Raw genomic sequence first — 57671 nt, forward strand, 5'->3', positions numbered from 1 at the left:
GCCCCTGTAGCGCCGCCGGGTGGCGGCGGGCCGCCCGGTGTCGGCGGGGCCGAGCCACCACTGCCCGTTCTGCTTGTCACCGAGCAGCGCGGCGAAGCATGCCGGGGAGTCGAACCGGGGCAGGCAGAGCCAGTCGATGGAGCCGTCCCGCCCGATCAGGGCGGCTGACTGCATGTCTCCCACGAGAGCGTAATCTTCGATCCGCATGTCCTTGACGCTAATACCTCAGCGGGGCGCCCATCAGCCTTTGGGGCGCATCCGGGGCATGAAGAACTGGGCCAGCGGCCCGATGGCGAGGGCGAACACCACGGTGCCGACCCCCACGGTGCCGCCGAGCAGCCAGCCGACGGCCAGCACCGTGACCTCGATGACCGTGCGGGCCGCGCGGATGGACAGGCCCAGGCGGTTGAGGCCGGTCATCAGCCCGTCGCGCGGGCCCGGGCCGAGTCCCGCGCCGATGTACAGGGCGGTCGCCGCGCCGGTGGCGACGACGCCGAGCAGCAGGTAGGCCCAGCGGGCGGCCAGCGGGTCCGGCGTCGGGGCCAGCCACATGGCGGCGTCGGCGAACAGGCCGAGGAAGATGAGGTTGCTGAGGGTGCCGATCCCCGGTTTCTGCCTGAGCGGGATCCACAGCAGCATCACCAGGGCGCCCACCAGGATGATCCAGGTGCCGACCGACAGGCCCATGTGGATGGACAACCCCTGGTGGAACACGTCCCAGGGGCTGCCGCCCAGGTGCGACTCGATCTGCAGGGCGATGCCGACGCCGTAGAGCGCGAGTCCGGTGTACAGGCGCAGGATCCGGTTGGGGAGGGTGCCAAGGGTAGGGAGGGAAACTTCGCTCATAATGGCATTAATGGTCTGGCCCATGAGGCCATATCAAAAGGTCCAATCACGAAAAGTGGCCTTATATTGGTCCGCATGGATCGGTACCTCAGCGGACCCCAGCTCGCCCGCCTCATGGCGATCGACCCCGACACCAGGCCCTACTACCGGGCGCTGGCCGAGGCCGTGCGGTCGCTGATCCTCGACGGGCGGCTGCCCGTGCGGATGCGCGTCCCGGCCGAGCGGCACCTCGCCGAGGCCCTGGGCGTCAGCCGTACCACGGTGACCGCCGCCTACGACCGGCTCCGCGAGCGGGGATACCTGGAGAGCAGACAGGGCGCGGGGAGCTGGACCACGCTTCCCGAACCCGGCGCGCTGGGCACGGACAACCCGTGGATCGCCTCCAGCGACGACGGGCTGCTGCCGCTGCACTGCGCAGCCCCGCTCGCGACCTCGATGCTTCCCGCGGCGATCGCCTTCGCGACCGAGCGCTACCCGCGCTACGCGCTCAGCATGGGCTACGACCCCGTCGGGATCGCGCCGCTACGCCAGGCGATCGCGGGCCGCTACACCCGGCGCGGGCTGGCCACGCGCCCCGAGCAGATCCTGGTCACCACGGGCGCCCAGCAGGCGATCCACCTGGTGACCTCGATGCTGCTGTCGGCGGGCGACCCGATGCTGCTGGAGTCGCCCACCTACCCGCACACGATCGACATCGCCAGGCTGCGCGGCGGCCGGATCGTCCCGGTCGGCATCCCCGACGACGGCTGGCATCTGGACCTGCTCACCTGCGCGATGCGCCAGTCGGCGGCCCGGCTCGCCTACGTGATCCCCGACTTCCAGAATCCGACCGGCCACCTGATGGACGACGCCACGCGGGCCGGTCTGGTCGGCGCGGCCAGGCAGCGCGACACCACGCTGATCGTGGACGAGACCTGGAGCGAGCTGGCCATCGACGAGGTGCCCGGGACCGCCCCGCTGGCGGCCTTCGACATCGACGGGAGGGTGATCAGCATCGGGTCGGCGTCCAAGCTGTGGTGGGGCGGCCTGCGCATCGGCTGGATCCGCACCACCGCCGCCATGGTCCGCCGCCTGGCAATGCTCCGCGCGGCCGTGGACATCGCCAGCCCGCTCTTCGAGCAGCTGGTCGTGACCAGATTGTTCGAGGACATCGAGGAGACCAGGGCCGAGCGCCGCCGGACCCTCGGCGCCTCCAGGGACACTCTCGTGGCCGCCCTGGCCGAGCACATGCCCGACTGGAGCTTCACCGTGCCCAGAGGCGGAGGCTCGCTCTGGGTGCGGCTGCCGAGCCCGTCGGCCGTCCCGCTGGCCGACGCGGCGGCCTGTCACGGCGTACGGCTCGCTCCGGGCACCTGGTTCGGTGTGGAGGGAGCCCTGGAGGGCCGGTTGCGCCTGCCCTTCACCCAGCCGCCGCAGATTCTCACCGAGGCCGTGGGCCGCATCGCCGAGGCCAGGATCAGGGGGGCGTACGGCATCCGCCCCGCCGAGCCGCTCACCCCGGCGCTGTGAGGCCCGCTCCGAAGCCGTTCCCCCGAGTCGCCTGCCTCCGGTGGGGCGAGGCCTACTCCGGGGTGAGGCCCCTGGCCAGTGGCGCGCGCAGCCGCAGCCGCATGGCCGCGATGCGCAGGCCGAAGGCGAGTACGGCGGCGGCCAGCGTGGCCGGCCAGCCGTGCAGATCGAGGGTGTAGAGCACGGCCATGACCACCGAGCCGAGCGTGGCGGGCACCGCGTAGAGCTGGCGGTCGTACAGGAGGTTGGGGATCTGCCCGGCGAGGACGTCGCGGAGGATGCCGCCGCCGACCGCCGTGGTGACCCCGAGCAGGGCCCCGTGCAGAGGGCTGAGGCCGTAGTTCATCGCCTTCTCCGTGCCGACCGCGCAGAACAGGCCCAGTCCCGCCGCGTCGAGCACGTTCACCGCGGGCATCACCCGCTGCACGTGGGGATGCCAGAAGAACACGATCACGGTGGCGGCGATCGGCACGAGCACGTAGCCGACGCTGGAGAAGGCGGCGGGCCGTATGTTGAGGATCAGGTCGCGCAGGATCCCGCCGCCCAGCGCGGTCATCTCGGCGAGCACGGTCATGCCCACCACGTCCAGGCGCTTGCGGACGGCGACGAGGGCGCCGGAGAGCGCGAAGACGAAGATTCCGATGAGATCGAGGACCTGGTGCACTACTAAATCATCCCATGACCGGCTCTATGTGTTTTCGTCAGGAGGGTTCGGGCCCGGTCCCCACGCCGTCCTCATGGTGCTCGCGCATCAGGACGTTCAGTTTGCCGACGAACATGAACAGCGCCACGCCCGCCGCGATGGCGATCGCCGCGAGCGTCAGGAAGTACATGGGCTCCGACATGTGGCTCTTCAGCCGGGCGGTCTGCCCGCCCAGGGCGTCGCCCACGGAGATGGCGATGAACCACACCCCGAGCATCTGGCTCTTGAAGGCCGCGGGAGCGAGCTTGGTGGTGACCGAGAGCCCGACCGGGCTCAACGCCAGCTCGCCGAAGACCTGGACGAGATAGACCAGCACCAGCCACCACACCGAGATCCTCCCGTGCTCGGCCAGCCTGGCGACCAGGGCCATGACCACGAAGCTCAGCCCGTTCATGAACAGCGCCAGGGCGAACTTCTGGGGGGCGGTCACCCGGTTGCCCAGCCTGACCCAGAGCGCCGCGAAGACCGGCACGAAGATCATGATGAACAGCGGGTTGAACGCCTGCGTCGTCGCGGCCGTGATCCGGATGCCGAACAGCGTCAGGTCGGTCTTGTCCTGGGCGAAGAACAGCAGCACGGTCGGCGCGAGGTCGTAGAGCGTCCAGAAGATGGCGGCGGCGATGAACAGCCAGATGTAGGCCTTCATCCCCGAGCGCTCGTCCTCGGTCAGGTTGTGGCTGCCGAACATGATGTAGGCGAAGTAGGCCACGGGGACGGCGACGATGACCAACGTCACCACGAGCGCGAAGGCGCTGAGGCTGAAGGTGCCCGAGGACACCCAGACGGCCAGGGCGGCGCCGACCACGACGACGGCGCCGGAGAGCGCGAGGGTGAAGTGCCTTCGCTCGCGAGGGGTCAGCCGGTGGCCGGGCGCCTCGCCCACCCCCCTGAGGTGGCGGCGGCCCAGCACGTACTGGGTGAGGCCCAGCGCCATGCCGACCGCCGCCGCGCCGAAGCCCAGATGCCACCGGTCGTCCCTGGCGAGCCAGCCGACGATGAGGGGAGCGATGAAGGCGCCGATGTTGATGCCGAGGTAGAAGATGGAGAAACCCGCGTCCCGGCGCGCGTCGTCGTCCTCGGGGTAGAGCTTGCCGACCATCGAGGAGATGTTCGGCTTCAGCAGCCCGGTCCCGATGATGATGAGCAGCAGGCCGAGCGCGACGAAGGCGCCGGTCCGGACGGGGATGGCCATGCTGATGTGGCCGCACATGATGACGGAGCCGCCCCACAGCACCGACCGGCGGGCGCCGAGGACGCGGTCGGCGACCCAGCCGCCGGGCAGAGCCACCAGGTAGATGAGGGCGCCGTAGATGCCGACGATCGCGGTGGCGGTCTGCTGCGTCAGGCCCAGGCCGCCCAGAGCGGGGGAGGTGGCCATGAAGGTGGCCAGGATGGCACGGAGGCCGTACCAGCTGAAGCGTTCCCACATCTCGGTGCCGAACAGCGTGGCCAGGCCCCGGGGATGACCGAAGAAGGACTTCTCGTGGGCGCCCGTCCCCGATGTCATGTGGCCCCCCGGCGCAATCGTGTGATCGAATCATAACTCTACGTACACCGGCCGCCGCGGCGGTGGGGGAGGTTGTGCATCGGGGCGCTTCTTCTCCCCCGCTGGGTCTTGTCCGGGGGGACGCCCTGTGGTGCGATGCATGCCACTCATGCAGGTGAGCACTTTCAGGAGGCGCGTCATGGCCGGTGTCCTTGAAGAGCGTGCGGCGATCGAGCGGGAGATCGCGGGCCGTACCGTCTGCGCGCAGCTGAGGGAGGTGGCGGAGCGGAATCCCGATGCTCCGGCCTACTCCGACCCGGTCGACGGGGGCTGGGTGACCCTGACCTACGCCGAGGCCCGGCGGCGGGTCCTGGAGATCGCCGCCGGATTCGTCGCTCTCGGGTTGCGGCCCGGCGAGGCGGTCGCGCTGATGATGGTCAACCGCAGTGAGCACGTCCTGGCCGACCTGGGCGCGGTGCACGCGGGCGGCGTGTCGTGCTCGGTCTACGCCACCTTCGCCCCGGAGCAGGTGGCCTTCGTCGCCGGCGATGTCGGCGCCGCGATCGTGGTGCTGGGCGGCCCGGCCGAGCTGGCCAGGTGGGAGCCGGTGCTGGACGAGCTCCCCGGGGTCAGAAAGATCATCATGCTGGAGGGTGCCCCGTCCGGCGACCGCTTCCTCGGCTGGGACGACTTCCTGGCCCTGGGACGCGAGCGGCTCGCCGAGGACCGCGCCTCGATCGACGCCCGCTGGCAGGCCGTGACCGCCGACGACACCCTGACGGTCCTCTACACCTCGGGTACCACCGGCAACCCGAAGGGCGTCCCGGTGACCCACACCAACGTGTTCTTCGAGGTGGAGACCACCGTCCGGATCGTGGCGCTGCCCGACAGGGGCACCCAGATCTCCTACCTCACCTACGCGCACATCGCCGAGCGGGTGCTCAGCCTCTACCTGCCGCTGTTCAAGATCTCCCATACCCACTTCTGCACCGACCTCGCCCAGCTCGGCGCCACCCTCGGCCAGGTCAGGCCGATGCTGTTCTTCGGCGTCCCGCGCGTCTGGGAGAAGATTCAGGCCCGCCTGCAGGCGTTGCTGGCCACCCAGCCGGAGGAGCAGCAGGAGAACGTGCGCAACGCCATGGCCGCCGGTCTCGCCTACGTCGAGGCCGGCCAGTACGGGCGGACGCCCTCGCCCGAGGTCCGGGCCGCCTTCGAGCAGGCCGACGCCGCGCTACTGTCGATCATCCGCTCGATGATCGGCTTCGACCAGGCGGCCTGGCTGGCCAGCGCCACCGCGCCGATGCCGCTGGAGGTCCAGTGCTTCTTCGCCGGCCTGGGCATGCGCGTGCTCGACGTGTACGGCATGACCGAGACGGCGGGCGCCTTCACCGCCAACGCCCCGGACCGCTTCAAGCTCGGCACGGTGGGCCAGGCCTGTCCGGGCGTCGAGGTCCGCATCGCCGAAGATGGGGAGATCGTCGTCCGCAGCCCCGCCAACACCCACGGCTACCTGAACCGGCCCGAGGCGACGGCCGAGTTGCTGGACGAGGACGGCTGGCTGCACACCGGTGACGTGGGCTCCATCGACGAGGACGGCTTCGTCAGCATCGTCGACCGCAAGAAGGAGCTCATCATCACCTCCGGCGGCGAGAACATCTCCCCGGCCAACATCGAGAACTACCTCAAGGAGCATCCCCTGGTCGGGCAGGCCCTCGCCTACGGGGACGGCAGGCCGTACCCGGTGGCGATCCTCACCCTCGACGGCGAGGTCGCTCCCGGCTGGGCCCAGGGCCGGGGCATCGAGTCCGCCACCCTGGCCGAGCTCGCCGGGCATCCCGACATCCTCAAGGCCGTCGAGGCGGCGGTCGCCACGGCCAACGAGAAACTCGCCCGCGTCCAGCAGGTCAAGCGCTGGCGCCTGCTGCCGGTGGAGTGGACGCCCGAGACCGAGGAGCTCACACCGAGTCTGAAGCTCAAGCGCCGCGTCATCCACACCAAGTACGCCGAGATCATCGACGGCATGTACGGGAGCTGACCTCCGGCAGGCGCCCGCCCCCGCAGCCGGGGGGCCTGCCGTCTGGTACGGGGGCCGCTTTGCCCAATCAGACGTGTGTCGCCTCCTGGATCATTACCGGCCGGTTCCTAACGTCCTGTCCATGACCTTGAGAGTCCTTCTTCCCGTTCTGATGGCGGGGGCCGCCGCCGTACCGGCGGGGGTGCCCGTCCTGACGGAGCGGGTCGCGCCGCCGTCCACGGCCGCCGCCACGGACTTGATGATCCGCTCCATAACCCTGAACCCCCATGCCCCCGTCGTCGGGCCGACCGGTTCGGTGCGGCTGGTGATCGAGGTGGTCGCCCGCGGGGTCGCGGGCCCGGAGGGGATGACGGTCCAGGTCGAACCGGGCGCGCCGCCGGAGTCCGCAGGAGGCGCCGGCTCCGACGTCCTGCTCGGCCCGGTCTCCGGGCCCGGCCCGGGACAGGGGGGCGGGCGGCTCCCGGCATCGCCTGCCCTGACCTACACCGTCCCCCCGCGGACGGCCCACCCGGTGGGACGTGCCCCATACACCACGGGAGAGTGGGAGACCTGGCGGTTCGAGCCGGACAAGAAACTGAGCCGCTGGTATCCGGCCGGCCCCTGGAACGTCGCGGCGACCGCCCGGGGAGCGGACGGTGGCACGGTCACCCGGTACGCCGGGTTCCAGCTGAGGCGCGACACCAAGTTCAGCTCCGTCCAGGTGGCCAGGAAGGGGGCGGGGGTGGTGGTCAGAGGTGTGCTGAACCGGGTCGACCCGCAGGGATACCTGGACTACGCGCCCTTTCCCGGCCAGACCGTCGAGATCCTGCACCGGGCGGCGGGGGAGAGAAGATGGACCAGAGCGGCCGAGACCACGACCGACATCCAGGGTCAGTTCCTCCAGAACGTGACGGGCTACCAGGACCACGAGTGGCGGGCCCGGTTCATGGAGACCGATCGTTATGCCACCGGCCGGAGCCGTGTCCACCAGGCAGCCCGGCAGTAGGTCCCCGGTCGCCGCTGTCAGGCCAGCGCGTGCACCGCCGCGCCGAACAGGGCGGGCATCCGCCGGGCCGCCGGGACGATCAGCCGCGCGGCGGCCCGGTGCCGGCGGGTCTCCAGCAGCGCCCCGGTGAGCAGCCGGTGCCGCCGGGACAGCCTCAGCCAGGCGGCCTCGTACGACTGCGGGGCGCCGGTGAGCAGGCAGTGCACCAGGGTCCGCGCGGACAGCAGCGCCAGCGACACCCCCTCGCCGGTGAGCGCGTCGGTGTAGCCGGCCGCGTCGCCGACCAGCAGCACCCGGCCGGCGACCCGGGCGCGCACCCGCTGACGCAAAGGCCCGGCACCGCGCACCGGAGTCATGGCCGGTCCCTCCAGCCGGGCCAGCAGGGCGGGAAAGTCCGCCAGGTGGTCGGGGTAGCCACGCCGCCGGGAGCTCAGCACGGCGACCCCGACGAGGTTCTCGCCCACCGGGGTCACGTACGCCTCGCCGTCCGCGGCCCAGTGGACCTCGACGAAATCCGTCCAGGGCGCGACCCGGTAGTGCCGCCGCAGGCCGTACCGGCGTGGACGGCGGTCGGGCAGCTCCAGCCCCAGCAGGGCGCGCAGCGGGGAGTGCAGGCCGTCCGCGGCCACCAGCCAGCGGGCTCGCAATCCTGCCGCCTCGACCCCGTCACGGTCCTGCCGCACCCCGTCCACCCTGCCGGAGACGATCTCCACGCCCAGTTCGGCCGCCCGCCGGTACAGCGCGGCGTGGAGTGCGGTGCGCCGCACGCCCAGCCCGGGGCCGTCACGGAACGCGGCCTGCGCCTGCCGGCGCCCGTCCAGGTAGCGGATCCCCCGCAGCGTCCGGCCGTCCACCACCACCCCCAGCGACCGCAGCGCGGCGGCCCCGCTGGGCATCAACCCCTCGCCGCACGCCTTGTCCACCGGCGTGGACCGGGGCTCGACGACGACCGCCTCCATCCCGGCCAGTGCCGCGTGGATGGCGGTGGCCAGGCCTGCCGGTCCTCCGCCGGCGACCAGGACGTCGATCACGTCGTCACCCGTCCGGGCGGCATCGGGACGGCCGAGGAAAGGGCCGCCTCCTCACACCGGATCCGCACCACCATCAGCGCGGCGTTGAGCACGGTGAAGGTCACCGCGGTGATCCAGGCGCCGTGCACCAGCGGCAGCGCCGCGCCCTCCACGGCCACCGCGACGTAGTTGGGGTGGCGCAGCCGGCGCAGCCGGTAGGGGCCGCGCGTCACCGGCGGCAGGCCGGGCACCACGATCACCTGGGTGTTCCAGCGGTGACCCAGCGCGATGATGCACCACCAGCGCAGACCCTGCGAGGCGGCCACCAGGACGAGCATCGGCCAGCCGAGCGCCGGGACGGAGGGCCGGTCGGCCAGGCCCGCCTCCAGCAGGCACCCGGCCAGCAGGCCGGTGTGCAGGGCGACCATCCACGGGTAGTGGCCGCGACCGGACACCACCCCGCCCCGGGCCAGACTCCACCGGGCGTTGCGGCGTGCGATGACCAGCTCGGCGAGGCGTTCGGCGCCCACCAGCAGCACCAGAAGTACATACCAGGACATCGGCCCCTACCAGCGCAGCAGGACGAGTTCGGAGCAGAAGCCGGGCCCCATCGCCAGGAGCAGCCCCGGCGTGCCCGGCGGCGGCGGACGCAGGGTGAGGGTGTCTCGCAGGACGTGCAGCACGGAGGAGGAGGACATGTTGCCGACCGCGGCCAGCGAGCGCCAGGTGAGGTCGAGCGCACCGTCCGGCAGCCGGAGCGCTCCGGCGACGGCCTCCAGGACCTTCGGGCCGCCGGGGTGGCAGACCCAGGCCGTCACGTCCGCCGTCGTCAGGCCGTGATCGGCGAGGAAGCCGTGGACGTCGTCGGCCAGGTAGGTACGGACCACGTCCGGGACGGTCGCGTCGAGCACCACCCGGAAGCCGGTGTCGCGGACGTCCCAGCCCATCACGCCCCCGGAGCCGGGATACAGGTGGCTGCGGGTGGCCAGCACCGACGGGCCCGCCGCCTCGGGTCGCCGCCCGTCGCCGCAGGCCACCACGGCCGCCGCCCCGTCGCCGAACAGGGCGCTGGCGACCAGGTTGGCCGGGGAGGCGTCGGCGCGCTGCAGGGTCAGCGAGCACAGTTCGACCGAGAGCAGCACGGCCACATGGTCCGGCCAGCCGCGTAGGTAGTCGTGCAGGCGGGAGATTCCCGCGGCGCCCGCCACGCAGCCGAGCCCGAACACCGGGATCCGTTTGACGTCGGGACGCAGCCCGAGGCGGCCGGCCAGCCGGGCGTCCACGGAAGGCGCGGCGATACCGGTCACGGAGGTGAAGAGGATCATGTCCACGTCCTGCGGCGCGAACCCGGCCGCCTCCAGCGCGCCACCGACCGCCTCGGCCCCCAGGTCGACCGCGGAGCCGACGAAGGCGTTGTTGGCCATCCCGAAGCCGTCGAGCTTGGCGTACTGGTCGAGGGGCAGCGCCAGATGGCGGTATTCGACCTGTGCGCCGGTGTGCAGCCGCTCCAGCAGGCGGCGGTCGGCGTCCTCGGGCAGGCACATGCGCGCGAACGCGTCGGTGATCTCTGCCTGGGCGTGGCGGTTGGGCGGAAGCGCGCCGCGCACGGCGGCGATTCGCGTCATCAAATCTCCTTGAGCGTGGGAATCCCCTCCCTCCGGGGAGGGGAGGATGTCAAGTGATGATTACCCTCCGGCAAAGGACAGCGGATACCTGCCTTTTGCCCACCTGCGCGTGCAGCATGCCTCACAGGCATGGACGGTGATGCGCCGTCCATGCCGTCTACGATCGATCCGTGACGACGAGCGGGCACGCACCCCGGGAGCGGGGCCGGACCGGGGGGCGGCCGTTCGGGTTCTCCACCGTCCTGGGGCTGGCGCGGGCCTGCCATCCCGGGCCCACCGCGGCGGTCACCGTCATGGTGACCGCGCTGGCCGTGGCGAGTGGGCGTGAGGTGGCGGGATGCGTCCTGGTGGCCGCCGCCGTGCTGACCGGGCAGCTGTCCATCGGCTGGTGCAACGACGCGGTGGACGCCGGCCGGGACATCGAAGCGGGCCGCATCGGCAAACCGGTCGCCGACGGCATGGTGAGCGTCCGGGTGGTGTGGTCCGCGGCGGCCGCCGCCCTGGTGCTCTGCGTGCCCCTCTCTTTCGCCTCCGGTCCTGCGGCCGGGACCGTCCACCTCGTGGGCGTCGCCGCGGCCTGGGTCTACGACCTGGGACTGAAGGCCACGGCGCTGTCGTGGCTGCCCTACGTCGTGGGGTTCGGCGTGCTGCCGCCGTTCGTGACCCTCGGGCTGCCGGGCCATCCGTGGCCCGCCTGGTGGGCGGTCGCCGCCGCGGCGCTGCTCGGCTGCGGCGCGCACCTGGCCAACGTCCTCCCCGACATCCCCGCCGATCTCGCCACCGGGATCCGTGGCTGGCCGCAGCGGCTCGGCACCGCCCGCGTCCGCGCGCTGATCCCCCTGCCGCTGCTCCTGGCGACGGGGCTGCTGGTCTTCGGTCCTCCGGACCGGCCCGGTGCGGAAAGCTGGGCCGCGCTCGCCGGGGCCGGGGGGTTCGCCGCCGCCGGCCTGCTGCTGGGAGGACGGTCGCCGCGGGTGCCGTTCGCGATGGCGATCGCCGTGGCCGCGGTCGACGTCGTCCTGCTGCTCGCCCGGGGCGCCGGGGTCACCGCGCTCTGATCCATCGGCGGTAGTGCACCGCCGGCCATCCGGCGGTACACGTCCGCAGCACCCGTTGGAGGTCCCATCCGGACAGAGTCAGCCCTTGTAGTTGAACACCTGGTGCAGCGTGTGCCGGATCTCGACCAGGTCCTTCTGGTCATCCATCACCTGGTCGATCGACTTGTACGCCTGCGGGTGCTCGTCCACCAGTGCGGCGGCCCGGTCCGCGTTCCAGGTACGGCCGCGCATCGCCTCGGTAAGGGAGGCGGCCGACAGCTCCCGCTTCGCCTTGCTACGCGACATCCGGCGGCCCGCCCCATGTGAGCACGAGTTGTAGGAATCCGGGTTACCGCGACCGCGCACGATGTACGAACGCGTCCCCATCGAGCCCGGGATCACGCCCTCGTCGTCCGTGTCGGCCTTGATCGCCCCCTTGCGGGTGATCCACAGGTCCCTGCCGTCGTGTGTCTCCTGCTGGGTGAAGTTGTGGTGGCAGTTGATCGTCCGGACCCGCTGACCCTGCCCGACGACCCGGAACAGGGCGTTGCTCAGCACCTTGTCCATCCGCGCGCGCGAAGCCATGGCGTAGCGCTGCGACCACAGCATGTCCTCGATGTACGCGGTGAACTCCGGCGTGTTCTGCACCAGGTAGGCCAGGTCCGGGTCCTCCAGGCCGATCGCCTGCCTCTTCATCAGCTTCTTGGCGTCGGCGATGTGCATGGTCGCGAGCAGGTTGCCGATGCCGCGCGAGCCCGAGTGGAGCACCGTCCAGACCCGGCCACGCTCGTCGAGACAGACCTCGACGAAGTGGTTGCCGGACCCGAGGGTGCCGAACTGCAGGGACACCTTCTTCTCCTGCTTCGGAGTCAGGTCGGTGTGCGGGCGGCCGAGCTCACTCAGCGCGCGGTCCATGGACGGGTCGTCGTGGCCCTTGCCGACGCCGGCGGGGATGCGCCGTTCCACGAGACGCATCAGCGCATCGAGGGTGTCGGGCAGGTCGGCGGCGGTGAGCGTGGTCTCGGTCGCGACCATGCCGCAGCCGATGTCGACGCCCACGGCGGAAGGAATGATCGCCCCTTCGGTGGGGATGACCGAGCCGACCGTCGCGCCGATACCCACGTGGGCGTCGGGCATGAGAGCGACATGTCCGGAGACGATCGGCAGGCGGGCGGCGCGCGCGGCCTGCGTGATCGCACCCTCGTCGATCTCGCTGGCCCACGAAAGCAGGTTCGGTGCGGGCTGGTTCGGCATCATGATCTCCTTCTGCTGCGAGATCCAGTCTGCCCACGTCCGACATGAGATCCCACTCATTTTATCGGGCTCAGCAGATCATGGGTGTCCGCACTGCCTCCCCGCCTCCGCTCGGGCGGTGGCCGTGTCCCTCGGTTACCGAAGCCCCGCCGGCGCGGGCGGACCGGGCGGGAATCAACGCCCCGGCGATGATGTTGTCAGCGGGCGGAACCTGGGTTTTGGGTGGGGCGTGGGGCTGGCCTTAGGCTGGCCCCTTGTCTGGTTCAGTATGGATAAAGGAGGTGACGTCCCGTGTTGCTAGATTCGTTCGGCCGGGTGGCGACTGATCTGCGGGTGTCCCTCACCGACCGCTGCAACCTACGGTGTTCGTACTGCATGCCGCCCGAGGGCCTTGAGTGGCTGCCCAAGCCCGAACTGCTGACCGTCGACGAGATCGTCCGGCTGGTGGCCATCGGGGTGGAGCGGCTGGGCATCACCGAGATCCGCTACACCGGCGGTGAGCCGCTGCTCCGCCGTGAACTGGTGGAGATCGTGGCCCGCACCACCGCGCTCCGTCCCCTGCCCCACGTCTCGCTGACCACCAACGGCATCGGACTGGCCCGGCTGGCCGCTCCGCTCGCCGAGGCCGGCCTGCATCGGGTCAACGTCTCCCTCGACACCCTCGACAGGGAGACGTTCAAGAAGCTCGCCCACCGCGACCGGCTGGCCGACGTACTCGACGGCCTCGCCGCGGCCGACGCCGCCGGGCTGCGTCCTGTCAAGGTCAACGCGGTGCTGATGCGCGGGATCAACGACCACGAGGCTGTCACGCTGCTCGACTACTGCCGTGAACGGGGCTACGAGCTCCGGTTCATCGAGCAGATGCCGCTGGACGCCCAGCACGGCTGGCGCAGGGAGAACATGATCACGGCCGACGAGATCCTCGCGCGGCTGCGGGAGTCCTTCGAACTGACCGGTGACGATCCGGTGGAGCGGGGCAGTGCCCCGGCCGAGCTCTTCCTCGTGGGGGGTGGGCCGGTCAGGGTCGGGGTGATCGGCTCGGTCACCCGGCCGTTCTGCGGCGCCTGCGACCGGGTACGGCTCACCGCCGACGGCCAGATCCGCAACTGCCTGTTCGCCACCGACGAGTCCGACCTGCGGGCGGCCATGCGCGCGGGAGCCGGCGACGACGAGCTCGCCGAGCGCTGGCTGGCCGCCGTCCGCGTCAAGAAGGCGGGGCACGGCATCGACGACCCGGCCTTCCTGCAGCCGTCCCGCCCGATGTCCGCGATCGGCGGATGAGCGCGCGCTACGACGCGTGCATCCTGGCGGGCGGTCTGGCGAGACGGCTCGGCGGGCTGGACAAGCCCGGCCTGCGCGTCGCCGGCCGCCCGCTGATCGAGTCGGTGGCTGCGGCCGTACCGGACGCCGGCAAGCTCATCGTCGTCGGGGCACACCGCCCCGGGCTGCCGAGGGCGGTCTTCGTGCGGGAGGATCCGCCGGGGGGCGGTCCGGTTCCGGCGCTGCGGGCCGGACTGGCCGAGGTGACCGCACCGTGGGTGGCGCTGCTCGCGGCCGATCTGCCGTTCCTGACCGCCGGGCACGTGTCGGCCCTGCTGGACGCGGCGGAGACCGGAGCGGTGCTCCTCGACGACGGCGGCCGGGAACAGTGGCTGGCCGGAGTCTGGCGTACGGCGGAGCTCGCCTCGGCGCTCACCCGCTACGAGAGGCGGTCGTTGCACGGCCTGCTCGCCCCGCTGGCTCCCGTCACGCTCCACCTCGCCGGGCAGCCGTGGTTCGATTGCGACACGGCAGAGGATCTTCGCCGGGCCCGGAGCGGCGGCCAGGCCCCGAGGACGCGGGAGTGAGCACCGGGGTGGAAGCCGCCAGGACGGCGAGATCCCGGGGCGAGCGCGCCCCCGGCCGAGGAGTGACAGGTCGCGTCCCGCGGATGAGCCCGGGGGACCTCACGTTGGAGGTGCTCGTTGAACGTGCTGGGAGAGTGGACCGCGCTGGTCTGCCGGGAACTGGGCGTCGATCCCGCGAGGGTCGACCGTGACGCGCTGCTGGATCTGACCAAGGAGGTCGCCCACGGGGTGACGCGACCGGCGGCTCCACTGACGGCGTATCTGCTGGGGCTGGCCCAGGGGGCGGGCTCGGCACCGCCGGACGCGGTGGAACGGCTGACCGAGCTGGCCCAGAGGTGGGAGGGGGCGGTCGCCGAGACGAGGGGCGACAGGTAAAGCCCGAGAAAAGGGCGACGCCGGGTGGTTACGGGGGCAAACCACCCGGCGCCGCTTCATCGGCGTTCCGACGGGGGCCCGGAACGCCGGCACCAGTGCCCCGACGGGGGACCAGGGCACTTGGCTAAAGCGTACACCTCCTACCCCTGGGATGCGTCAAGACTTAGTCACGACCCGATCTCGCGTCGATGGAGCGGGATCTCGTTCTGGTCGGGTTCGGCCACGTCAGGGGCGATCGGTGTCCCACGGGAGGGAGCGTTGGCCCCGATCACCGCAACGTATGGTAAAAAGATCGCCCCGGCGAAGAGGAGTAGTCGCACGGGCAGTGGGGCGGGTACCGCAAAGGCCAGAATCAGGCAGGCCAGCCGGATCCCCATTTTGATGAAGTAACTTTTCTCCCGTTTCCCGATGTCCTCGCTCAACGATGGCCGTGCATCGGTTACCTGGTGAACCATCTGGCGCTTGTGCCATACCTTCACAATTCCAACCTAGACCCCGGGGCAGGCGGGTCCCACTCCGCCCTGGACGGGCACGCCACAGGTGGCGTGCGATCATGGCCTCCGGGTAGAGATGACGGCATGACGGATCGCACATACCGGGTGACCGAGATCGTCGGCACGTCGGGGGAGAGTCTCGAGGCGGCCATCCGCAATGGTGTCCGCCGTGCCTCGCTGACCTTGCGTCACCTCGACTGGTTCGAGGTGACCGAGGTCAGAGGGCATATCGTCGACGGTGAGGTCGGCCACTTCCAGGTCGGCATGAAGGTCGGGTTCCGCCTGGAGGACACCTGACCTGTACGGCGGAGTCCCCCAGGACGCGGACTACGGGGATGGAAGCGGTCTTCCCACGGTGAGAATCGTCCCGCTCTCCCAGCTCTAGCTGGCCTGGCTGACCGTCGACATGTTGAAGTCGGGCACCCGGATCGCGGGCATCACCGTGCGCGTGAAGTAGTCGTTCCACTCACGTGGCAGGGTCTGCTCCGCGGCTCCGACCTCGGTGAGGCGGCCGAGCAGGTCCACCGGGCTCTCGTTGAAGCGGAAGTTGTTCACCTCGCCGACGACCTCCCCGTTCTCCACCAGGTAGACGCCGTCACGGGTCAGCCCGGTGAGCAGCAGGCTCTGCGGATCCACCTCGCGGATGTACCACAGACAGGTGAGCAGCAGGCCACGCTCGGTGGAGGCGATCATCTCCTCCAGCGACCGGCCGCCCTCGGCTCCCTCCAGGATCAGGTTGTCGATCGCCGGAGTCACGGCCAGTCCGGTCAGCTCGGCCGAGTGCCGGGTCTGGATCAGGCTCGCCAGGGTGCCGTCGGAGATCCAGTCGGTGGGCGCCAGCGGAAGGCCGTTGTCGAACACCGAGCTCTGCCGGCTGGAGGCGTGCGCCACCACGGACGGCGCGCAGGCGATGCCCGGTGCGGCCGGATCGCTGTACAGGCGGATCGGCAGGGGGGAGAGGGTCTCCCCGACGCGGGTCCCGCCCCCGGGCTTGGAGAAGACCGTGCGGCCCTCAAGCGCGTCCCGGGCGCCGGCCGTCCAGTACAGGTAGATCATCAGATCGGCCACGGCCGTCGGCGGCAGCAGCGTCTCGTACCGGCCCGCCGGCAGGTCGATCCGGTTCTTCGCCCACTCCAGCCGCCGGGCCAGCGAGGCGTCCAGCGCCGCCACGTCCACGTCCGAGAAGTCCCGGGTGGCCACACCCGTCCACGCCGAGCGCTTCATGTCCGGCGACTTGGCGTTGAGCTCCAGGCGGCCGGTGGGCTGGGTGTGCCGGAGCCGGGCCCCCGTCGAGGTGCCCACGTAGGTGGTGGTGACGGTGTGCTCGGCGAAGCCGTACAGCTTGCGCCCGCCCGCCTCCGCCGTGGCGAACGCGTCGCCCAGGGCGGGGGCGAAGGTGCTGAACACCCCGATGGAGGTGGGCTCCGCGGGCAGGTCCCAGTCCGCCGAGCGGGTGCCCTCGACCAGCGGCCGGGCGTCCTCGGACGGGGTCGCGTCCTCCGCAGCGTGGTCGGCCGCCGCGACGATGTCGGCGAGCTGTTCGGGACGGACCGCCGCCCGCGACACCACTCCCACCCCCCGGCCCACGATCGAGATCACCGTGAGCTGTGCGGAGCGGCCCACACCGTTGGTGGTGAGCGTGTTGCCCGCGAAGCGCAGGTTGGCGCTGGAGCCCTCGTCCACGATCACGACGACGTCGTCGGCCGTGGAGAGGTCCAGAGCCTTTTCGATCATTTCCTGAGGGCTCATCCCACTCCCTTCGTGACGGCCGGCCGAGGTGTTCGGCGGGGTGCCGTGTTCACTGGTGGCTCGCTCGCCGCGCTCGTTCACTTGCCACTCTCCTGCAGTGTGTTGAGGATGCGCACGTTGCGGAAGAGCACAGACGGGCAGCCGTGGCTGACCGGGGCGACCTGCCCGGGCTGGCCCTTGCCGCAGTTGAACGCGCCGCCCAGCACATAGGTCTGCGGGCCGCCGACGGCTGCCATGGACCGCCAGAAGTCGGTGGTCGTGGCCTGGTAGGCGACATCGCGGACCTGCCCGGCGAGCCTGCCGTTCTCGATCCGGTAGAACCTCTGACCGGTGAACTGGAAATTGTAACGCTGCATGTCGATGGACCAGCTCTTGTCGCCCACGACGTAGATGCCGCGCTCCACCCCGGAGATCAGTCCCTCGGTGGAGGGGCCGTCGGGGGCAGGCAGCAGCGACACGTTGGCCATGCGCTGGATCGGCATGTGACCGGGGGAGTCGGCGAAGGCGCAGCCGTTGGAGGCGCCGAGGTCCTTCAGCCGGGCCATCCGCCGGTCAAGCTGGTAGCCGACCAGGACACCGCCGGAGACGATGTCGAACTGCCTGGTCGCCACGCCCTCGTCGTCGTAGCCGATCGTGGACAGGCCGTGCTCCGTCGTGCGGTCACCGACCACGTTCATGACCTGCGAGCCGTACACGAGCTTGCCGAGCTGGTCGAAGGTGGCGAAGCTGGTCCCGGCGTAGGCCGCCTCGTAGCCGAGGGCGCGGTCCAGCTCGGTGGCGTGCCCGATGGACTCGTGGATCGTCAGCCACAGGTTGGACGGATCGACGACCAGGTCATACTGTCCGGCCTCGACGGACGGCGCCCTGAACTTCTCCTCCAGGAGCTCGGGAAGCCGGGCGAGCTCGCCGGGGAAGTCCCAGGCGGTGCCGGTGAGGTATTCGTACCCCCGGCCGACCGGTGGGGCCAGCGTGCGCATCGCCTCGAAACGCCCATCCTCGACCTTCATCACCTCCAGCTCGGGGTGCAGGCGCACCCGCTGCTGGGTGGTGGAGGTGCCTGCCGTGTCGGCGTAGAACTTCTGCTCCTTGACCTGTTGCAGCGAGGCCCGGACATGGTCCACGCGCGGGTCTCGCAACAGGCTGTCCGACCAGTCGGCGAGCAGGGCGACCTTGTCGCGCATCGGCACCTCGAACGGGTCGACATCGTAGGCCGAGACCCAGGTGACGTCGGAGTGGACCGGTTCGGGAGCCAGCTCGATGGGCTCGCGGTTGACGGCCGCGGAGATGACGGCCACCTCCACCGCCTGCTCGGCGACCTTCACGGCCGCCTCGGGGGTGAGCTCGATGCCGGACGCGAAACCCCACGTGCCGTTCTTGACGACCCGTACGGCATAGCCGAGGTCGTCGGCGTCGATGGAGCCTTCGAGTGACGCGTCGGACAGACGCAGGGTCTCCGCGCGGACCCGTTCAAGCCGGAAGTCGGCGTGCTCGGCGCCGAGGTCGCGGGCGCGTTGCAGAGCCGCGTCCGCCAGCCGTCTCATGGGCAGAGCGAGGAAATCGGGATCGATCTGGCGCATGTCAACGATCCTAACCCTGTGATCTTGTCCCCCACGGACAACTGGTTTACCCCCGGGTAGCCGATAGCGTCAGGTCTATGGCTCGATCTGTTCTCGTAACCGGCGGAAATCGCGGCATCGGCCTTGCGATCGCCCGCCAGCTCGCCCAGGCCGGCGACGCCGTCGCCGTGACCTACCGCTCCGGAGAGCCCCCCGAGGGGCTGTTCGGCGTGCGCTGCGATGTGACCAGCACGGCCGACGTCGATGCGGCGTTCGAGAAGGTCGAGGCCGAGCACGGCCCGGTCGAAGTGCTCGTCGCCAACGCCGGCATCACCAAGGACACGCTGCTGCCGATGATGAAGGAGGAGACTTTCACCGACGTCATCGACGCCAACCTGACCGGCGCCTACCGGGTGGCCAAGCGCGCCACGCGTGGCATGCTGCGGCTCAAGCGCGGCCGGATCGTGCTGGTCTCCTCCGTGGTGGCGATGCTCGGCTCGGCAGGGCAGAGCAACTACGCCGCCTCCAAGGCCGGGATGATCGGTTTCGCCCGGTCCGTGGCACGGGAGCTCGGTTCGCGCGGCATCACGGTCAACGTGGTCTCCCCGGGTTTCGTGGAGACCGACATGACGGCCGCGCTGGATGAGGCCTATCAGGAGCAGATCCGCAAGAACATCCCGCTGGGTCGCTACGCCCACGCGGACGAGATCGCACGCGTGGTCAGGTTCCTGGCCAGCGAGGATGCCGCCTACATCACGGGGGCCGTCATCCCTGTGGACGGCGGCCTGGGAATGGGGCACTGACGTGGGAATCCTCGAAGGCAAGCGAATTCTGGTCACCGGTGTCCTCACCGACGCCTCCATCGCCTTCTCGGTCGCCAAGCTGGCCCAGGAGGAGGGCGCGCAGGTCGTGCTGACCGGCTTCGGCCGTCTCAGCCTGGTCGAGCGCATCGCCAAGCGGCTCCCCGAGCCGCCGCCGGTGATCGAACTGGACGTGCAGAACGCCGAGCATCTCGACTCGCTGGCCGACCGCGTCGGCGAGCACCTGGACGGGCTCGACGGTGTGGTGCACTCCATCGGCTTCGCCCCGCAGAGCTGTCTCGGCGGAAACTTCCTGAACACCCCGTGGGAGGACGTGGCGACCGCCCTGCACGTCTCGACCTACTCGTTCAAGTCGCTGGCGGTCGCCTGCCTGCCCTTGATGAAGGAGGGCGGCGCGGTCGTCGGGCTCGACTTCGACGCCAGCAAGGCATGGCCCGTTTACGACTGGATGGGCGTGGCCAAGGCGGGCCTGGAGTCGTGCTCCCGCTACCTGGCCCGCGATCTCGCCAAGCACGGGATCCGCGTCAACCTGGTGGCGGCCGGGCCGCTGCGCACGATGGCGGCCAAGAGCATCCCCGGTTTCAAGGAGTTCGAGGACAGCTGGCCGGAGAAGGCCCCCCTCGGCTGGGACCTGGGGGACACCGTGCCCGCGGCCAAGGCCTGTCTGGCGCTGATGTCGGACTGGTTCCCGGCCACCACCGGCGAGATCGTGCACGTCGACGGCGGCGTGCACGCGATCGGCGCCTAGCAGCGCTTCCGGGGAGCGGCACGCCGGCGATCGGAGGTCCGGGGCAGAGGGCCCTAGGCCGTCCGGTGCCGCCCCGTCCTGAGTGGCTCGAACGGCATCGACTCCTCGCCGGTCCGCCTGGTGTACAGCACCCGGACGGCGAGGATCGCCGCGATCAGCAGGGCGGCGGTGAACATGGTGCCCAGCGTGTCGGATGCCCGGGCGGGAGTGACGGTCCGCCTGTCCGGCGGCGTTCCCCTCTGGAACTCCTGCATGCGTCTCTGGAACTCCTGCATGGCCGCCCCGGGCCAGAGCAGGTCGACCCGGGGCGCCTCGGCGTCGATCACGAGGAGCGGTTGAGGGGTCACCGGCTCGTCCGTGTCGGCAGTGCGCGTCCGGGTCTCCAGCGGGCGCAACGGCTCGGTCGGCAACGGCGCTGTCGGCTCCCTGGCCGGTTCCGGTCCGCCGGTCCGGGAGAGGCGGGGACGCGGTCGCGTGGACGGCTGCGCCGTTCTCTCCGTGCTCTCGGTTCTCTCCGGTCTCTCCGGGGCGGAGATCGCCGACGGTCCCGTGCATTCGGGAGAGGCCACCAGCGGGAGACAGACGGTGTCGAGAACTTTGGGCAGCAGCAGGCCTTCCGTCGCGGCAGCCCCGGTGTCCGGGGTGGGGGAAGGCCGGGGGTCGCCTGCTCCGTCACCGGCCGTTCCCTTGGGGGCGTCAAGGCCGTCGCTCTTGGGGGCCGGGGGCAGAACGGTGCCCGTGAGCCCGTTCACGACATTGCCGACGGTGTCCACAGCCCTGCAGAGGCCGCCGGTTATCCCGCCGAGCAGCCCGCCGCTGTCACAGTCCGCCCGCGCGGTGGCGGTCGCGGCTGTGGCCGTGACCATGGTGATCCCGGCGCTCAGCGCCAGCGCCAGCGCGCCGGCAGAGATCGCAGTTCGCAACTGTCCCCCCTTACGCCCATCAACGACGGAGTCTCGTTGACATCCGGGCGCCCCCTCCCGTCACTCAATCAACAGTTTTGCGGGAAGGCCCGGGGTTTCCACGTAAAGTTGCGATTCGGTACCGAGTGGTGATACATGAGATGGATTCTCGTTCTGTTTCTCCCTCGGGCCCTTCCCGATCTCAGTCGGCCGAGACGTCGTCGAGCGCCTCCCTGATCTCCACCGGCAGAGTGAGGTCCTCTGCCTGGAGCACGCCGGCCAGCTGGGCGTGGGTGCGTGCGCCGACGATGGCCGAGGTCACTCCCGGCTGGTCACGGACCCAGGACAGGGCAACAGACAGCGGTGAGACGCCGAGCCCCTCGGCCGCGGTCGTCACCGATTCCACGACCCGGCGGCACCTCTCGTCCAGGTAGGGGGTGACGAAGTCGGCGAAATGCGGGGTCGCCGCCCGCGAGTCGGCGGGGATGCCCGTGCGGTACTTCCCGGTGAGAACCCCCCGGCCGAGCGGTGACCAGGCGAGCACTCCGGCACCGACATGCTCGGCGGCCGGGATCAGCTCGCGTTCGGCCTCCCTGGCCAGCAGGGAGTATTCGACCTGGGCCGCGACGATCGGCACCCGGCCGGGAACCGTCCCCTGGCCGACGGCGGCCACGGCCAGCTGCCAGCCGGCGTAGTCGCACACCCCGGCGTAGGCCGCCCGGCCAGAGGAGACGATGGCGTCCACCGCGGCCAGGGTCTCCTCCAGAGGGACGTCCGGGTCGAAGGCGTGCAGCTGCCACAACTCCACCTCGTCGACCCCGAGACGGGCCAGCGAGGCGTCGATGGCGGCGATCAGGTGTTTCCTGGAGGCGTTGCGCGGCCGGCGGCCGGTGGGGGTGAGCACCGCTTTGGTGGACAGCACCAGCTCCGAGCGCGGCACCGCGTCGCGGATCAGCCGGCCGATCAGCCTCTCGGCCTCGCCGCCCGTGTAGACGTCCGCGGTGTCGATAAGCGTGCCGCCGGCCTCGGCGAACGTGCGGAGCTGCGCCGCGGCCTCCTCGGCTCCGGTGTCACGCCCCCACGTCATCGTCCCCAGTCCAAGGCGGGATACCGACAAGCCGCTGCGGCCCACATAGCGCTGCTCCATGATCCGGCCAGATTACCGGTCGGGCTGTTAAAAGTAGTGGAGTGAGGCCTGCAAGACTTGGGCACGTGACGACCTTGTTGCTGGCCAGACACGGCCTTACGCCCCTCACCGGCCCGGTGCTGGCCGGCTGGACCCCCGATGTCCATCTCAGCGAGGCCGGCCAGGCGCAGGCGGACGCGCTGGCCGTACGGCTGGCGCCGCTGGAGCTGGACGCGATCGTCTCCAGCCCGCTGGAACGCTGCCAGGAGACCGCCGAGGCGGTCGCCGGCGGGCGTTCCACCGAGGTACTGACCGACGAACGGTTCGGCGAGTGTCGCTACGGTGACTGGACGGGCCGCCCGATTGGCGAGCTGTCCAAGGATCCACTGTGGCAGGTCGTGCAGAACCACCCGAGCGCCGTGACGTTTCCCGGCGGGGAATCCCTCGCCGCAGTCCAGCACCGGGCGGTGACCGCGGTCAGGGAGTGGAACGAGCGCCTTGGGCCGGACGCGGTCTATCTCGTCTGCAGCCACGGAGACGTGATCAAGGCCATCGTGGCCGACGCCATGGGTCTCCATCTGGACCAGTTTCAGCGGATAGTCGCCGATCCCGCGTCGCTCACCGCGATCCGCTACACCCCCCTGCGTCCCTTCGTGCTCAGGCTCAACGACCTTGGGGGAGATGTGACCGGCCTCCGGCCCCCAGAGGGTTCGGAACACCGAGACGGGGGAGAAAACTTCACCGGGAGCGATGCCGCAGTCGGCGGCGGAGCCGGGACCACGTAAGGTCGGGCTATGCCGGTCTTCGACTATGACCCACCCGAGAGGTTTGTGGCCGGTGCCGTTGGGCAGCCGGGCTCACGAGCCTTCTTCCTCCAGGCCCGGGGACAGGGCCGGTTGACCACCGTGGGGCTGGAGAAGTTTCAGGTCGCCGCGTTGGCCGACCGGCTCGATGATCTCCTAGACGAGGTGCTGCGGCGCAGCGGCGGGATGACCCAGGTGCCCGCGACCGCACCGGCCGGCCTGACCGACAACGGGCCACTCGACGTGCCGATCAGTGAGGACTTCAAGGTCGGCACGATGACCCTGGCCTGGGACGCCGATGCCGCGCAGGTGGTGATCGAGGCCCAGGAGATCGCTACGGAGGACGAGGAGTTCGAGCCGTCCCCGCTCACTGAGCCCGCGGTGTTGCGCGTGCACATCAGCGCCGGTGCGGCCAGGGCTTTCACCAAGCGCGCCCTGGCCCTCGTCGCCGCAGGACGCCCGCCCTGCCCGCTGTGCGGCCAGCCGCTCGACGCCGGCGGGCATATTTGCGTGCGTCTCAACGGTTACCGGGGTAGTAGCGCTTCACCGGGTGAAGGAGGCGAATGAGTGCCGAAAGCGAGCCCACGCTGAGCACGGCGCCCGTCAGGGGGCTGGACGACGAGACCGCTATGCGCCTGCTCCGCGAGGGCAGGCTGGAGGTCGCCGGCCGGCTGGTCGAGGCGACCAACATGACGCTTTACTGTTCGGTCCGGCTTGGCGGGCTCGCGGCGGCCTGCGTCTACAAGCCCGTACGTGGAGAACGCCCGCTCTGGGACTTCCCTGACGGCACCCTGGCGGCCCGTGAGGTGGCCGCCTTCGAGGTCTCGGCGGCGACCGGCTGGCGGATCGTCCCGCCGACCGTCTACCGCGACGGTCCCTTCGGGCCTGGTATGTGCCAGCTCTGGATCGACACCGACCCGGCGGTCGACCTGATGGTGCTGATCCGCAGCCGCCAGCCCGCCCTGCGGCGGATGGCCGTGTTCGACGCCGTCGTCAACAACGCCGACCGCAAGGGCGGCCATCTGCTTCCCATGGTCGACGGTCACATCCACGGGGTGGACCACGGCGTGTCCTTCGCCGCCGAGGACAAGCTCCGTACCGTGCTCTGGCAGTGGCGGGGGAAACCCCTGTCCCGTGAGGCCACGAACGTCCTGGCCCGACTGGAGCGCGAGCTGGAGCAGGGGCGCCTGGGCCGTCGCCTGCGCGAGCTCCTCACCCTTGCCGAGGTCGAGGCCACCTGGCTCCGGGTCCGCAGGTTGCTCGACACCGGCCTGCACCCCCTCCCCTCGCAGGACTGGCCGGCCATCCCCTGGCCCCCGATCTGAGGCCGCTTCCGGCGGGGGCATACCCTGCCGGGTATGTGCACGGTTGTCGTCAGCATCGATCCGGGTGCCGAAATCCCCCTCATCCTCGCCGGAGTGCGCGATGAGTTCACCGGCCGGCCATGGGTGCCTCCGGCTGAACACTGGCCGGGGCTGATCGGCGGCCGAGACCTCCAGGCGGGCGGTACCTGGCTGGCCGTGGACCCCGCCGCCCGGCGGGTGGGCGCCCTGCTCAACGGCCAGGGTGTGCCCACTCCGCCGGAGACTCGCCGCTCCCGGGGCGACCTGCCCCTCCAGGTGGCCGCCCAAGGCCGTCTGCCGGACCTGGACCTGACCCGCTATGACCCTTTCCATCTGGTCCTGGCGGATCCCGAAGGGGCCCGTCTGTGGCACTGGGACGGGGAGGTGCTGACGCAGGACGAGCTCCCCCCGGGAACCCACATGATCGTCAACAGCGGCTGGGATCGGGATGGCGACAACGAGCGCGTCGCGTTCTTCCGTCCCCGCTTCGCCAGGGCCGGCCGCCCCGTGGCCCTCGACGATCCCTGGGGGGACTGGGGGAAGCTCGTCACCGGAGCGGGTCTGCCCGCCGAGGATCCCCGCTCTTTGATCATCCGCCACGAGCTGCCCGATGGACGGATCTTCGGTTCTCTGTCGGTCACCCTGCTCGCCCTGAGCGCGGACGGTATCCGCTACGACTTCACCGATGATCCGCGCAACCTCGCGGCCTTCCGTCGGGTCCTGCCGGAATGATGAACTAAGTTCCGGCGGTTGAGACGAGTGTCCCTTTATCCACCGCCCCGAACTGATCAGGGCGGTCTGTCTGCTGGATAGGCTCAATACATGAGATCGTGGTCTGCGCCGAAGGTCCCTCGGCTTCCCGGTGTTGGTGCTCCGCTACAGCTGTTCGACACCGCCGCAGGAGAGGTCGGCTCGACTCAGCCGGGCTCCACGGCGCGGATGTACGTCTGCGGCATCACGCCCTACGACGCCACCCACCTGGGCCACGCCAACACCTACCTCGCCTTTGATCTGGTCAACCGGGCCTGGCGGGACGCCGGTCACGAGGTCCACTTCACCCAGAACGCCACCGACGTGGACGACCCGCTCCTGGAGCGAGCCGCGCAGACCGGGCAGGACTGGCGGGAACTGGCCGAGCGTGAGATCGAGCTGTTCCGGACGGACATGGAGGCACTGCGTATCCTCCCGCCGCGCGAATACGTCGGGGTGACCGAGGTGATCGGCCAGGTCGTCGAGCTGATCGAGGTCCTGCGGGACAAGGGCGCCACCTACGACCTCGACGGGGACGTCTACTTCGACGTCGCCGCGGCGCCCAAGTTCGGTGCCGTCTCCGGGTACTCCGAAGAGCGGATGCTCGACCTGGCCGCCCAGCGTGGCGGTGACCCCGAGCGGCCCGGGAAGAAGCACCCGCTCGACTGGCTGCTCTGGCGAGCAGAGCGTCCCGGTGAGCCGTCGTGGCCCTCGCCGTTCGGCCCGGGAAGGCCCGGCTGGCACATCGAGTGCACCGCGATCGCGCTGGCCAACCTGGGGAGCGGGTTCGACGTCGCGGGCGGCGGCTCCGACCTCGTTTTCCCGCACCACGAGTGCGGCGCCCACGAGGGGCACGTCGCCTGCGGCGAGTGGCCCTTCGCCAAGGCCTACGTGCACGCGGGCATGGTCGCCCTTGACGGCGAGAAGATGTCCAAGTCCAAGGGCAATCTGGTCTTCGTCTCCAGGCTCCGCCGGCAGACCGATCCGATGGCCATCCGGCTGGCCCTGCTGGCCCACCACTACCGCAGCGACTGGGAGTGGACCGATGACCAGCTGGCCTCCGCCGAAGTACGGCTGGCACGCTGGCGCTCGGCAGTCGACCTGCCGGCCGGCCCCGGAGCGGATACCGTGCTCGCGGAACTCCGCGCCTGCATGACCGACGACCTGGACACCCCCGGAGCACTCGCAGTCGTCGACGCCTGGGCCGGAAGGGCGCTGGCCGGGGAGGTCGGGAGTGACCCCGGGGCGCCCGCGTCCGTCAGGGACATGGTGGACGCACTCCTCGGCGTCGAGCTCTGAGAGCCGGCCTCCCGCGACGATCCGGCAGGAGCCGGTCGCCTGAGGCCGGATGAGGGAGGAAGGGACCCGCTCCTCCGGTCCCGGCGACCGGGGGAGCGGGCCTCTGCGCGCGGTGGCGCGGGCGGGGAAGACGCCGTCGGCGGGCTGGACGGGGTCCGGCCCCCTCTCTGCCTCCGGACATCTCGGCGGTGAGGGACCCGGGTACGTCGGCGGGGACAAAAAATCTGGGCCCGCACCGCCGAAGCGGTGCGGGCCCAGACAGAAGCCTTTAGATCAGATCAGATGACCTGAACCTGGTCGGCCTGCGGGCCCTTCTGGCCCTGCGTGGTAGTGAAACTGACACGCTGGTTCTCCTCCAGGGTGCGGTAACCACCGGAGTTGATAGCCGAGTAGTGCACGAAGACATCGGCGGTGCCGTCATCCGGCGCGATGAATCCGAAGCCCTTTTCGGCGTTGAACCACTTAACAGTGCCCTCAGACAAACTACTTCTCCTCATTGGGAGCCTCACCAAACCGTCAGGTCGACGGCTCGGGGCTGCGTTGCGGACCCTACCATGCATCCGCGGAAACCATCCGGAGAAACTGTAACGCCCGCTGTCGGCGGTCTTTCTGGGAGCGCTTGAAATGACAAGCGCCATCGAGAACTACGACTGCAACCATCAAAGTCTACAGGTTGCTGTCGTGCGGGGCAACCGTCTCCACGGTGGGTCGGCAGGCGTGAACATCTCAGCCGAGGTCCGGCGCGCCGGACCTCAATCGCACAGCGTTGAGGTGTCGAAAAGAAGATCAACTGGAGCGGGAATCAGGACCTTGTCGCCGAGCTCCACCGACACCGAGGTCCGGTAGCGCCCTTCGCCGGGGTCGCTGAACACGGTGATCCGTGCCGGGGAGCATTCGGGATCGATGAGAACCATCACCGGCACACGGCCGGAGGCATAGGCGCCGGGCTTGATCGTGCGGTCGTCGTGGGCGGTGCCGGGAGAGACCACCTCGGCGACCAGGATCAGGCCACTCGACAGCAGTTCGCGCGTTCCCCAGCGCGGGGCGTCGCGCGGGGCGACGACCACATCCGGGATGACCATGTCACGACTACCTTCAAGGCAGACGTCGATCATTCCCGTCCACACACCCCACGCGTGTCCGTCCGCGGTGGGAAACAGCGCACGGGCGAGGAGCATGGCTCGGCTCGCGTGCTCGGGGGTTCCGGAGGGACTCACGATCACCCTCTCACCGATGAACTCGATCTTCAGGTTGGGCAGCTCGGGCAGGGAGTCGTAGAGCTCCCTGGGGGTCTCCGGCAGGTGCTGCTCAGGCCCGGTCGCGGTCGGGACGAGGTCGTGAGTGCGCTTCTTGTGTGAGATGGCAACCATGGTTCGACAACCTTCCGCATCCATTGGGACACGTTCAGTATTTCATCGGGTGATTCAGGAGGGGACGGTTTGGAGGAAGCGTTCGCGCTCGTCCTCGGGGAGGCGGTCGATGAACAGGAGGCCGTCGAGATGGTCGGCCTCGTGCTGGAGGACCCGTGCCAACATGCCCAGTGCGCGGACGGTGACGGGCTTGCCGAACATGTCACGGCCGCGGGCGGTGACCATGTAGGAGCGTTCCAGCGGCCACCAGAGCCCCGGGGCGGACAGGCAGGCCTCGTCGGCGACGATCTTCCGCTCGGACGGTTCCAGGCGGGGGTTGACCAGATGGCCGGATTTGCCGTCCAACTCGTAGACGACGACCCGGAGCGAGACACCGATCTGGGGAGCGGCCAGGCCCGCGCGATGAGCGCCGGCACGCATGGTGGCCTGGAGGGACCTGACCAGGTCGCGCAGTTCGCGGTCGAAGGTGGTCACAGGTTCGGCTACGGTCCGTAGCACTGGGTCTGCGAACGGTCGGATCGGCTGGACGGCCACACGCACTCCCCGAGGCGACGGACGGACATGCACACGATTCCCCTCGCCACCCTGCCCCAACCGTGACCGGCGGAACCGCCACTTTCCGGGGCCGTTACATATGTGCGACCTGTGCGTTGCGTATTTCGGGGAGCGCGTCAACGGGCCCGCGTGTCGCCTGTTTCAGCCGTCGCCGTCACGGTCGCGGCGGCGCAGGTAGCGCTCGAACTCCGCGGCGATGGCGTCTCCGCTCGCCTCGGGCAGCTCGGCGGCGTCCTTGCGCTCCTCCAGCTCCTTGACGTATTCGGCCACCTCGCTGTCCTGGGACGCCAGCTCGTCCACGCCGTGCTCCCAGGCCCGTGCCTCCTCGGCCAGGGCGCCCAGTGGCATCGGGATGTGGAGGAGGTCCTCCATCCGGCTGAGCAGGGCCAGGGTGGCCTTGGGGTTGGGCGGCTGCGCGACGTAGTGCGGCACCGACGCCCACAGCGTGACCGCGTGGATCCCGGCCGCGCCCAGCGCGTGCTGGAGGACGCCGACGATGCCGGTCGGCCCCTCGTAGCGGCTCAGTTCCAGATTGATCGCGTGGGCCAGGTCCTCGTCGGTCGCCGAGCCCACGATCGGCACCGGGCGGGTGTGGGGAGAGTCGTTGAGGAGGGCGCCGAGCAGCACCGCCAGCTCCACCCCCAGCTCGCGGCAGACCACGGTGATCTCCTCGCAGAAGGCGCGCCACCGCATGTTGGGTTCGATGCCGCGGAGCAGCACCACGTCGCGGTCCACGCCCGGCGGCCGGGCCACCGACAGCTTGGTGGTCGGCCAGGTGATGGAGCGGGTCAGTCCCTCACCCATCTCGACGATGGGCCGGGTGACCTGGAAGTCGTAATACTCCTCCGGGTCGATGGAGACCAGCGGGGTCGCCTTCCACTCGTCCTCGAGGTGTGCGATCACTCCGCTCGAGGCCTCGCCCGCGTCGTTCCACCCCTCGAACGCGGCGATCAGCACCGGGTCGACGAGCTCGGGTAGACCTTCGAGTTCGATCACGCGCCGCCTCCTTCTGGCCTCGCCACTACCCGCCTAAGCCTATGCGGTAAGGAGGCCTTTACGTCACCTTCCGAGGTTGTGCGAACGATGAGCACGTCAGGGCCGTCCGCGGCGGCCCGCCCGGCGGTATCGAGCCCGGAGGGCCGCCGGTCCGACGGGAACGGCGCGGCGGGGCTCTGCCGGCCACCTCGTCAAGCGATTGGACCGTGATTCCGGTTGCGGTCAGAAATAATAGTGCCTCGACGGTTCCAAGTAAGCTTTCCCTCATGACTGGCAGACCGTCTTTCCGTGATGTCCTGGCCGAGCGCGTAATGGTCGCCGACGGGGCCATGGGGACGATGCTGCAGGCGAACGAGATCACCCTGGACGACTTCCAAGGGCACGAGGGCTGCAACGAGGTGCTCAACGCCACGCGCCCCGACATCGTGCGGGCTGTGCACGACGCCTACTTCGAGGTCGGTGTCGACTGCGTCGAGACCAACACCTTCGGCGCCAACCTCGCCGCCCTCGGCGAGTACGACATCTCCGAGCGGACCTACGAGCTGTCGGAGGCCGGGGCCCGGATCGCCCGCGAGGCGGCCGACCGCTGGTCCACCCCCGACCACCCTCGTTACGTGCTCGGCTCGATCGGTCCCGGCACCAAGCTCCCCACCCTCGGGCACAGGCCGTACGGCGTGCTGCGCGACGCCTACCACGACAACGCGGCCGGGCTCATCGCCGGCGGTGCCGACGCCCTGATCATCGAGACCTGCCAGGACCTGCTCCAGGTCAAGGCCGCCGTCATCGGAGCCAAGCAGGCCATCGCCGGCTCCGGCCGCGACGTGCCGGTGATCGCTCAGGTCACCGTGGAGACCAACGGCGCGATGCTGCTCGGCTCGGAGATCGGCGCGGCACTCACCGCGATCGAGCCGCTCGGAGTCGACGTCCTCGGCCTCAACTGCGCCACCGGCCCGGCCGAGATGAGCGAGCACCTGCGCTACCTGGCGCGCCACTCGCGGCTGCAGCTGTCCTGCATGCCCAACGCAGGCCTGCCGCAGCTGACCGCGGACGGCGCCTACTACCCGCTCACCCCGGACGAGCTCGCCGACGCCCACGAGAACTTCACCCGGTCCTTCGGCCTGTCCCTGGTCGGCGGCTGCTGCGGCACCGCCCCCGAGCACATGCGCAAGGTGGTGGAGCGGGTACGCGGTAACGCGCCCGCCTCCCGCCGCCCGCGTCCCGAGGCCGGGGCGGCCTCGCTCTACCAGCACGTGCCGTTCCGCCAGGACACCTCCTATCTGGCGATCGGGGAGCGGACCAACGCCAACGGCTCCAAGGCCTTCCGTGAGGCGATGCTCGCCGAGAACTGGGAGGAGTGCGTCGATATCGCCCGGGCCCAGGCCCGTGACGGCGCGCACATGCTCGACCTGTGCGTCGACTACGTGGGCCGCGACGGCGTCAGGGACATGAAGGAGCTGGCGTTCCGCTTCGCCACCGCCTCCACGCTGCCGATCGTGCTCGACTCCACCGAGCCCGCCGTGCTGGAGGCCGGGCTGGAGATGATCGGCGGCCGGGCGATCATCAACTCGGTCAACTACGAGGACGGCGACGGTCCCGACTCGCGTTTCACCAAGATCATGAAATTGGCCCGGGCGCACGGCGCGGCCGTCATGGCGCTGACCATCGACGAGGAGGGCCAGGCCCGCACCGCCGACTGGAAGCTCAGGGTCGCCACCCGCATCATCGAGGATCTGACGGCCAACTGGGGCATGAAGGTCGAGGACATTCTGATCGACGCCCTCACCTTCCCCATCGGCACCGGGCAGGAGGAGACCCGCCGCGACGGCCTGGAGACCATCGAGGCCATCCGCGAGCTCAAGCGGCGCTACCCGGGCGTGCAGACCGTGCTGGGCCTGTCCAACATCTCCTTCGGGCTCAACCCGGCCGCACGTACCGTTCTCAACAGCGTCTTCCTCAACGAGTGCGTCAACGCGGGCCTCGACTCGGCCATCGTGCACGCCTCCAAGATCCTGCCGATGGCGCGCATCCCCGACGAGCAGCGCCAGGTGGCACTGGACATGGTCTACGACCGCCGCAGGGAGGGCTACGACCCGCTGCAGCGATTCATGGAGCTGTTCGAGGGCGTGGACGCCGCCTCGGTCAAGGCCGGCCGGGCCGCGGAACTGCTCGGCCTGCCGCTGTGGGAGCGGCTCAAGCGCCGCATCGTCGACGGTGAGCGCAAGGGCCTGGAGGCCGACCTGGAGGAGGCGCTGGCGCGGCGCCCGGCCTTGGAGATCGTCAACGACGTGCTCCTCGACGGCATGAAGACCGTCGGTGAGCTGTTCGGCTCCGGCCAGATGCAGCTGCCGTTCGTCCTGCAGTCGGCCGAGGTCATGAAGTCCTCGGTGGCCTACCTGGAACCGCACATGGACCGGGTCGAGGGGGAGACCAAGGGCCGCATCGTGCTCGCCACCGTCAAGGGCGACGTGCACGACATCGGTAAGAACCTGGTCGACATCATCCTGTCCAACAACGGCTACGAGGTCGTCAACCTCGGCATCAAGCAGCCGGTGTCGGCGATCCTGGAGGCGGCCGAGGAGAAGGACGCCGACGTCATCGGCATGTCCGGGCTGCTGGTGAAGTCCACGGTCATCATGAGGGAGAACCTCGAGGAGATGAACTCCCGGGGGATCTCCCAGCGCTTCCCCGTCCTGCTCGGCGGCGCCGCCCTGACCCGCGCCTACGTGGAACAGGACCTCGCCGAGCTGTTCCAGGGCGATGTCCGCTACGCCCGGGACGCCTTCGAGGGACTGCGCCTGATGGACGCCTTCATGGCGGTCAAGCGAGGTGAGGCCGGTGCGAGTCTGCCGCCGCTGCGTGAGCGGCGGGTCAGGACCGGCGCGACTCTGGTGCGGACCCCGGAGGCGGAGCTTCCCGCCCGGTCCGACGTGGCGGCCGACAATCCCGTCCCGCGGGCGCCCTTCCTCGGCGAGCGGATCATCAAGGGCATCCCGCTCGCCGACTACGCCGCGTTCCTGGACGAGCGGGCGACGTTCATGGGCCAGTGGGGTCTCAAGGCCGCCCGCGGCGGCGGCGGACCCTCCTACGAAGAGCTCGTCGAGACCGAGGGCCGGCCGCGCCTGCGTATGTGGCTGGAGCGGATGCAGACCGAGGGCCTGCTGGAGGCGGCCGTCGCCTACGGCTACTTCCCGTGCGTCAGCGACGGCGACTCGCTGATCATCCTGGATGACGCGGGCAACGAGCGGACCAGGTTCACCTTCCCCCGCCAGCGTCGCGACCGGCACCTGTGCCTGTCGGACTTCTTCCGCTCGAAGGGCTCCGGTGAGGTCGACGTGGTCGCCTTCCAGGTGGCCACGATGGGCAACCGGGTCTCCGAGGCCGCCGCCGAGCTGTTCGCCAAGGACGCCTACCGTGACTATCTGGAGCTGCACGGCCTCTCGGTGCAGCTCACCGAGGCGCTCGCGGAGTACTGGCACGCGCGGGTCCGCAGCGAGCTCGGGATCGGCGGTGACGAGTCACTGGAGGACATGCTGAAGGTCAACGTCACCGGCTGCCGTTACTCCTTCGGGTATCCCGCCTGCCCCAACCTGGAGGATCAGGTCCAGCTGATGGAGCTGATCGACCCCTCCCGGATCGGGGTGAAGCTCTCGGAGGAGTTCCAGCTCCACCCCGAGCAGTCCACCTCCGCGCTGGTCGTCCACCATCCTGAGGCCAGCTATTTCAACGTGTGATCGTAAGGGGTTGTCCGGGGATGGACGCGGTTCTCTTCGACATGGACGGTCTTCTCGTGGACAGCGAGAAGATCTGGTTCCAGGTCGAGTCCGAGGTGATGGAACGGCTCGGCGGCCACTGGAGGTCCACCGACCAGGAGCAGCTGGTGGGCGGCTCCATGACGTCCACCGTCGCCTACATGCTTGAGGTCTCCGGGGCGGGCGCCCACCCCGACGAGGTGGCGGCCTGGATGCTGGAGGGCATGACCAGCAGGCTCGCGGGCGGCGTGGAGATGATGCCCGGGGCCGCCGAGCTGCTGGCGGCGGTGCGGCGGGCGGGCCTGCCCACCGCCCTGGTCACCTCCTCGCTGCGGCCGATCGCCAGAGCGTGCCTGAAGGGCATCGGCGGCGACAACTTCGATCACGTGGTGACCGGCGACGACGTGACGAGGACCAAGCCCGATCCGGAGCCCTACCTCAAGGCCGCCCGGCTGCTGGGCGTGGCCGCGGCCCGCTGCGTCGCGCTGGAGGACTCCCCGAACGGGGTGACCTCGGCCACCGCCGCGGGCTGCCGGGTGGTGGCCGTGCCGAGCGTGCTGCCGATTCCCTCCGCGCCCGGCCGCCTCGTCGTGGAGTCCCTGCTCGAGGTCGACGTCGACGTTCTCCGGATGCTGTCGGGCCGCCGCTCCTGACCAGGGGGTGGCCCTGTCGGGGATGTTCCGGAGAGGGAGCCGGTCCCCGGAGGTGATGTCTCGCGGCCCTTAGGGGATGATCCCTCCCCAAGGAGGAGGAACTATCCCGATCCGGCATGCCAGGATGGATCTGGTAAGCCGATACGAGGGGCGGTCCGCTATGTCGTTCGAACAGATCGCGTGGTTGCCGCTCTGCGCCGGGGTGACCGGTGTGGGGCTGGTGCTCAGTTTCCTGTTGATGCGTCGACGGGGGGCGGTGGCGGGGCTGCGTGGTGTCGCCTGGTCGCTGCTGCCGCTGGCGGCCTACCTGACCGGCGCGCTGCCCACCCTGTGGCGGATCGGCACGGCGATCGCCGGGTTCTTCGCCGGGGTGGTGTTCGACCCCATGGTGTGGGCCGGGGTGGCGGTGACCGGGCTCTCCCTGTTGCTGTTCCTGGTCACCGGGGTGCTGCGCCGCCGCCGTACGGCAGGGCCGGTGGCGCCCGAGGCTCCCGCGGTGCGGGCTCCCGCGGCGCCGGGCAGGCCGGTGGCCCCCGGAGGGACCGCCACCCAGCCGTTGCCGCAGCCCAAGGCGGCGCCCGCCGCGAAGGCCGCCGCGAAGCCGGGCGCGGACGAGGATTTCTCCGATATCGAGGACATTCTCAAGCGTCGTGGCATCGGGTGACGCTGAGTTACCGGTCAGTGCAATGTCACAAATCAGAGACGGAAACGGAACGGCTTCCGGACATTCGCCTCAAGATCAGAACAAATGAATTTCACGTGAATCACAGTTGGGCCACATAGCGCCTCGGGGGACTAGTCAGCCCAGATCAGCCCATAGATTCTGCGTCACGGGATCGTGAAAACGGTCCGGAGACTTCAGGGCGCGACACCCCGACCGGGGGACGCGTCCGTTGGACAACGTCGTCTGGGACCCAGGGGGCCACTGTATGACCGCACCGCTCGACCTTTCTGGCTCGGCTCCGGAGGCAGGTCCCGAAGTCGTGCTCGCGGGCGCGGATCGGGGGGCTATCCAGGGGCGCTCTCTCGGCCAAATCGCCTGGATGAGGCTGAAGCGCGACAAGGTGGCCATGACAGGGGCGGGCGTCATCGTCTTCCTTATCCTGGTGGCGATCTTCGCGCCGCTCATCGTGAAGTTCTTCGGCCACCCGCCGCTGGAGTTCCACCGGGAGAAGATCGACCAGTCCACGCTCACGCCCAACGAGGCGTTCGGCGGCATGAGCTGGGACTTCCTGTTCGGCGTCGAGCCCCTCTGGGGACGTGACGTCTTCAGCCGAATAGTTTACGGCGCGCGGATCTCGCTGCTCATCGCCTTCCTGGCCACTCTGCTCTCGGTGACCATCGGCACCGTCCTCGGCGTCGTCGCGGGCTACTTCGGCGGCTGGGTCGACACCGTGATCAGCCGGGCGATGGACGTCTTCCTGGCCTTCCCGCTGCTGGTGTTCGCCATCGCGCTCGCCGGTGTCGTCCCCGACCAGGCGTTCGGCCTGTCCGGCGACGCCCTGCGCGTGTCGCTGCTGGTGTTCATCATCGGGTTCTTCAGCTGGCCGTACATCGGCCGGATCGTCCGAGGTCAGACACTGTCCCTGCGTGAACGGGAGTTCGTCGACGCGGCCAGGAGTCTCGGCGCCCGCGGACCGTACATCATCTTCCGTGAACTACTGCCCAACCTGATCGCGCCGATTCTGATCTACGCGACGCTGGTGATCCCGTCCAACGTCCTGTTCGAGGCGGCGCTCTCCTTCCTCGGGGTGGGCGTCCGCCCGCCGACGCCGACCTGGGGAGGCATGCTCGCCGAGGCGGCACGCTTCTACACGGTGCCGCACTTCGCGATCTTCCCCGGGTTAGCGATCTTCATCACCGTGCTGGCCTTCAACCTCTTCGGTGACGGCCTGCGTGACGCGCTGGACCCGCGCGGCCGTTGACCCTTCCTGATCCCCGTAGTTTCCCTGGCTCCTATCCACAAGGGGTGTAGCAGCAAATGAAGAGAAGACCCGCACTCGGGGCGCTCGCGGTCACCGCGGCGCTCGCCCTGGGCTTGTCGGCCTGCGGTGGAGAGAGCACAACACCGAAGAGCGAGAGCACGGGTGGCGGCACGTCGGCGGCTCCGGCCCAGGCCGAGTTCAACGCCGCGATGACCGCGGTGTTCAACCCTTCGACCAAGAAGGGCGGCACCCTCAAGCTCGCCAACTCCGGCGACTGGGACTCCCTGGACCCGGCCGACACCTACTACGGCTACTCGTGGAACTTCATCCGCCTGTACGGCCGCGCGTTGACGATGTTCAAGTCGGCTCCGGGCGCCGAAGGCTCGAAGGTCGTCGGCGACCTGGCTCAGGACCTGGGCAAGCCGAGCGAGGACTTCAAGACCTGGACCTACACGCTGCGTGACGGCCTGAAGTACGAGGACGGCAGCCCGATCACGGCCAAGGACGTGGCGTACGCCATCGCCCGGGCGTTCGACAAGGAGACCTTCCCCAACGGTCCCACCTACCTGAACGACATGCTCGACTGGCCCAAGGACTACAAGGGCGTCTACAAGTCGAAGGATGTCGACTTCAGTTCGGCGATCGAGACGCCGGACGACAAGACGGTCGTCTTCCACCTGAAGCAGCCCTACAGCGGTTTCGACTACATCACCCAGATGTCGCCGACCATGCCGGTGCCGAAGGACAAGGACACGGGCGCGAAGTACCGCGAGCACGTGATCTCCTCCGGTCCCTACATGTTCGAGAAGAACGAGATCGGCAAGGGCTTCACCCTCACCCGCAACCCGAACTGGGACCCGGCGACCGACCCGAACCGCCCGGCGCTGCCGGACAAGATCGAGGTCCAGACCAACGTCAACGCCGACGACCTCGACAACCGTCTCCTCTCCGGCGACATCCACGTCGACATCGCGGGCACCGGTGTCCAGCCGGCCGCGATGAGCAAGATCCTGCCGGACCCCGCGCTCAAGGCGCGGACCGACAACCCGACGCTGCAGCGTCTCTGGTACACCTCGATCAGCCCGACGGTGAAGCCGCTGGACAACATCGACTGCCGTAAGGCCGTCGAGTACGCCGCGGACAAGACCGGCTACCAGGCCGCCTACGGAGGCGAGTTCTCCGGTGGCCAGATCGCGACCAGTCTCCTCCCGCCGTCCATCCCGGGCGCCGAGAAGATCGATCTGTACCCCAGCGCGGACGGCACCGGTGACCTGGCCAAGGCCAAGGAGCACCTGGCCGCCTGCGGCCAGCCGGACGGCTTCGAGACCAACATCGCCTACCGCGCCGAGCGGCCGAAGGAGAAGGCGACCGCCGAGGCCCTGCAGCAGTCGCTGGCCCGCGTCGGCATCAAGCTGACCCTGAAGCCCTACCCGCAGGCCGACTACTTCTCGCTCTACGCCGGCAAGCCGCCGTTCGTCGTCGAGAACAAGCTGGGCCTGGCCCTCAACGGCTGGGGCACGGACTACCCCGACGGTTACGGCTTCCTGCAGCAGATCACCCACAGTAGCGTCATCCGTGACACCGGTGGCTCCTCCAACATCAGCGTCCGCATTCCCGACGTGGACAAGATGCTCGACGACTCCCTCCTCGAGGCCGACGCCCAGAAGCGTGAGCCGATGTGGGCCGCCGTGGACAAGCGCGTCATGGAGGAAGCGGTCATCCTGCCGGGCGTCTGGGCCAAGAGCCTGCTGCTCCGCGGTCAGGGCGTGACCAACGTCTTCATCAGCGACTCCCAGCAGATGTACGACTACGTCGGAATGGGCGTCGAGTAGGACCGCTGTCAGTCAAACGAGTAGTTAGGCAGGTGAAGGCAGCGGTGGCCGCCGGGAGTGACCCTCCCGGCGGCCACCTGGGCCGGGCACTGTGGTCACATATATCATCAGACGCCTGATCGGCGCGGTGATCATGCTTCTTATCGTGAGCATGGTCACCTTCGCGATCTTCTTCCTCGTGCCCCAGCTTGCCGGGGCGACTCCCGAGGGTATGGCCAGCCGGTACGTCGGCCGGACCGCCACGGCGGAAACGGCCAAGCTGGCCGCCGACCGGCTCGGGTTCAACGATCCGCTGGTCGTGCAGTACGGCAGGTTCGTGAAGGGCATCGTCGCGGGCGCGGAATACGACTACGGCCCCGGGGTCGAGCAGTGCCCGGCCCCCTGCCTGGGCTATTCGTTCATCACTCGCCAGCCGGTCTTCCCCGACCTGATGAACCGGTTGCCGGTCACGCTGTCGCTCGCGAGCGGCGCGGCGGTGATCTGGGTCGTCATGGGCGTGAGCATCGGCGTCCTGTCCGCGCTGCGCAGAGGCACTCTCTTCGACCGGGCGGCCATGACCGTCGCGCTGGCCGGAGTGTCACTGCCGATCTTCTTCACCGGTCTGGTAACGCTGCTGGTGTTCAGCTACGGAAACCCCTTCTCCTTCGCGGCGCAGGGCGGCCATTTCACCCCCCTCACCGACGGTCCCGGCCAGTGGGCCTACAACCTGCTTCTTCCCTGGATCACGCTGGCGTTCCTGTTCGCGGCCACCTACGCGCGCCTCACCCGGGCGGGCATGCTGGAGACGATGAACGAGGACTACATCCGCACCGCGCGGGCCAAGGGGCTCCGCGAGAGCACCGTGGTCACCAAGCACGGCCTGCGGGGCGCTCTGACCCCCATCCTCACTGTCTTCGGCCTGGACTTCGGCCTGTTGATCGGTGGCGCCGTCCTCACCGAGAGCGCCTACTCCCTGCCCGGCCTCGGTAAGTACGCGATCGACGCGATCGTCAACCAGGACCTGCCCAAGGTGATGGGTGTGACGTTGCTCGCGGCGCTGTTCGTGGTCACCGCGAGTCTGATCGTCGACCTGCTCTACGCGGTGGTCGACCCGAGGGTGAGGCTGGCGTGAGCTTCCTTGAACTGAAGGATCTGAAGGTCCACTTCCCGACCGACGACGGGCTGGTCAAGTCCGTCGACGGGCTGACCTTCTCGCTGGAGCGCGGCAGGACGCTCGGGATCGTGGGAGAGTCCGGATCCGGAAAGAGCGTGACGAGCCTGGGCATCCTGGGGCTGCACAAGGGGGGCCACGCCAGGATCTCCGGCGAAATCTGGCTCGACGGCGAGGAGCTGGTCGGCGCCTCCTCCGAGCATGTGCGCGGGTTGCGCGGCAAGAAGATGGCGATGATCTTTCAGGATCCGCTGTCGGCGATGCACCCCTATTACACGGTCGGCGACCAGATCGTGGAGGCCTACCGGATCCACAACGACGTGACCAAGAAGGTCGCCCGCAAGCACGCGATCGACATGCTCGGCCGGGTGGGCATCCCGGAGCCGGGCCGCCGGGTGGACGCCTACCCGCACGAGTTCTCCGGCGGCATGCGGCAGCGCGCGATGATCGCGATGGCGCTGTCGTGCGACCCGGAGCTGCTGATCGCCGACGAGCCGACCACCGCGCTGGATGTCACCGTGCAGGCCCAGATCCTGGACCTGATGCGGGACCTGCAGCGGGAGTTCGACTCCGCTTTGATCATCATCACCCATGATCTGGGCGTCGTGGCCGAGCTGTCGGACGACATCCTGGTGATGTATGGCGGCAAGTGCATCGAGTACGGCACGGCGGAGGACATCTTCTACCGTCCCGAGCACCCCTACACCTGGGGTTTGCTGGGATCGATGCCCCGGCTGGACCGGGAGCGCACCGAGCGGCTGCTGCCGATCAAGGGCTCCCCGCCCTCGCTGATCAACATTCCGCCCGGCTGCGCTTTCCACCCCCGCTGCCCCTACTCCGAGCGGACAGGCGGCAGGTCCGACACCGAGGTGCCGGCACTCCTGGAGTCCGACGGCGGTCACCGGGTGCGGTGCCACCTGCCCCAGGAGGAGCGGCGGTCGCTGTGGGAGAACGAGATCAAGCCGATGCTGGAGACCACGTGACCACTCCTTCCAACGACCCGTTGCTGTCCGTCCAGGACCTGAAGATGCACTTTCCCGTGACCAAGGGGCTGCTCAAGCGGCAGGTCGGCGCGGTGAAGGCGGTCGACGGGATCAGTTTCGACGTCCGCAAGGGTGAGACGCTGGGCGTGGTGGGCGAGTCGGGGTGCGGCAAGTCCACCACCGGGCGACTGATCACCCGGCTGCTGGAACCGACCGCCGGCAAGGTGGTGTTCGAGGGGCAGGACATCACCCACATGTCGCAGGGCCGGCTGCGCCCGCTCCGCCGCGACATGCAGATGATCTTCCAGGACCCGTTCTCGTCGCTGAACCCCCGCCACACGGTGGGAACGATCGTCGGGGCGCCTTTCCGGATCCAGGGCGTCAAGCCCGAGCAGGGCACGAAGAAGGCCGTGCAGGAGATCCTCGAGTTGGTCGGGCTCAACCCCGAGCACTACAACCGCTACCCGCACGAGTTCTCCGGCGGCCAGCGCCAGCGGATCGGCATTGCCAGGACCCTCGCCCTCAAGCCGAAGATGATCATCGCGGACGAGCCGGTGTCGGCGCTGGATGTCTCGATCCAGGCGCAGGTGGTCAACCTGCTGGAGGACCTGCAGAACGAGCTGGACCTGACCTATGTGGTGATCGCACACGACCTGTCGGTGGTCCGGCACATCAGCGACCGGGTCGCGGTCATGTACCTCGGTAAGATCGTCGAGCTGGCCGACCGGAAGAGCCTGTACGAGTCGCCCATGCACCCGTACACCAACGCGTTGATGTCGGCGGTTCCGGTCCCCGACCCGGCCCGGCGCCAGGACCGCGAGCGTATCCGCCTCCAGGGTGACGTACCGAGCCCTCTCAACCCGCCGCCCGCCTGCCGGTTCCACACCCGGTGCTGGAAGGCTCAGGCGGTCTGCAAGACGGTGGAACCGCCGCTGGTCGAGCTCGCCACCGGCCACCAGGTCGCCTGCCACTTCCCGGAGAACGCCCCCGGCTCCGGAGAGTCGGTGACCACGGAGGCCGTCTCCGCCTGATCCGCCCGCGAGGTCCCGAGGCGTTCACCGTCTGAACGAGGATCACCCATGGGTTCCAAGGGTGATCTTCGCCATATCCGGCCGATCCGTCCTCCTCTGATCACCCCCGTTGCCTTCCCGCCGGGAAGTCTAAGGAATGGCGCCCGGGGTGATCAGGCCGGTCTCGTAGGACAGGACCACGGCCTGGACGCGGTCGCGCAGGCCGAGCTTGGTGAGCACGTTGCCGACATGGGTCTTGACCGTCGTCTCGCTCACCACCAGCTCGGCGGCGATCTCCGCGTTCGACATGCCCCGGGCGATCAGCCGCAACACCCCCAGCTCACGCTCGGTGAGCCGGTCCAGGCGCGCCGGGGTGGACCGCTGGTGGGCCGAGGGCAGGTGGGCCCCGAATCTGTCCAGCAGCCGCCGGGTGACGCTCGGGGCGACGATGGCGTCCCCCGCCGCGACCACCCGGATGGCCTGGATCAGCTCGTCCGGCGGGACGTCCTTGAGCAGGAAGCCGCTGGCCCCGGCGCGCAGCGCCTCCACGATGTATTCGTCCAGGTCGAAGGTCGTCAGCACCAGCACTTTGGGCACGTGGGCCCCGCTGGAGGCCTCACGCACGATCCGGCGGGTCGCCTCTATGCCGTCCACCCCCGGCATCCGGATGTCCATCAGCACCACGTCGGGCATCAGCGCACGCGACTGCTCCTGAGCGGCCTTGCCGTCCCCGGCCTGGCCGACCACGGTGATGTCGGGCTCGGCCTCCAGGATGAGGCGGAAACCGGTGCGCAGCAGTGGCTGGTCGTCCACCAGTAACACTCTGATCGTCATTACGCGTCCTTGAGGGGAAACCGGGCATCGACCTCGAATCCGCCCCCCGGACGTGGGCCGATCCTCAGGACTCCACCATAGAGGGCGACACGCTCGCGGATACCGACCAGCCCGTGCCCGGTCCGGTCCTCGGCGGGATGGGGTGGCTTGGGACCGTGGCCGTCGTCCTCGACCTGGACGGCCAGCTCGTCCGGCCCCTGCCGTACGGTGACCCAGGCGCGGGCCCGTGGTCCCGCATGCCGCAGGCTGTTGGTCAGCGCCTCCTGGACCAGCCGGTAGGCGGCCAGACCGAGGCCCGGCGGCAGCGGGCCCTCCTCGCCGTCCATCCGCAGCTGCGTCCGCAGACCCGCCTCCCGCATCTGGCCGACCAACGTGGGGATCTCCCGCACGCCCGGCTGAGGGTTGCGCTCGGCGGGTGCCGCGTCGGTCCTGAGCACGCCCACGATGTTGCGCATCTCGGCCATCGCGGTCCGGCCCATCTCCTCGATCGCCGAGAGCGCCTCCCGGGCGCCGTCGGGGTTGGTGGCCAGTACCCGGTGCGCCGCGGAGGCCTGGACGGTCATCACGCTCACGTGGTGGGCGACCACGTCGTGCAGCTCCCGGGCGATGCGGGAGCGCTCCTCGGCCCTCGCCGCACGGGTGTCGGACTCCCGGGCCCGCTCCGTCCGCTCGGCCCGGTCGCGCAGTTCTGCGAGGTAGGCGCGGCGCAGCCGGACGCTTCTGCCGGTGAGCCACAGGGTCGTGGTCAGGACGGCCACGAGCAGGTGGTCCATCCGGTCGCCGAGCCCGTCGGCCGCCACCGCCAGCACGGCACGGCAGGTCAGGCTCAACGCCAGCGCGCACAGGCTGAGCGCCAGGCCGCGGTGGGCGGCGATCGTGTAGACCAGCGCCAGCGCGGCGACCCAGAGCAGGGAGCCGCTCTGCGTCAGTGACGCCAGTGTCACCTCGATGAGGCTGACCAGAAAGAGCATCGTGAACGGCCGGTGGCGGCGCAGCGCCGGCGCCAGACAGCCGGCCACGACCAAGGCGAGGCTCGGTGCGTCGGGCTCCCTGAGCCCGTCCGGAGCTCCGAGGAGGAAACCGGAGTGGGCGCAGGGCACCGCGGAGGTGGCCAGCACCACCGCCAGGACGACGTCAGGGATCAGCGGGTGTCGGTGGAGCCAGGCCCGCAGGCTGCCGGGGGTGTTGCGCACACAATCAATTTAGGCGTCCCGTCCCCGCAGCCACCCTGCTGCGGGGGGATATCGCCCTCATCCCCGCGGATGACCCCTGGGGTCCTCAGAGCTCGTCGGTGGCCGCCCTGGACGTGGGGCGGGTGCTGCGTACGGTGTCACCCGGCTGTCGCTCGGGCAGCGGCGGGGGAGTGCCGCCGAACTGAGGGCACAGCTCCTTGTAGCTGCACCAGTCGCACAGGCGGCTGGGCCTGGGGGGCCACTCGCCGGTCTCCATCGCCCGCTCGATGGCCGTCCACAGCGCCTGCACCTTGCGCTCGGTGGCGCGCAGGTCGGCCTCGTCGGGGGCGTAACGCAGCACCTCGCCGTCGCCTCCCAGATACATCAGCTGGAGTAGACGGGGCACCGAGCCGTGCAGCCGCCACAGGGTCAGCGCGTAGAACTTCATCTGGAACAGGGCCTTGGCCTCGAAGGCCGGCCCCGGCGCGCTGCCGGTCTTGTAGTCGACCACGCGGACCTCCCCGGTAGGGGCGACGTCCAGCCGGTCGATGTAACCGCGCAGCATCAGGCCGCTGTCGAGCACCGCCTCCACATACAGCTCCCGCTCGGCGGGCTCCAGGCAGGTGGGGTCCTCAAGGGTGAAGTAGCGCTCCAGCATGGAGCGGGCCTGGGCCAGCCACTGGGCCTGTTCCCGGTCGTCGGCGAACATGCCGCCATAGGCGGGATCCTCGGCCAGCAGCCTGTGCCACTGCGGCTCCAGCAGATCCTGGGCCGCGGCTACCGTGCGGGTGGGAGCGGGAAGGTCGTAGAGGCGCTCCAGCACCGAGTGGACCATCGTGCCGCGCACCGCGGCGGGCGACGGCGGCTCGGGCAGCCGGTCGATCACCCGGAACCGGTAGAGCAACGGGCACGTCATGAAGTCACCGGCGCGGGACGGCGACAGCGCTCCGATGATCGTGGGCTCGGTCAGTGACATGTCCGCACTGTAGGTCACAGTGACGACAGTTTGTGCCCGAGGTGGGCTCGCGGCGTCTGTGCCCGGCGTTATGGCGCGTAGCATCAAGGCCTGAAGGTGAAGTGAACGAGGAGTGGTGAGCCAGCGGTGAGCAGTGAGAGCCCGCGCCGGGACAATCCGGGACTACGGGTGGGACGGCCGTTCGGCATCCCGGTGTACGTCTCGCCGACCTGGCTCATCGTGGCGGCGGTCATCACGATCAGCTTCCGGGACGAAGTGGCCTTCCGGCTGCCCGAGTTGAGCGTCCCGGTGACGTATCTCGTCTCCTTCGCCTTCGCCGTACTGCTGTATGTGTCGGTGCTGCTGCACGAGCTGGCGCACTCCGTGGTCGCCAAGATGTACGGCCTGCCGGTCCGCCGCATCACCCTTTACCTGCTGGGCGGCGTCTCGGAGATCGAACGCGAGCCGGAGACGCCCGGCAGGGAGTTCATGGTGGCCTTCGTCGGGCCGCTGCTCTCCCTCGGGCTGGCCGTCGCCGGTTTCGTCGCCTCCCAATTCATCGGCCCGCACACCGTCCTCGGCGTCCTGACCTTCCAGCTCTGGTTCGCCAACCTGATCGTCGGAATCTTCAACCTCCTGCCGGGGCTGCCGCTCGACGGCGGGCGCATGCTGCGCGCCGGCGTCTGGAAGGTCACGCGTAACCCGGGTTCGGGAACGATCGCGGCGGCCTGGGCGGGCCGGGTGCTGGCCGTCGTCCTGGTCGCGGTGCCCGTCGGGCTGGCGCTGATGAGCGGGCAGGCGCCGGGCTGGGCGTTCATCTGGTCGGTGCTGCTGGCCTCCTTCATCTGGCTCGGCGCCACCCAGGCGCTGCGCAGCGCCCGGGTGCGCGCCCGCATCCCCCAGGTGAACGCCCGCGCCCTGGCCAGGCGGGCCATCGCGGTGACCGGGGACCTGCCGCTGGCCGAGGCCCTGCGCAGGGCTGCGGAGGCTCAGGCGGGTGCGATGGTGGTGGTCGACCACGAGGGCCACCCGACGGGGATCGTCAACGAGGTCGCGGTGGAGGCCACTCCGGAGAACCGCCGCCCCTGGGTGACGGCCGGTTCACTGGCGCGCAGTCTCGAACCGTCGCTGGTGCTGGCCGCCGACCTGTCGGGAGAGTCCCTGATCGACGCCATGCGTGAGGCCCCGGCGGGGGAGTATCTCCTCGTGGAGCGCGGCGGGGAGATCTTCGGGGTGCTGGCCACGTCGGATGTGAACCGGTTGTTCAGCGGGGTCTAGTGAACCTCCGGGGGAGTTCAGGCGTCTTACTGGACGCGTATCGGGATGATGCGGTGGTGCGAGAAGGGGGAAGATCGCACCCTTTTGTCCTACTCGTTTTCGATGCGCGCCAAGACTAGTGTTCTGGTCAACTGAACTGGCTGGCCATGGAGCTCAAGGGACGCACAATTGGCACCCCCCAACACGCCGACCTCGGCCGGTGATCTCACTCCGGAGTTGCTCGGCACCCCCGAATGGGACGACCGACTGGTCGTCGCCGCCGGAATTCCCATATACGACGCCCCGTTCCTGACGGTCGGCGGCGGCATGGGTTCCTTCGTGACGCTGGACTACCTGCGGATCTACGGTGTGCCCACCTCCCAGATGCGGGTGGTGTCCAACATCGACACTCCGTGGCAGACCTACGAGTTCCTGACCAGGTGCTCGCAGATCCCCCGCTCGGAGCGGATCCGTTCCGACTCCGCCTCGCGGCCCGACAACCTCTGGGGGTTCCCCTCCTACGCGCTGCAGGAGACCTGGAAGGACAAGACCCCCGCCTACCTGTGGCAGCTGCTGACCGAGCCGCTTCTGAACGACTACTGGACGCCGCGCGCCGGCACGGTCTTCGAAAGCCTCGAACGCGAGGCCAAGCGCATCAACTACTGGGACATGCTGGTCAAGGGACAGGTCCGGATGGTGCGCCGCCGGGCGGGTGGCGGTTACTTCACCGTGGTCACCCCGCCGGAGGGCGCGGCGCCGACCAAGCGCGTCGTCTTCCGCTCGCGCTTCGTGCACATCGCGATCGGTTACCCGGGTCTGAAGTTCCTGCCCGACCTGCAGGAGTTCCGCACCAAGCACGGCGACTACCAGCACGTGGTCAACGCCTACGAGCCGCACGAACAGGTCTACGAGTTCCTCAAGACCCGTCCCGGCACGGTGGTCATCCGGGGAGGCGGCATCGTGGCCTCCCGAGTGCTGCAGCGCCTGTTCGACGACCGGGAGAAGCTGGGGCTCCAGACCCAGATCGTGCACATCTTCCGGACCTTCGTCACCGGCTCCCACGGCCCGCACATCTGGGCGCGCCGCAAGGGCGGCGATGGCTGGGCCTACCAGGGCTTCAACTACCCCAAGTCGGTGTGGGGCGGTCAGCTCAAGGCGCAGATGCGCAAACTGGAGGGGGCCGAGCGCGCCGCCAAGTACAAGGAGATGGGCGGCACCAACACCCCCTACCGGCGGCGCTGGCAGGAGCAGATGCGGGCGGGCCGTAGCGGTGGCTACTACCACCCCGTGCAGGGCACCGTGGACCGGGTGGAGCGCGCCCCCGACGGTCGGCTGGTCAGCTATGTGCGCAGCCGCGATGGCATCGTCCGCGAGCCGGTGGCCGACTACATCATCGACTGCACCGGCCTGGAGGCCGATATCGCCGAGCACCGCGTCTACGAGGACCTTCTCCGGTATGGCGGCGCCTACCGCAACCCGGTCGGCCGGCTGGAGGTGGAGCGCCACTTCGAGGTGAAGGGGACGGCGAGCGGCGGCGGCGCACTCTATGCCTCCGGCTCCGCGACACTCGGCGGTTACTTCCCCGGCGTCGACACCTTCCTGGGACTGCAGATCGCGGCCCAGGAGATCGCCGACGACCTGGCACGACGGGGATTCGTCCGCAAGATGGGACCGCTGCGGTCGACCTCGCAGTGGTTCAAATGGGCCTTCAACTCACCGGTGTAAGGAGCGATCTCCCGTGGTTCCGACTCTGGTGGGGCGCATCCAGACGCGCCTCTTCCTGCTCGCCACCGTGGGCGCGATCATCACGCTGCTGATCGTGCCGGTGCTGCCGGGCTCCTCCGGGTCGCTCGGCGACCGCTACGTCACCGGGTTCCTGGTCCTGGCGGCGGTGGCCGTACTGGGGGTCGGCTGGGAACTGGTCTACCACTTCCTCATGCAGTTCCGATGGGAGAAGGACTGGCCGACCCTGTTCGGTTTGTTGACGCTCGTTCCAGAAGGTCTTCTGCTGTACTTTTTGCTACGGTCCGGTGCAGTTGATTTCATCGCTCCGGTTCCATCGGCCGCATTCTGGACGCATTTCACCGTCGTCTGGGTCTGCGTGTGGCTGGTGGCGAACGGTCCGATGCGGGTGCCGTTCATCCGATGGCGTTTTCGGGGAGGGAGAATTCTGTGACCGAGTTAAGCGAGGGAACGAATAAGCACAGCACCTCGGTCATGGAACCGACGGAGGAGGTTTCATGACCGATGAGGGTTTCGGAGTGGTGCGTCCGCTTCCGGGCAACGGGCTGGTCGCCCACGTGGGGGGTCTGCTGCTGGTGTGCGACGCGGCCGAGGCCGTCGTGGAGGACCTGCTGCGGGCGCTGAGGGAGACCGCGGCCTCCAGCGGGGACGGTCGAGCGCTGGCCCGTCGCGTCGCCCAGGTGCTGGCCGTCGTGATGGGTGAGCCCGTGGCGTGCGCCGTCGCAGGTCCCGTCGCCGGGGGAGTGGCCGTGTTGGTCAGCGGTTCGGCGTCCGCGGCGGTCATCGGTCCGGGGGGCGAGGTCCAGCTGGCCGGGCGTGACGCGCTCACCTGGTCCGACCGGCTCGTGCCGGGCCCGGTGACCCGGGTGGAGCTGAGCCTGCCCGAGGCCGGCGCGGCGCACCCGCTCGCCCGGCTGGACGGCGGTGTGATCGTCGGCGGTGGCGTCCGGTGTGACCTGACCGAGGCGGGCGCGCCACCGGTCGCCCAGCGGCCCGTGGCCCGCGCGGAGACCGCCGTGCCGTCCGCCGAGCCCGCGATGCCGCCCGCGGTGGCCGTCCCTCAGGCCGAGGCGTCCCCTCCACCGGCCCCCGCGAGCCCCGAGCGGCCGGTGCCCCCGGCGGAGAGCGCACCACCCGTGCCCTACCCGATGAGCTCTCCCGAGCACTACGCGCCGGTTCTCGCGCCGGAGCCGCGTCCGTGGCAGTCCGAGCCCACGCCGGTCCCGTCGCAGGGTCCGGTGCCCGGCCCCGTCCCGGCCGTCCCCGCGGCCGTGGAGGCCGCCGGGGTGGGCGGGAGCGGCGGCGATCCCCTCGACGTCCGCGATCAGCCGTTCGAGTACGAGCTGCTGACCCCGGGTGGTCCGCAGATCGTCCCGGAGCCCCTGCCGGTCGAGCCGGAGCCGCGCCCCCTGGTCTATGGGGTGGACTGCAAGAACGACCATTTCAACGACCCGCGCGTGCCGTACTGCGCGGTCTGCGGCATCGCGCTGGTGCAGCGCACGCTCGTCCCCTACAAGGGGCCGCGGCCACCGCTGGGTGTGCTGCTCCTGGACGACGGCCTGACGCTCCGCCTTGACACCGACTACCTGGTCGGCCGCGACCCCGAGCGGGCTCCGGAGGTCGCCGACGGCTCGGTGCGTCCCGCCAAGGTCACCAGCCCCGACGGCTCGGTGTCCCGCCGTCACCTGCGGGTGGCGCTGGACGGCTGGGACGTCAACCTGGTGGACCTGGGATCGGTCAACGGCACCCAGATCCAGCCGCCGGGCGACCCCAACTTCTACGACATCCCACCGAACGAAGCGGTCGCGATCCTGCCCGGTACGACCGTGCGGATCGGCGTCTCCCGCACCATGCGCTACGAGTCGCACCGCAACCGCTAGGTCAGGACGGCCGCCCCGCTCAGGGCTGGGAGACCGGCGGGCGCAGCGCGGAGACGGCTGCCGCCCAGTCCACCGGGTCGGCGTCCTGCTCGGCGCGGACCAGCAGGTGCGCGCCGTCCACGGCGGTGCCGGTGTCGGGGGCCACGACGAGCGCGCCCGCCGGGACCGTGCCGGAAGTCGCCGTCACCTTGAGCCTGGCCAGCCGCTGGGCCAGGGCGGAGGCCCGGCCGCCGCCGGTGACGACCAGCGGGCGATCCTGCAGGAGCGCCAGGGTGAGCGCGACGTGGGCCGCGGCGTCGCCGCCGGAGCCGTGGTGCACCGCGATCGGCCCTGCGGCGGGTTCGGCCGGCCCGGCCTGATCGGCGGGATCCGGGGAGCCCGGGAGGTCCGGGGACGACACCGTCACCACACGGCAGGTGGCGGCGGCGCGGATCTCGGCGTAGCCGGGGCCGCCTGCCGGGAGCACCACCAGATCCGGCTGCGCCCCGGTGACCAGCTCGGGCAGTTCGGCCGCCACGTCGGCGCTGAAGCGGCTCACCACCTTGGCCTCCGGGCCGCGGGCACGGGCTGCGGCGGCGAGGGCCTCCAGGTCGTGGAGGGTCTCCGCCAGCTCGGCGAGCTCGGAGGACAGGCCGCTGCCGACCTCCAGGCGGCCCTGCGGGTAGGGCCGCAGATGGGCGAGGACAACCTCGGACGGGGGCGTGGCCCGGGCCAGGGTGGCGGTCAGGTCCACCAGTGCGGCGTGCTCGGCGGGGGAGCCTGGGACGACGGTCAGCACCCGGTACGCGGCGGTCACGCCGAGGGCGGCGCGTTCGGCCTCGGCGAGGTCGCGGGCCACGCGCCGGTCGGGGTAGATCCTGCGTAGCAGCGGGCCGGTCATCGCGGTGGTGACGAGGGCCATGACCACCATCAGCGAGTACAGCTCGTTGTCGAGCACGCCCTTCTGCAGTCCGACGGTGAGGATGACGATCTCGGTCAGTCCCCGGGTGTTGAGCAGGGTGGCCATCGCCCAGGACTGCCGGCTGGGCAGCCGCTGCGCCCGCGCCGCCACGTAGGAGCCCAGCAGCTTGCCGCCGACCGCCACCGCCAGGATCCCCGCCAGCGTGCCGAGACTGGACAGGTCCAGCGCGCGCAGGTTGACGTTGAGGCCGGCGACCACGAAGAACATCGGCAGCAGCAACAGTACGGCGAGCTGCTCCAGCCGTTCCAGGATCTCGTGGTTGAGCCGCTCCGCGCCCTCGCGCGGCATCACCGCGCCGAACACGAACGCTCCGAAGATGAAGTGCACGTGCATCCACTCGGTGGCCCAGGCCGAGCCGATGAGGCCGATGAGCACCAGCGACAGCAGGCTCGGGGTCAGCCGTCCCGCCTTCTCGTAGGCGGGCACCAGCCGGGCCAGCAGAGGCCGGACCGCCAGGAACATCACCAGGGCGTACGGCACGGCGAGCAGGACCTTCCACTGCCCCTCGGCGTCACCCGCCCCGGCGATGCCCACCACCACGGCCAGTACGGTCCAGGCGAGCACGTCGATCACCGCGGCGGCGGCCAGTGACAGGCCGCCGAGCGTGATGCGCTGCATTCCCCGGTCGGTGAGGATGCGCGCCAGCACCGGGAAAGCGGTGGCGGACATCGCCGCGCCCATGAACAGCACGAACGCCGGCGTCCTGTCCCCGCCCACATGGTCGCCGGCGATGCCCAGCGCGAGCACGCAGCCCAGGACAAACGGCACCACCGTTGAGCCGAGCGCCACGGTCACTGCGATGCGGCCCTTGCCCCTGACCAGTTTCTGGTCGAGTTCCAGGCCGACGACGAACATGAACAGCACCAGTCCGACATTGGCCAGTGCCTGCAGCGGAGGACGCATCTCCGCGCCGAACAGCTCATCGCCGACCAGCGGGCCGAGCAGGGTGGGGCCGAGCAGGATGCCCGCCACGATCTCACCGATGACCGGTGGCTGGCCGAGCCTTCTGGCCGCCGCCCCGAGCAGTCGCGCGGCGGCGAGGACGATCACCAGATCAAGTAGGAGCAGATCTACGTGGAGCACTTGCGCGCACGCTTCCCGTAAGTAATGAAAAGCCCCGAGAATGACCATGGCGACGTTACCGTGTGCGGGATGCCGCCGCGAGCGCCGCATAAGGTACGGAGGGGAGACGTTGGTGGAAGGTATTGCCGACTATGAGTTCGTCCGTTCGCTCGGAGCGGGCAATCATGGCGAGTTCTATCTGGCGAGGAAACCCGGGCGGTTGCCGGTCGAGACGGAATTCGTCGCGGTAAAGGTGGTCGGGGGGACCGGCAGTGACGCGTTCCGGCGTGCCACGCGGGAGTTGAAGGCATTCGCCGCGGTGCGCTCGCCGTACCTGGTGACGCTCTATGACGCGGGCCAGCAGGGCGGGGTTTTCTACTACTCGATGGAGTATCTGCCCGGCGGGTCGCTGGGCCGGCCTGCCGAGCCGCCGTCGAGGGAGAAGGTGCTGCGCTCGATCATGTGCGTGGCCCATGCCGCGCAGGCGCTGCACGAGGAGGGCATCGTGCACCGTGACATCCGCCCCGGTAACGTGCTGCTCACCGACCTCGGGGGCAAACTCTCGGACCTGGGCCTGTCGCAGGTGCTGATGCCGGGGGCGACGGTGACGGGGATGGGTGGCATCGGGTCGGTGGAGTTCACCGACCCGGCGCTGTTGCAGGGGGAGACGCCCACTCCCGCCGGAGACGTGTGGTCGCTCGGCGCGACGCTGCACTGGGCGGTGACGCGTACCGGTCTGTACGGCGAGCTGCCCACCCACGATCCGCTGCTGACCCTGCGCAAGGTCTACAGCACGCCGCCGTCGGTCCGCACGGACATGGAGCCCCAGCTGTCGGAGCTCGTCCACGCCTGTATCGGGGACGTGGCCAAGCGGCCCACCGCCAGGGAACTGGCCGACCGCCTCTCCGCGCTGGTGGGCTAAGGCCCGGGTTCAGCCCGGCGGCCTGCCGTGTCCGCCCTTCTCAGTCCCCGGGGGAGAGCCGCGTGCCTACCCGGGGGGACGCAGCCGGTACCACTGCAGATCGTCCAGGCGCGTGCCGTCGGGGCCCGGCATCATCCCGTGCAGGATCGCCTCCCGGGTGAAGCCCGCGCTCTCCAGCACCCGCTGCGAGGCGAGGTTGTCCGGTGAGGTGCCCGCGATGATCCGGGCCAGGGAGGTGTGCGTGAAGGCCCACTCCACCAACAGGATCACCGCCCGGGTGGTGAGACGCCTGCCGCGGAACTCCGGCAGCGTGCTGTAGCCCGTCATGGCCTGGCCCAGCGGCGGCACGATCGAGCTGAACTGGAGGTGGCCGGCGAACGCGTCCGTCCGGGCGTCCCGGATGGCGATCTCGGCCCGCTCACCCGCCAGCCAGCGCATGGCCGCCATCCTGCAGAACGCCTCGCTCTCGGCCGGATCGGAGGACTGTGGGCGCACGCTGTGCGCCACGACCTCAGGCAGGCTCTGCAGCGCGTGGTAGTCGTCGGCGTCGGCCGCGGTCAGCGGCGTCAGCCGTACCACACCGTCGGACAGCGAGCCGCCGGGGAAGCCCGGCAGGTACGGCCGCACCCGGTCACCGGAGTCACCGGAGAGCCTGGCGAAGGACACCAGGTCTCCGCGGGTGCCGTCGCGCCGGGGCTCGGCCGAGCGCCGCACGCCCTCACGGTGGAAACCGGCGGCCATCGCGACCTTCTGGCTGGCCAGGTTCTCCACGGCGGCCAGCAGCTCCATGCGCCGTACCCCGTGGGTGAAGGCCCATTCGGTCAGTGCCCTGGTGGCGGCCGTGGCGACTCCGCGTCCCCGTGCCCACGGGGCGATCAGGTAGCCCACCTCGCCGTTGCCTCGCGGGTCGAGCGCCTTGAGCCCGATGTTGCCCAGCCACTCGCCCGTGCCGGCGTCCGCCACGGCGAACGAGGCGCCACCGCTCTCCCAGAGTCGCTCGGCCGTCTTCAGGTAGAAGAGCGCGTCGTCGCGGGTGTACGGCACGGGTACGGCCGGGATGAAGCGGGCGATCTCCGGGTCGGCGCAGGCGCGGACGATCGACGCGATGTCGTCGTCGGCGGGCGGGCGCAGTACTACGGGACCTGCGGGAATCACGTCTCGGGGAAACACGATTCAAGTGTTATCAGTTGCTTTCGTGAGGGGCGAGTCATTTTGGATGGTCTTGTTACGGTCCGTACGGAGCGGGATCACGCGGGCGCGGCCCGCTCCGCGTGGTCTCGGACCGTGACCGGTTACACAGGCGAGGCCGCACCGCGTGTGCCCGGACGGGAATCGGGGGCAGTCGCACGCCGATAACCTTGCGGGCATGGGTTTTCGCAGGCATGGGCCGTTTCAGGTCGGGGATCAGGTGCAGCTCACCGACCCCAAGAACAAGCGCCACACGGTGACGCTGAAGGAAGAGGGGGTCTTCCACACGCACAAGGGCGGGATCCCGCACAGCGAGCTGATCGGCCAGCCCGAGGGGTCGGTGGTGCGCTCGTCGGGTGGCACCCAGTACCTCGCGTTCAGGCATCTGCTCCAGGACTACACGCTGTCCATGCCGCGCGGCGCGGCGGTCATCTACCCCAAGGATTCGGCGCAGATCGTCGCCATGGCCGACATCTTCCCCGGCGCACGCGTCGTCGAGGCGGGGGTCGGCTCCGGCGCGCTCACCTGCTTCCTGCTGCGCGCCGTGGGCACCGAGGGCAGCGTCACCTCCTACGAGCGGCGTGAGGACTTCGCCGAGGTCGCCACCAAGAACGTGGAGAAGTTCTACGGCGGTCCGATGGACCAGTGGCGCCTGGTCGTGGGCGACTTCGTGGAGGCGCTCGACGAGAGTGACGTCGATCGGATCATCCTGGACATGCTCGCCCCGTGGGAGTGCGTGGACGCCGCAGCCAAGGCGCTCACTCCAGGCGGCGTCATCTGTTGTTATGTGGCCACAACAACACAGTTGTCCCGCATCGTCGAAACTCTCCGCGAACACGGGAGTTTCACCGAGCCCCATGCGTGGGAGACCCTGGTCCGTGACTGGCATGTCGAGGGCTTGGCCGTACGGCCCGATCATCGGATGGTCGGGCACACCGGGTTCCTCGTCACCGCCCGCCGCATGGCGGACGGGGTCACACCACCACCCCGGCGCAGACGTCCGGCAAAGGGGGCACAAGGCGAAGAGCTCGGTTCATCCACCAGATGATGACGATTCGGCCACAACGGTGCGTTTACTAGTGACAAGGGGACAGATTGCCGTGTTCTCCTGCTCACAGGGCTAAACGCACCATAAGGGATTAATCATTGCCCACTTAATGTAGCCATACGAACACTGTTCGGCCAGGTAAGGGACAGCCCTCAGATGGGTAGGGTTTTGAGTAGTCGGTCTCGACTGGGAAGGAGGTGACGCCGTGGCAGCTCGCGACGACGCTGAGGCTCGAGCCGCGCAGCGCGAACGGGAGGTCGCTGACCTCACAACACAGGTCTCCTTCCTGCAGGAGGAGCTCACCGCGCTGCGTCGGAAGGTGACGGAGTCTCCCCGGCAGGCCAGGGTCCTCGAAGAGCGTCTCCATGAAGTGCAGGCGAACCTCGCGGCCGTCACCGGCCAGAACGAACGTCTGGTGGCCACCCTCAAGGAGGCCAGAGACCAGATTGTCGCGCTGAAGGAGGAGGTCGACCGGTTGGCGCAGCCGCCATCCGGGTTCGGCGTCTTCCTTGAAAGCAGGGAAGACGGCACGGTGGAGGTTTTCACCGGCGGTCGCAAGCTCCGGGTGAACGTCAGTCCGGCGGTGGAGATCGATTCGCTGAGGCGTGGCCAGGAGGTCATGCTCAACGAGGCGCTCAACGTGGTCGAGGCCCTCGGATTCGAGGAGCTCGGCGAGATCGTGATGCTCAAGGAGCTCCTTGAGGACGGCCAGCGCGCCCTGGTGATCTCGCACGCCGACGAGGAGCGGGTGGTGAAGCTGGCGGAGTCGCTGGTCGGCCAGCCGATCCGGGCCGGCGACTCACTACTGCTGGAGTCGCGCTCGGGCTACGTCTACGAGCGCATTCCCAAGTCCGAGGTCGAAGAGCTCGTCCTGGAGGAGGTGCCCGACATCTCCTACGAGGAGATCGGCGGGCTCATGCGGCAGATCGAGCAGATCAGGGACGCGATCGAGCTTCCCTACCTGCACGCCGACCTCTTCCGCGAGCACAAGCTGCGTCCGCCCAAGGGTGTGTTGCTGTACGGGCCGCCCGGCTGCGGCAAGACGCTGATCGCCAAGGCCGTCGCCAATTCCCTGGCCAAACAGGTGGCGGAGAAGACCGGCCAGTCCGGCAAGAGTTTCTTCCTCAACATCAAGGGTCCCGAGCTTCTCAACAAGTACGTCGGCGAGACCGAGCGGCACATCCGCCTGGTCTTCCAGCGCGCTCGGGAGAAGGCCTCCGAAGGCACCCCGGTGATCGTGTTCTTCGACGAGATGGACTCGATCTTCCGGACTCGGGGCTCGGGTGTCTCCTCCGACGTCGAGAACACCATCGTTCCCCAGCTCCTGTCGGAGATCGACGGCGTCGAGGGCCTGGAGAACGTGATCGTGATCGGCGCCTCCAACCGCGAGGACATGATCGACCCGGCGATCCTGCGGCCAGGCCGCCTGGACGTCAAGATCAAGATCGAGCGGCCGGACGCCGAGGCGGCCAGGGACATCTTCTCGAAATACCTCATCGAAGACCTTCCCCTCCACCCCGAGGACCTTGCCGAGCACAGCGGCAGTCGTGAGGGCACCATCCTGGGCATGATCCAGCGGGTGGTCGAGCGGATGTACACCGAGAGCGAGGAGAACCGCTTCCTCGAGGTGACCTATGCCAACGGCGACAAGGAGGTCCTGTACTTCAAGGACTTCAACTCCGGCGCCATGATCCAGAACATCGTCGACCGCAGCAAGAAGATGGCGATCAAGCAGTTCCTCGAGTCCGGGCAGAAGGGCCTGCGGATCCAGCATCTGCTGGCGGCCTGCGTGGACGAGTTCTCCGAGAACGAGGACCTGCCCAACACCACCAACCCCGACGACTGGGCCCGCATCTCCGGCAAGAAGGGCGAACGGATCGTCTACATCCGCACCCTCGTGACGGGCAAGCAGGGCACCGAGGCCGGCCGGTCCATCGACACGGTGGCCAACACCGGTCAGTACCTCTAGCGGCACGCACGTCGGCGGCGTGACCCCGTCCCGGGGTCACGCCGCCGACGTGCGCGGTTCCGGCCCCCATCCGTCACCGAAGTGAACCGGTGTCACATGGAACCCAACTGATCGAAAAGCCGTCCAAGTGGCGTGCGTGAACATTTCGGCCGGGTCGCCAGGTGACCGGCGAGGGGTCTTCTGGAGCGGCTCGGGGCAGCGGCCGTCTCGCCGAACTCGACCTCCTCCGTTTCGTCGCCGCCATGGCGGTGCTCGCCTTCCACTACTTCATCGCCTTCGCCTCGGTGTGGAAGGCCCGCCCATCCGAGCTGTTCCCCGCGATCTCCACGCTGTCGGGCCTCGGAATCCTGGGCGTCGAGCTGTTCTTCATGATCAGCGGATTCGTCATCCTGATGAGCGTCTGGGGCCGGGGGCTGGGCGCGTTCGCCCTGTCCCGGCTGGTGCGGCTCTTCCCCGCCTACTGGGTCAGCGTCGGTGTCACCGCCGCGGTCTACGGCCTGACCGCGGCCACCGCCCTGGATCCCAAGCTCAGCCTCGGAGGGTACGGGGTCAACCTCACGATGCTCCAGCGGGCCTTCGGCGTCTACGACGCCAACGGCGTCTACTGGTCGCTCTGGGTCGAGCTCCGTTTCTACCTGCTGATCTCGATCCTGGTGCTCGTCGGCGTGACGTTCAAACGCTGCCTGGTCTTCATGGGCGTCTGGCTGCTGGCGGCGGGGTTCTTCGCGGGCAGCCAGAACACCTGGGTCGACCTCGTGGTGATGCCCAAGTACGCGGCGTACTTCGTCGGAGGCATGGCGTTCTTCCTGATGACCAAGCACGGGCCCAGGCTGATCCTGTGGTGCATGGCCGGGATCAGCGCGGGCCTGGCGGTCAACGCGGCGCTCGTCCGGGTCGCCGGCCGGATCGAACTGGTCGGCTATACCGCGATGCCCGTCCCGGAGTGGGCCGTCGTCGCCACCGTGATCTGTTTCTACGTGCTCATGGCGATGGTGGCGCTCGGCTGGCTGAGATGGCTGCGCGGGCGCGGCCTGGTCATCCTGGGCGCGCTGACCTACCCGCTCTACCTGTTCCACACCACGGCCGCGGTCCTGATCATCCCCGCTCTGCGGGACACCCTGCCGCCCTGGCTGACCGCCCTGGCCACCCTGCTGGCCGCGATGGCCTTCTCCTATCTGGTGTACCGGCTCGTCGAACGGCCCGTCCAGGAGTTCGTCAAGGCCAGGCGCCGCCGCCCGGCCGCGCCGCCGCCCCCGATGTCCTTCACGGCGGGCGAAAAGGCCTCGGTGCCATAACTGTCTGGCCACCGGGCATAGTGAAAGGTCTAGGGTCGGGGATATATACGGCGAAGAGGTAGTCCCGGATGAACAGAGGATGCGCATGACGGTACGGCGGGTGATGGGCATCGAGACGGAGTACGGCATCTCCGTGCCCGGACAGCCGGGGGCCAACGCGATGGTGACCTCCTCTCAGGTCGTCAACGCCTACCTGGCCGCCTCGGCGGCCCGAGCGCGGCGGGCACGGTGGGACTTCGAAGAGGAGAATCCGCTGCGCGACGCCCGGGGCTTCGATCTGTCCAGGGAGGTGGCCGATCAGAGCCAGCTCACGGATGAGGATCTGGGCCTGGCCAACGTGATCCTCACCAACGGTGCTCGGCTCTACGTCGACCACGCCCATCCCGAATACTCCGCTCCCGAGTGCACCAACCCGCGAGCCGCGGTGCTATGGGACAAGGCGGGGGAACGGGTGATGCACGACGCCGCGGTCCGTGCCTCGGCGATCCCCACCAACGCCCCGATCCAGCTCTACAAGAACAACACCGACAACAAGGGTGCCTCCTACGGCTGCCACGAGAACTACCTGATGCGGCGGTCCACGCCGTTCGCCGACATCGTCAGGTACCTGACGCCGTTCTTCGTCTCCCGGCAGGTCGTCACCGGCGCCGGCAAGGTCGGCATCGGTCAGGACTCGCGCGGTGAGGGTTTCCAGATCAGCCAGCGAGCCGACTTCTTCGAGGTCGAGGTGGGCCTGGAGACCACGCTCAAGCGGCCGATCATCAACACCCGGGACGAGCCCCACGCCGACCCGGAGAAATACCGCCGGCTGCACGTCATCATCGGTGACGCCAACATGTCGGAGATCTCTACCTACCTG

Annotated in this window: 54 protein-coding genes (2 of these 54 cut by a window edge); 32 read left to right on the top strand and 22 right to left on the bottom strand. The window is 69.5% G+C overall.

What is annotated here, in order from left to right; all coding sequences use genetic code 11:
- Positions 1-207: the beginning of a glycoside hydrolase family 15 protein gene (locus ACIN94_RS23420; protein ID WP_400709549.1), read on the bottom strand. 1554 nt of this gene lie to the left of the window's left edge; 207 of the gene's 1761 nt are visible here — the first part of the coding sequence; its start codon is at positions 205-207; its stop codon lies beyond the left edge, outside the window.
- Between the two features lie 33 nt (positions 208-240).
- Positions 241-846, bottom strand: a complete 606-nt coding sequence (locus ACIN94_RS23425) for a YitT family protein (protein WP_400709552.1) — start codon at positions 844-846, stop codon at positions 241-243.
- 75 nt (positions 847-921) lie between these two features.
- On the opposite strand from ACIN94_RS23425, the gene ACIN94_RS23430 reads away from it, so the two are divergent.
- Positions 922-2355 carry a PLP-dependent aminotransferase family protein gene (locus tag ACIN94_RS23430; RefSeq protein WP_400709555.1) on the top strand — a complete coding sequence of 478 codons (1434 nt, stop codon included), beginning with the start codon at positions 922-924 and terminating at the stop codon, positions 2353-2355.
- Positions 2356-2407: 52 nt separating this feature from the next.
- Here the strand turns inward: ACIN94_RS23430 and ACIN94_RS23435 are convergent, their stop codons facing one another.
- A complete protein-coding gene (locus tag ACIN94_RS23435; RefSeq protein ID WP_400709558.1) occupies positions 2408-3019 on the bottom strand; it encodes a trimeric intracellular cation channel family protein in 612 nt (203 codons plus the stop codon).
- Between the two features lie 37 nt (positions 3020-3056).
- Positions 3057-4565: a peptide MFS transporter gene (locus tag ACIN94_RS23440; RefSeq protein WP_400709561.1), complete on the bottom strand. Its 1509-nt coding sequence runs from the start codon at positions 4563-4565 to the stop codon at positions 3057-3059.
- A gap of 178 nt (positions 4566-4743) precedes the next feature.
- Here ACIN94_RS23440 and ACIN94_RS23445 point away from each other — a divergent pair, with 178 nt between their 5' ends.
- Both ACIN94_RS23445 and ACIN94_RS23450 read left to right on the top strand, forming a co-directional pair.
- The gene (locus ACIN94_RS23445) at positions 4744-6579 is read left to right on the top strand and encodes an AMP-dependent synthetase/ligase (RefSeq protein WP_400709564.1); all 1836 of its coding nucleotides are present in this window, start codon (positions 4744-4746) and stop codon (positions 6577-6579) included.
- Between the two features lie 121 nt (positions 6580-6700).
- Positions 6701-7564 (top strand): hypothetical protein, encoded by an 864-nt coding sequence (locus tag ACIN94_RS23450; protein ID WP_400709567.1) that lies wholly within the window; start codon positions 6701-6703, stop codon positions 7562-7564.
- Positions 7565-7581: 17 nt separating this feature from the next.
- On the opposite strand, the gene ACIN94_RS23455 is transcribed toward ACIN94_RS23450, so the two are convergent.
- Genes ACIN94_RS23455 through ACIN94_RS23465 form a run of 3 tightly spaced genes read right to left on the bottom strand, consistent with a single transcriptional unit; the run spans position 7582 to position 10199 of the window.
- Positions 7582-8595, bottom strand: coding sequence for an NAD(P)/FAD-dependent oxidoreductase (locus tag ACIN94_RS23455; protein ID WP_400709570.1), 1014 nt, complete (start codon positions 8593-8595; stop codon positions 7582-7584).
- On the bottom strand, positions 8592-9134 hold the full coding sequence (locus ACIN94_RS23460; protein WP_400709573.1) for an isoprenylcysteine carboxyl methyltransferase family protein: 543 nt from the start codon (positions 9132-9134) through the stop codon (positions 8592-8594). Before ACIN94_RS23460 ends, ACIN94_RS23455 begins: the two co-directional genes overlap by 4 nt.
- A 6-nt stretch (positions 9135-9140) precedes the next feature.
- Positions 9141-10199: a type III polyketide synthase gene (locus ACIN94_RS23465; protein WP_400709575.1), complete on the bottom strand. Its 1059-nt coding sequence runs from the start codon at positions 10197-10199 to the stop codon at positions 9141-9143.
- Positions 10200-10369: 170 nt separating this feature from the next.
- Here ACIN94_RS23465 and ACIN94_RS23470 point away from each other — a divergent pair, with 170 nt between their 5' ends.
- Complete coding sequence (locus ACIN94_RS23470) at positions 10370-11257, top strand: UbiA family prenyltransferase (RefSeq protein WP_400709578.1); 888 nt, start codon at positions 10370-10372, stop codon at positions 11255-11257.
- Positions 11258-11335: 78 nt separating this feature from the next.
- Here the strand turns inward: ACIN94_RS23470 and ACIN94_RS23475 are convergent, their stop codons facing one another.
- The gene (locus ACIN94_RS23475) at positions 11336-12490 is read right to left on the bottom strand and encodes an RtcB family protein (protein ID WP_400709581.1); all 1155 of its coding nucleotides are present in this window, start codon (positions 12488-12490) and stop codon (positions 11336-11338) included.
- Between the two features lie 291 nt (positions 12491-12781).
- Here ACIN94_RS23475 and moaA point away from each other — a divergent pair, with 291 nt between their 5' ends.
- From moaA to ACIN94_RS23490, 3 genes are all read left to right on the top strand, one after another.
- Entirely contained in the window at positions 12782-13771 is a 990-nt protein-coding gene (gene moaA, locus ACIN94_RS23480; protein ID WP_400709584.1) for a GTP 3',8-cyclase MoaA, read from the top strand.
- Complete coding sequence (locus ACIN94_RS23485; RefSeq protein ID WP_400709587.1) at positions 13768-14337, top strand: molybdenum cofactor guanylyltransferase; 570 nt, start codon at positions 13768-13770, stop codon at positions 14335-14337. The genes moaA and ACIN94_RS23485 overlap by 4 nt, the downstream gene beginning before the upstream one ends.
- A gap of 123 nt (positions 14338-14460) precedes the next feature.
- Positions 14461-14712 carry a DUF6457 domain-containing protein gene (locus ACIN94_RS23490; RefSeq protein ID WP_400709733.1) on the top strand — a complete coding sequence of 84 codons (252 nt, stop codon included), beginning with the start codon at positions 14461-14463 and terminating at the stop codon, positions 14710-14712.
- A gap of 167 nt (positions 14713-14879) precedes the next feature.
- Here the strand turns inward: ACIN94_RS23490 and ACIN94_RS23495 are convergent, their stop codons facing one another.
- Positions 14880-15191 carry a DUF3099 domain-containing protein gene (locus ACIN94_RS23495; RefSeq protein WP_400709590.1) on the bottom strand — a complete coding sequence of 104 codons (312 nt, stop codon included), beginning with the start codon at positions 15189-15191 and terminating at the stop codon, positions 14880-14882.
- Positions 15192-15290: 99 nt separating this feature from the next.
- Between ACIN94_RS23495 and ACIN94_RS23500 the strand changes: the two genes are divergently transcribed.
- The gene (locus ACIN94_RS23500; RefSeq protein ID WP_400709593.1) at positions 15291-15503 is read left to right on the top strand and encodes a dodecin; all 213 of its coding nucleotides are present in this window, start codon (positions 15291-15293) and stop codon (positions 15501-15503) included.
- An 84-nt stretch (positions 15504-15587) separates the two neighbouring features.
- Here the strand turns inward: ACIN94_RS23500 and ACIN94_RS23505 are convergent, their stop codons facing one another.
- Together ACIN94_RS23505 and ACIN94_RS23510 are read right to left on the bottom strand one after the other, a co-directional pair.
- Complete coding sequence (locus tag ACIN94_RS23505) at positions 15588-16955, bottom strand: metallopeptidase TldD-related protein (protein WP_400709596.1); 1368 nt, start codon at positions 16953-16955, stop codon at positions 15588-15590.
- 77 nt (positions 16956-17032) lie between these two features.
- The gene (locus ACIN94_RS23510; protein WP_400709599.1) at positions 17033-18532 is read right to left on the bottom strand and encodes a TldD/PmbA family protein; all 1500 of its coding nucleotides are present in this window, start codon (positions 18530-18532) and stop codon (positions 17033-17035) included.
- Positions 18533-18609: 77 nt separating this feature from the next.
- Between ACIN94_RS23510 and ACIN94_RS23515 the strand changes: the two genes are divergently transcribed.
- Together ACIN94_RS23515 and fabI are read left to right on the top strand one after the other, a co-directional pair.
- A complete protein-coding gene (locus ACIN94_RS23515) occupies positions 18610-19314 on the top strand; it encodes a beta-ketoacyl-ACP reductase (protein WP_400709602.1) in 705 nt (234 codons plus the stop codon).
- Position 19315: 1 nt separating this feature from the next.
- Positions 19316-20080: an enoyl-ACP reductase FabI gene (gene fabI, locus ACIN94_RS23520; protein WP_400709605.1), complete on the top strand. Its 765-nt coding sequence runs from the start codon at positions 19316-19318 to the stop codon at positions 20078-20080.
- A 53-nt stretch (positions 20081-20133) separates the two neighbouring features.
- Here fabI and ACIN94_RS23525 read toward each other — a convergent pair whose 3' ends face one another.
- Together ACIN94_RS23525 and ACIN94_RS23530 are read right to left on the bottom strand one after the other, a co-directional pair.
- Positions 20134-21003: a hypothetical protein gene (locus ACIN94_RS23525; protein ID WP_400709608.1), complete on the bottom strand. Its 870-nt coding sequence runs from the start codon at positions 21001-21003 to the stop codon at positions 20134-20136.
- A gap of 181 nt (positions 21004-21184) precedes the next feature.
- On the bottom strand, positions 21185-22129 hold the full coding sequence (locus tag ACIN94_RS23530) for an aldo/keto reductase (protein WP_400709611.1): 945 nt from the start codon (positions 22127-22129) through the stop codon (positions 21185-21187).
- A gap of 65 nt (positions 22130-22194) precedes the next feature.
- Between ACIN94_RS23530 and ACIN94_RS23535 the strand changes: the two genes are divergently transcribed.
- The 5 genes from ACIN94_RS23535 to mshC all read left to right on the top strand — a co-directional run bounded on the left by ACIN94_RS23535 (position 22195) and on the right by mshC (position 26303).
- Entirely contained in the window at positions 22195-22893 is a 699-nt protein-coding gene (locus ACIN94_RS23535) for a histidine phosphatase family protein (protein ID WP_400709614.1), read from the top strand.
- Positions 22894-22902: 9 nt separating this feature from the next.
- Entirely contained in the window at positions 22903-23478 is a 576-nt protein-coding gene (locus ACIN94_RS23540; RefSeq protein WP_400709617.1) for a DUF3090 domain-containing protein, read from the top strand.
- Complete coding sequence (locus ACIN94_RS23545; protein WP_400709620.1) at positions 23475-24236, top strand: SCO1664 family protein; 762 nt, start codon at positions 23475-23477, stop codon at positions 24234-24236. Before ACIN94_RS23540 ends, ACIN94_RS23545 begins: the two co-directional genes overlap by 4 nt.
- A 33-nt stretch (positions 24237-24269) precedes the next feature.
- Entirely contained in the window at positions 24270-24986 is a 717-nt protein-coding gene (locus tag ACIN94_RS23550; protein WP_400709623.1) for an NRDE family protein, read from the top strand.
- A 90-nt stretch (positions 24987-25076) separates the two neighbouring features.
- Positions 25077-26303 (top strand): cysteine--1-D-myo-inosityl 2-amino-2-deoxy-alpha-D-glucopyranoside ligase, encoded by a 1227-nt coding sequence (gene mshC / locus ACIN94_RS23555; RefSeq protein WP_400709626.1) that lies wholly within the window; start codon positions 25077-25079, stop codon positions 26301-26303.
- A gap of 278 nt (positions 26304-26581) precedes the next feature.
- On the opposite strand, the gene ACIN94_RS23560 is transcribed toward mshC, so the two are convergent.
- The 4 genes from ACIN94_RS23560 to ACIN94_RS23575 all read right to left on the bottom strand — a co-directional run bounded on the left by ACIN94_RS23560 (position 26582) and on the right by ACIN94_RS23575 (position 29224).
- Positions 26582-26785 carry a cold-shock protein gene (locus tag ACIN94_RS23560; RefSeq protein ID WP_012892399.1) on the bottom strand — a complete coding sequence of 68 codons (204 nt, stop codon included), beginning with the start codon at positions 26783-26785 and terminating at the stop codon, positions 26582-26584.
- A 270-nt stretch (positions 26786-27055) separates the two neighbouring features.
- Positions 27056-27673 (bottom strand): Uma2 family endonuclease, encoded by a 618-nt coding sequence (locus tag ACIN94_RS23565; RefSeq protein WP_400709630.1) that lies wholly within the window; start codon positions 27671-27673, stop codon positions 27056-27058.
- A gap of 54 nt (positions 27674-27727) precedes the next feature.
- Entirely contained in the window at positions 27728-28240 is a 513-nt protein-coding gene (gene def, locus ACIN94_RS23570; protein WP_400709633.1) for a peptide deformylase, read from the bottom strand.
- A 129-nt stretch (positions 28241-28369) separates the two neighbouring features.
- Complete coding sequence (locus tag ACIN94_RS23575) at positions 28370-29224, bottom strand: PAC2 family protein (RefSeq protein ID WP_400709636.1); 855 nt, start codon at positions 29222-29224, stop codon at positions 28370-28372.
- Positions 29225-29490: 266 nt separating this feature from the next.
- Between ACIN94_RS23575 and metH the strand changes: the two genes are divergently transcribed.
- The 8 genes from metH to ACIN94_RS23615 all read left to right on the top strand — a co-directional run bounded on the left by metH (position 29491) and on the right by ACIN94_RS23615 (position 40547).
- A complete protein-coding gene (metH, locus tag ACIN94_RS23580) occupies positions 29491-32955 on the top strand; it encodes a methionine synthase (RefSeq protein WP_400709639.1) in 3465 nt (1154 codons plus the stop codon).
- Positions 32956-32975: 20 nt separating this feature from the next.
- A complete protein-coding gene (locus ACIN94_RS23585) occupies positions 32976-33626 on the top strand; it encodes an HAD family hydrolase (RefSeq protein ID WP_400709642.1) in 651 nt (216 codons plus the stop codon).
- A gap of 160 nt (positions 33627-33786) precedes the next feature.
- Entirely contained in the window at positions 33787-34290 is a 504-nt protein-coding gene (locus tag ACIN94_RS23590; protein WP_400709645.1) for a cellulose synthase, read from the top strand.
- Positions 34291-34555: 265 nt separating this feature from the next.
- Entirely contained in the window at positions 34556-35551 is a 996-nt protein-coding gene (locus tag ACIN94_RS23595) for an ABC transporter permease (RefSeq protein WP_400709647.1), read from the top strand.
- 56 nt (positions 35552-35607) lie between these two features.
- Entirely contained in the window at positions 35608-37383 is a 1776-nt protein-coding gene (locus ACIN94_RS23600) for an ABC transporter substrate-binding protein (RefSeq protein WP_400709649.1), read from the top strand.
- A gap of 91 nt (positions 37384-37474) precedes the next feature.
- Entirely contained in the window at positions 37475-38494 is a 1020-nt protein-coding gene (locus tag ACIN94_RS23605) for an ABC transporter permease (RefSeq protein WP_400709652.1), read from the top strand.
- The gene (locus ACIN94_RS23610) at positions 38491-39516 is read left to right on the top strand and encodes an ABC transporter ATP-binding protein (protein ID WP_400709655.1); all 1026 of its coding nucleotides are present in this window, start codon (positions 38491-38493) and stop codon (positions 39514-39516) included. The genes ACIN94_RS23605 and ACIN94_RS23610 overlap by 4 nt, the downstream gene beginning before the upstream one ends.
- Positions 39517-39560: 44 nt before the next feature.
- The gene (locus ACIN94_RS23615; RefSeq protein WP_400709735.1) at positions 39561-40547 is read left to right on the top strand and encodes an ABC transporter ATP-binding protein; all 987 of its coding nucleotides are present in this window, start codon (positions 39561-39563) and stop codon (positions 40545-40547) included.
- A 129-nt stretch (positions 40548-40676) separates the two neighbouring features.
- Here ACIN94_RS23615 and ACIN94_RS23620 read toward each other — a convergent pair whose 3' ends face one another.
- From ACIN94_RS23620 to ACIN94_RS23630, 3 genes are all read right to left on the bottom strand, one after another.
- Positions 40677-41360: a response regulator gene (locus ACIN94_RS23620; protein WP_400709658.1), complete on the bottom strand. Its 684-nt coding sequence runs from the start codon at positions 41358-41360 to the stop codon at positions 40677-40679.
- Entirely contained in the window at positions 41360-42553 is a 1194-nt protein-coding gene (locus tag ACIN94_RS23625; RefSeq protein WP_400709661.1) for a sensor histidine kinase, read from the bottom strand. The genes ACIN94_RS23620 and ACIN94_RS23625 overlap by 1 nt, the downstream gene beginning before the upstream one ends.
- An 85-nt stretch (positions 42554-42638) precedes the next feature.
- On the bottom strand, positions 42639-43508 hold the full coding sequence (locus ACIN94_RS23630) for a RecB family exonuclease (RefSeq protein WP_400709664.1): 870 nt from the start codon (positions 43506-43508) through the stop codon (positions 42639-42641).
- 126 nt (positions 43509-43634) lie between these two features.
- Between ACIN94_RS23630 and ACIN94_RS23635 the strand changes: the two genes are divergently transcribed.
- The 4 genes from ACIN94_RS23635 (at position 43635) to ACIN94_RS23650 (ending at position 48367) form a co-directional block, all read left to right on the top strand.
- Complete coding sequence (locus ACIN94_RS23635) at positions 43635-44765, top strand: site-2 protease family protein (RefSeq protein WP_400709667.1); 1131 nt, start codon at positions 43635-43637, stop codon at positions 44763-44765.
- A gap of 168 nt (positions 44766-44933) precedes the next feature.
- Positions 44934-46469, top strand: coding sequence for a hypothetical protein (locus ACIN94_RS23640; RefSeq protein ID WP_400709670.1), 1536 nt, complete (start codon positions 44934-44936; stop codon positions 46467-46469).
- A gap of 13 nt (positions 46470-46482) precedes the next feature.
- On the top strand, positions 46483-46920 hold the full coding sequence (locus ACIN94_RS23645) for a hypothetical protein (RefSeq protein ID WP_400709673.1): 438 nt from the start codon (positions 46483-46485) through the stop codon (positions 46918-46920).
- Positions 46921-46984: 64 nt separating this feature from the next.
- A complete protein-coding gene (locus ACIN94_RS23650) occupies positions 46985-48367 on the top strand; it encodes an FHA domain-containing protein (protein ID WP_400709676.1) in 1383 nt (460 codons plus the stop codon).
- A gap of 19 nt (positions 48368-48386) precedes the next feature.
- Here ACIN94_RS23650 and ACIN94_RS23655 read toward each other — a convergent pair whose 3' ends face one another.
- On the bottom strand, positions 48387-50411 hold the full coding sequence (locus tag ACIN94_RS23655; RefSeq protein ID WP_400709679.1) for a cation:proton antiporter: 2025 nt from the start codon (positions 50409-50411) through the stop codon (positions 48387-48389).
- Between the two features lie 112 nt (positions 50412-50523).
- On the opposite strand from ACIN94_RS23655, the gene ACIN94_RS23660 reads away from it, so the two are divergent.
- Positions 50524-51312, top strand: coding sequence for a serine/threonine-protein kinase (locus ACIN94_RS23660; protein ID WP_400709682.1), 789 nt, complete (start codon positions 50524-50526; stop codon positions 51310-51312).
- 66 nt (positions 51313-51378) lie between these two features.
- Here ACIN94_RS23660 and ACIN94_RS23665 read toward each other — a convergent pair whose 3' ends face one another.
- On the bottom strand, positions 51379-52482 hold the full coding sequence (locus tag ACIN94_RS23665) for a GNAT family N-acetyltransferase (protein ID WP_400709685.1): 1104 nt from the start codon (positions 52480-52482) through the stop codon (positions 51379-51381).
- Between the two features lie 196 nt (positions 52483-52678).
- Between ACIN94_RS23665 and ACIN94_RS23670 the strand changes: the two genes are divergently transcribed.
- From ACIN94_RS23670 to dop, 4 genes are all read left to right on the top strand, one after another.
- The gene (locus ACIN94_RS23670; protein ID WP_400709688.1) at positions 52679-53548 is read left to right on the top strand and encodes a tRNA (adenine-N1)-methyltransferase; all 870 of its coding nucleotides are present in this window, start codon (positions 52679-52681) and stop codon (positions 53546-53548) included.
- Between the two features lie 205 nt (positions 53549-53753).
- Positions 53754-55517 (top strand): proteasome ATPase, encoded by a 1764-nt coding sequence (gene arc / locus ACIN94_RS23675; protein WP_400709691.1) that lies wholly within the window; start codon positions 53754-53756, stop codon positions 55515-55517.
- A gap of 161 nt (positions 55518-55678) precedes the next feature.
- Positions 55679-56812, top strand: a complete 1134-nt coding sequence (locus tag ACIN94_RS23680; protein WP_400709694.1) for an acyltransferase family protein — start codon at positions 55679-55681, stop codon at positions 56810-56812.
- A gap of 85 nt (positions 56813-56897) precedes the next feature.
- Positions 56898-57671 carry the 5' portion of a depupylase/deamidase Dop gene (dop, locus tag ACIN94_RS23685; RefSeq protein WP_400709697.1) on the top strand. It continues 741 nt past the right edge of the window, so 774 of the gene's 1515 nt are visible here — the first part of the coding sequence; its start codon is at positions 56898-56900; its stop codon lies beyond the right edge, outside the window.

Source organism: Streptosporangium sp. NPDC087985, assembly GCF_044741965.1.
GTDB lineage: Bacteria > Actinomycetota > Actinomycetes > Streptosporangiales > Streptosporangiaceae > Streptosporangium.

Excerpts from the sequence above, each read along its gene's own strand:
- ACIN94_RS23425 (WP_400709552.1), bottom strand. The coding sequence starts at position 846 with ATGAGCGAAGTTTCCCTCCCTACCCTTGGCACCCTCCCCAACCGGATC.
- ACIN94_RS23430 (WP_400709555.1), top strand. The coding sequence starts at position 922 with ATGGATCGGTACCTCAGCGGACCCCAGCTCGCCCGCCTCATGGCGATC.
- ACIN94_RS23440 (WP_400709561.1), bottom strand. The coding sequence starts at position 4,565 with ATGACATCGGGGACGGGCGCCCACGAGAAGTCCTTCTTCGGTCATCCC.
- ACIN94_RS23445 (WP_400709564.1), top strand. The coding sequence starts at position 4,744 with ATGGCCGGTGTCCTTGAAGAGCGTGCGGCGATCGAGCGGGAGATCGCG.
- ACIN94_RS23450 (WP_400709567.1), top strand. The coding sequence starts at position 6,701 with ATGACCTTGAGAGTCCTTCTTCCCGTTCTGATGGCGGGGGCCGCCGCC.
- ACIN94_RS23460 (WP_400709573.1), bottom strand. The coding sequence starts at position 9,134 with ATGTCCTGGTATGTACTTCTGGTGCTGCTGGTGGGCGCCGAACGCCTC.
- ACIN94_RS23465 (WP_400709575.1), bottom strand. The coding sequence starts at position 10,199 with ATGACGCGAATCGCCGCCGTGCGCGGCGCGCTTCCGCCCAACCGCCAC.
- ACIN94_RS23475 (WP_400709581.1), bottom strand. The coding sequence starts at position 12,490 with ATGCCGAACCAGCCCGCACCGAACCTGCTTTCGTGGGCCAGCGAGATC.
- ACIN94_RS23485 (WP_400709587.1), top strand. The coding sequence starts at position 13,768 with ATGAGCGCGCGCTACGACGCGTGCATCCTGGCGGGCGGTCTGGCGAGA.
- ACIN94_RS23500 (WP_400709593.1), top strand. The coding sequence starts at position 15,291 with ATGACGGATCGCACATACCGGGTGACCGAGATCGTCGGCACGTCGGGG.
- ACIN94_RS23505 (WP_400709596.1), bottom strand. The coding sequence starts at position 16,955 with ATGAGCCCTCAGGAAATGATCGAAAAGGCTCTGGACCTCTCCACGGCC.
- ACIN94_RS23510 (WP_400709599.1), bottom strand. The coding sequence starts at position 18,532 with ATGCGCCAGATCGATCCCGATTTCCTCGCTCTGCCCATGAGACGGCTG.
- ACIN94_RS23515 (WP_400709602.1), top strand. The coding sequence starts at position 18,610 with ATGGCTCGATCTGTTCTCGTAACCGGCGGAAATCGCGGCATCGGCCTT.
- ACIN94_RS23530 (WP_400709611.1), bottom strand. The coding sequence starts at position 22,129 with ATGGAGCAGCGCTATGTGGGCCGCAGCGGCTTGTCGGTATCCCGCCTT.
- ACIN94_RS23540 (WP_400709617.1), top strand. The coding sequence starts at position 22,903 with ATGCCGGTCTTCGACTATGACCCACCCGAGAGGTTTGTGGCCGGTGCC.
- ACIN94_RS23545 (WP_400709620.1), top strand. The coding sequence starts at position 23,475 with ATGAGTGCCGAAAGCGAGCCCACGCTGAGCACGGCGCCCGTCAGGGGG.
- ACIN94_RS23550 (WP_400709623.1), top strand. The coding sequence starts at position 24,270 with ATGTGCACGGTTGTCGTCAGCATCGATCCGGGTGCCGAAATCCCCCTC.
- mshC (WP_400709626.1), top strand. The coding sequence starts at position 25,077 with ATGAGATCGTGGTCTGCGCCGAAGGTCCCTCGGCTTCCCGGTGTTGGT.
- ACIN94_RS23565 (WP_400709630.1), bottom strand. The coding sequence starts at position 27,673 with ATGGTTGCCATCTCACACAAGAAGCGCACTCACGACCTCGTCCCGACC.
- metH (WP_400709639.1), top strand. The coding sequence starts at position 29,491 with ATGACTGGCAGACCGTCTTTCCGTGATGTCCTGGCCGAGCGCGTAATG.
- ACIN94_RS23585 (WP_400709642.1), top strand. The coding sequence starts at position 32,976 with ATGGACGCGGTTCTCTTCGACATGGACGGTCTTCTCGTGGACAGCGAG.
- ACIN94_RS23590 (WP_400709645.1), top strand. The coding sequence starts at position 33,787 with ATGTCGTTCGAACAGATCGCGTGGTTGCCGCTCTGCGCCGGGGTGACC.
- ACIN94_RS23595 (WP_400709647.1), top strand. The coding sequence starts at position 34,556 with ATGACCGCACCGCTCGACCTTTCTGGCTCGGCTCCGGAGGCAGGTCCC.
- ACIN94_RS23600 (WP_400709649.1), top strand. The coding sequence starts at position 35,608 with ATGAAGAGAAGACCCGCACTCGGGGCGCTCGCGGTCACCGCGGCGCTC.
- ACIN94_RS23615 (WP_400709735.1), top strand. The coding sequence starts at position 39,561 with ATGCACTTTCCCGTGACCAAGGGGCTGCTCAAGCGGCAGGTCGGCGCG.
- ACIN94_RS23620 (WP_400709658.1), bottom strand. The coding sequence starts at position 41,360 with ATGACGATCAGAGTGTTACTGGTGGACGACCAGCCACTGCTGCGCACC.
- ACIN94_RS23630 (WP_400709664.1), bottom strand. The coding sequence starts at position 43,508 with ATGTCACTGACCGAGCCCACGATCATCGGAGCGCTGTCGCCGTCCCGC.
- ACIN94_RS23650 (WP_400709676.1), top strand. The coding sequence starts at position 46,985 with ATGACCGATGAGGGTTTCGGAGTGGTGCGTCCGCTTCCGGGCAACGGG.
- ACIN94_RS23670 (WP_400709688.1), top strand. The coding sequence starts at position 52,679 with ATGGGTTTTCGCAGGCATGGGCCGTTTCAGGTCGGGGATCAGGTGCAG.